The organism is Sporofaciens sp. SGI.106 (genome assembly GCF_050314255.1).
Classification (GTDB): domain Bacteria; phylum Bacillota; class Clostridia; order Lachnospirales; family Lachnospiraceae; genus Claveliimonas.
This window is the reverse complement of record NZ_JBNPMZ010000002.1, coordinates 1-57,671: the sequence shown is the minus strand read 5'-3', so window position 1 is coordinate 57,671 and position 57,671 is coordinate 1. Positions and strand designations below refer to the sequence as shown.

General features: G+C 41.5%; 51 protein-coding genes and 4 pseudogenes (1 of these 55 running past the window's edge). 41 read left to right on the top strand and 14 right to left on the bottom strand.

The features are described 5' to 3' along the window. The 7 genes from spoIIR to ACQRCC_RS01960 all read left to right on the top strand — a co-directional run. On the top strand, positions 1-388 hold the 3' portion of the coding sequence (gene spoIIR, locus ACQRCC_RS01990; RefSeq protein ID WP_427849142.1) for a stage II sporulation protein R. The gene continues 272 nt to the left of window position 1, outside the view; only the last 388 of its 660 coding nucleotides appear in the window; its start codon lies beyond the left edge, outside the window; its stop codon occupies positions 386-388. 16 nt (positions 389-404) lie between these two features. Further along, positions 405-1,112 (top strand): acyl-[acyl-carrier-protein] thioesterase, encoded by a 708-nt coding sequence (locus ACQRCC_RS01985; protein WP_427849141.1) that lies wholly within the window; start codon positions 405-407, stop codon positions 1,110-1,112. 1 nt (position 1,113) lies between these two features. Further along, a complete protein-coding gene (locus ACQRCC_RS01980) occupies positions 1,114-1,953 on the top strand; it encodes a CvfB family protein (protein WP_427849140.1) in 840 nt (279 codons plus the stop codon). A 23-nt stretch (positions 1,954-1,976) separates the two neighbouring features. Then, positions 1,977-5,450: a DNA polymerase III subunit alpha gene (locus ACQRCC_RS01975; RefSeq protein WP_427849139.1), complete on the top strand. Its 3,474-nt coding sequence runs from the start codon at positions 1,977-1,979 to the stop codon at positions 5,448-5,450. 115 nt (positions 5,451-5,565) lie between these two features. Next, entirely contained in the window at positions 5,566-6,540 is a 975-nt protein-coding gene (gene pfkA, locus ACQRCC_RS01970) for a 6-phosphofructokinase (RefSeq protein ID WP_427849138.1), read from the top strand. A 90-nt stretch (positions 6,541-6,630) separates the two neighbouring features. Then, complete coding sequence (murI, locus tag ACQRCC_RS01965) at positions 6,631-7,458, top strand: glutamate racemase (RefSeq protein WP_427849137.1); 828 nt, start codon at positions 6,631-6,633, stop codon at positions 7,456-7,458. A gap of 12 nt (positions 7,459-7,470) precedes the next feature. Further along, positions 7,471-7,902, top strand: coding sequence for a DUF1934 domain-containing protein (locus tag ACQRCC_RS01960; protein WP_427849136.1), 432 nt, complete (start codon positions 7,471-7,473; stop codon positions 7,900-7,902). A gap of 72 nt (positions 7,903-7,974) precedes the next feature. Here ACQRCC_RS01960 and ACQRCC_RS01955 read toward each other — a convergent pair whose 3' ends face one another. Continuing rightward, complete coding sequence (locus ACQRCC_RS01955; protein ID WP_427849135.1) at positions 7,975-8,421, bottom strand: hypothetical protein; 447 nt, start codon at positions 8,419-8,421, stop codon at positions 7,975-7,977. Between the two features lie 169 nt (positions 8,422-8,590). Between ACQRCC_RS01955 and cls the strand changes: the two genes are divergently transcribed. The 4 genes from cls (at position 8,591) to ACQRCC_RS01935 (ending at position 14,927) form a co-directional block, all read left to right on the top strand. After that, positions 8,591-10,066, top strand: coding sequence for a cardiolipin synthase (gene cls / locus ACQRCC_RS01950; RefSeq protein WP_427849134.1), 1,476 nt, complete (start codon positions 8,591-8,593; stop codon positions 10,064-10,066). A gap of 153 nt (positions 10,067-10,219) precedes the next feature. After that, entirely contained in the window at positions 10,220-11,275 is a 1,056-nt protein-coding gene (tig, locus tag ACQRCC_RS01945; protein WP_427849133.1) for a trigger factor, read from the top strand. Between the two features lie 30 nt (positions 11,276-11,305). Further along, positions 11,306-12,646, top strand: a complete 1,341-nt coding sequence (locus ACQRCC_RS01940) for a sodium-dependent transporter (protein ID WP_427849132.1) — start codon at positions 11,306-11,308, stop codon at positions 12,644-12,646. A gap of 106 nt (positions 12,647-12,752) precedes the next feature. Further along, a complete protein-coding gene (locus tag ACQRCC_RS01935) occupies positions 12,753-14,927 on the top strand; it encodes a bifunctional metallophosphatase/5'-nucleotidase (RefSeq protein WP_427849131.1) in 2,175 nt (724 codons plus the stop codon). Here the strand turns inward: ACQRCC_RS01935 and ACQRCC_RS01930 are convergent. Then, positions 14,877-15,497: a pseudouridine synthase gene (locus ACQRCC_RS01930; RefSeq protein ID WP_427849130.1), complete on the bottom strand. Its 621-nt coding sequence runs from the start codon at positions 15,495-15,497 to the stop codon at positions 14,877-14,879. The genes ACQRCC_RS01935 and ACQRCC_RS01930 overlap by 51 nt on opposite strands. A gap of 148 nt (positions 15,498-15,645) precedes the next feature. On the opposite strand from ACQRCC_RS01930, the gene ACQRCC_RS01925 reads away from it, so the two are divergent. The 7 genes from ACQRCC_RS01925 (at position 15,646) to ACQRCC_RS01895 (ending at position 23,708) form a co-directional block, all read left to right on the top strand. Further along, complete coding sequence (locus ACQRCC_RS01925; protein ID WP_427849129.1) at positions 15,646-16,383, top strand: C39 family peptidase; 738 nt, start codon at positions 15,646-15,648, stop codon at positions 16,381-16,383. Between the two features lie 40 nt (positions 16,384-16,423). Continuing rightward, positions 16,424-17,272, top strand: coding sequence for an alpha/beta hydrolase (locus ACQRCC_RS01920; protein ID WP_427849128.1), 849 nt, complete (start codon positions 16,424-16,426; stop codon positions 17,270-17,272). A gap of 162 nt (positions 17,273-17,434) precedes the next feature. Next, complete coding sequence (locus ACQRCC_RS01915; protein ID WP_427849127.1) at positions 17,435-17,896, top strand: alkylmercury lyase family protein; 462 nt, start codon at positions 17,435-17,437, stop codon at positions 17,894-17,896. A 375-nt stretch (positions 17,897-18,271) separates the two neighbouring features. Next, a complete protein-coding gene (locus ACQRCC_RS01910) occupies positions 18,272-19,543 on the top strand; it encodes an AAA family ATPase (RefSeq protein WP_427849126.1) in 1,272 nt (423 codons plus the stop codon). A gap of 1 nt (position 19,544) precedes the next feature. Next, entirely contained in the window at positions 19,545-20,333 is a 789-nt protein-coding gene (locus tag ACQRCC_RS01905) for a retron system putative HNH endonuclease (RefSeq protein ID WP_427849125.1), read from the top strand. A gap of 22 nt (positions 20,334-20,355) precedes the next feature. Next, positions 20,356-22,968, top strand: a complete 2,613-nt coding sequence (locus tag ACQRCC_RS01900; RefSeq protein WP_427849124.1) for a DEAD/DEAH box helicase — start codon at positions 20,356-20,358, stop codon at positions 22,966-22,968. 8 nt (positions 22,969-22,976) lie between these two features. Then, entirely contained in the window at positions 22,977-23,708 is a 732-nt protein-coding gene (locus ACQRCC_RS01895; protein WP_427849123.1) for an SWIM zinc finger family protein, read from the top strand. Positions 23,709-23,807: 99 nt separating this feature from the next. Here ACQRCC_RS01895 and ACQRCC_RS01890 read toward each other — a convergent pair whose 3' ends face one another. The 5 genes from ACQRCC_RS01890 to ACQRCC_RS01870 all read right to left on the bottom strand — a co-directional run bounded on the left by ACQRCC_RS01890 (position 23,808) and on the right by ACQRCC_RS01870 (position 30,769). Beyond that, positions 23,808-25,907, bottom strand: a complete 2,100-nt coding sequence (locus ACQRCC_RS01890; RefSeq protein WP_427849122.1) for a molybdopterin-containing oxidoreductase family protein — start codon at positions 25,905-25,907, stop codon at positions 23,808-23,810. Positions 25,908-26,063: 156 nt separating this feature from the next. After that, complete coding sequence (locus ACQRCC_RS01885) at positions 26,064-27,092, bottom strand: PfkB family carbohydrate kinase (protein ID WP_427849121.1); 1,029 nt, start codon at positions 27,090-27,092, stop codon at positions 26,064-26,066. Positions 27,093-27,094: 2 nt separating this feature from the next. Next, positions 27,095-27,736 (bottom strand): bifunctional 4-hydroxy-2-oxoglutarate aldolase/2-dehydro-3-deoxy-phosphogluconate aldolase, encoded by a 642-nt coding sequence (locus tag ACQRCC_RS01880; protein ID WP_427849120.1) that lies wholly within the window; start codon positions 27,734-27,736, stop codon positions 27,095-27,097. 15 nt (positions 27,737-27,751) lie between these two features. Beyond that, positions 27,752-29,245 carry a tagaturonate reductase gene (locus ACQRCC_RS01875; RefSeq protein ID WP_427849119.1) on the bottom strand — a complete coding sequence of 498 codons (1,494 nt, stop codon included), beginning with the start codon at positions 29,243-29,245 and terminating at the stop codon, positions 27,752-27,754. 42 nt (positions 29,246-29,287) lie between these two features. Continuing rightward, positions 29,288-30,769, bottom strand: coding sequence for a UxaA family hydrolase (locus tag ACQRCC_RS01870; RefSeq protein ID WP_427849118.1), 1,482 nt, complete (start codon positions 30,767-30,769; stop codon positions 29,288-29,290). 264 nt (positions 30,770-31,033) lie between these two features. Here ACQRCC_RS01870 and dctP point away from each other — a divergent pair. From dctP to ACQRCC_RS01800, 14 genes and pseudogenes are all read left to right on the top strand, one after another. Next, positions 31,034-31,943: pseudogene (dctP, locus tag ACQRCC_RS01865) on the top strand (TRAP transporter substrate-binding protein DctP). After that, positions 31,943-32,443, top strand: coding sequence for a TRAP transporter small permease (locus tag ACQRCC_RS01860; protein WP_427849117.1), 501 nt, complete (start codon positions 31,943-31,945; stop codon positions 32,441-32,443). Before dctP ends, ACQRCC_RS01860 begins: the two are co-directional and overlap by 1 nt. A gap of 3 nt (positions 32,444-32,446) precedes the next feature. Beyond that, positions 32,447-33,757, top strand: coding sequence for a TRAP transporter large permease (locus tag ACQRCC_RS01855; RefSeq protein ID WP_427849116.1), 1,311 nt, complete (start codon positions 32,447-32,449; stop codon positions 33,755-33,757). Between the two features lie 91 nt (positions 33,758-33,848). Beyond that, positions 33,849-35,255, top strand: a complete 1,407-nt coding sequence (gene uxaC / locus ACQRCC_RS01850; protein WP_427849115.1) for a glucuronate isomerase — start codon at positions 33,849-33,851, stop codon at positions 35,253-35,255. Positions 35,256-35,350: 95 nt separating this feature from the next. After that, entirely contained in the window at positions 35,351-36,355 is a 1,005-nt protein-coding gene (locus ACQRCC_RS01845) for a LacI family DNA-binding transcriptional regulator (RefSeq protein WP_427849336.1), read from the top strand. A gap of 155 nt (positions 36,356-36,510) precedes the next feature. Then, positions 36,511-37,620 (top strand): MATE family efflux transporter, encoded by a 1,110-nt coding sequence (locus tag ACQRCC_RS01840; protein WP_427849335.1) that lies wholly within the window; start codon positions 36,511-36,513, stop codon positions 37,618-37,620. Positions 37,621-37,730: 110 nt separating this feature from the next. Further along, positions 37,731-38,627, top strand: a complete 897-nt coding sequence (locus ACQRCC_RS01835; protein WP_427849114.1) for a YitT family protein — start codon at positions 37,731-37,733, stop codon at positions 38,625-38,627. Between the two features lie 237 nt (positions 38,628-38,864). Then, on the top strand, positions 38,865-39,017 hold the full coding sequence (locus tag ACQRCC_RS01830) for a hypothetical protein (RefSeq protein WP_427849113.1): 153 nt from the start codon (positions 38,865-38,867) through the stop codon (positions 39,015-39,017). Between the two features lie 362 nt (positions 39,018-39,379). Continuing rightward, positions 39,380-39,871 (top strand): AlbA family DNA-binding domain-containing protein, encoded by a 492-nt coding sequence (locus ACQRCC_RS01825; protein WP_427849334.1) that lies wholly within the window; start codon positions 39,380-39,382, stop codon positions 39,869-39,871. Beyond that, positions 39,822-40,526: an ATP-binding protein gene (locus tag ACQRCC_RS01820; RefSeq protein ID WP_427849112.1), complete on the top strand. Its 705-nt coding sequence runs from the start codon at positions 39,822-39,824 to the stop codon at positions 40,524-40,526. The genes ACQRCC_RS01825 and ACQRCC_RS01820 overlap by 50 nt, the downstream gene beginning before the upstream one ends. Then, on the top strand, positions 40,523-40,804 hold the full coding sequence (locus ACQRCC_RS01815; RefSeq protein WP_427849111.1) for a hypothetical protein: 282 nt from the start codon (positions 40,523-40,525) through the stop codon (positions 40,802-40,804). Before ACQRCC_RS01820 ends, ACQRCC_RS01815 begins: the two co-directional genes overlap by 4 nt. A gap of 19 nt (positions 40,805-40,823) precedes the next feature. Then, on the top strand, positions 40,824-41,516 hold the full coding sequence (locus ACQRCC_RS01810; protein ID WP_427849110.1) for a hypothetical protein: 693 nt from the start codon (positions 40,824-40,826) through the stop codon (positions 41,514-41,516). A gap of 63 nt (positions 41,517-41,579) precedes the next feature. Continuing rightward, positions 41,580-41,705 (top strand): annotated as a pseudogene (locus ACQRCC_RS01805) (sporulation transcriptional regulator SpoIIID); the annotation flags it as partial. A gap of 241 nt (positions 41,706-41,946) precedes the next feature. Next, positions 41,947-42,663 carry a LytR/AlgR family response regulator transcription factor gene (locus tag ACQRCC_RS01800; protein WP_427849109.1) on the top strand — a complete coding sequence of 239 codons (717 nt, stop codon included), beginning with the start codon at positions 41,947-41,949 and terminating at the stop codon, positions 42,661-42,663. Positions 42,664-42,667: 4 nt separating this feature from the next. On the opposite strand, the gene ACQRCC_RS01795 is transcribed toward ACQRCC_RS01800, so the two are convergent. After that, positions 42,668-44,587: a sensor histidine kinase gene (locus ACQRCC_RS01795; RefSeq protein WP_427849108.1), complete on the bottom strand. Its 1,920-nt coding sequence runs from the start codon at positions 44,585-44,587 to the stop codon at positions 42,668-42,670. Between the two features lie 193 nt (positions 44,588-44,780). Between ACQRCC_RS01795 and ACQRCC_RS01790 the strand changes: the two genes are divergently transcribed. From ACQRCC_RS01790 to ACQRCC_RS01770, 5 genes and pseudogenes are all read left to right on the top strand, one after another. After that, positions 44,781-45,590: a CPBP family intramembrane glutamic endopeptidase gene (locus ACQRCC_RS01790; protein WP_427849107.1), complete on the top strand. Its 810-nt coding sequence runs from the start codon at positions 44,781-44,783 to the stop codon at positions 45,588-45,590. A gap of 138 nt (positions 45,591-45,728) precedes the next feature. Then, positions 45,729-45,854: pseudogene (locus tag ACQRCC_RS01785) on the top strand (sporulation transcriptional regulator SpoIIID); the annotation flags it as partial. A 417-nt stretch (positions 45,855-46,271) separates the two neighbouring features. Further along, positions 46,272-46,577, top strand: coding sequence for a hypothetical protein (locus ACQRCC_RS01780; RefSeq protein WP_427849106.1), 306 nt, complete (start codon positions 46,272-46,274; stop codon positions 46,575-46,577). A 122-nt stretch (positions 46,578-46,699) separates the two neighbouring features. After that, complete coding sequence (locus tag ACQRCC_RS01775; RefSeq protein WP_427849105.1) at positions 46,700-47,137, top strand: hypothetical protein; 438 nt, start codon at positions 46,700-46,702, stop codon at positions 47,135-47,137. Between the two features lie 306 nt (positions 47,138-47,443). After that, a pseudogene (locus ACQRCC_RS01770) lies at positions 47,444-47,607 on the top strand (DUF188 domain-containing protein); the annotation flags it as partial. A gap of 150 nt (positions 47,608-47,757) precedes the next feature. Here ACQRCC_RS01770 and ACQRCC_RS01765 read toward each other — a convergent pair. Together ACQRCC_RS01765 and ACQRCC_RS01760 are read right to left on the bottom strand one after the other, a co-directional pair. Further along, positions 47,758-47,934, bottom strand: a complete 177-nt coding sequence (locus ACQRCC_RS01765) for a hypothetical protein (protein ID WP_427849104.1) — start codon at positions 47,932-47,934, stop codon at positions 47,758-47,760. 19 nt (positions 47,935-47,953) lie between these two features. Then, on the bottom strand, positions 47,954-48,421 hold the full coding sequence (locus ACQRCC_RS01760; protein ID WP_427849103.1) for a hypothetical protein: 468 nt from the start codon (positions 48,419-48,421) through the stop codon (positions 47,954-47,956). A gap of 544 nt (positions 48,422-48,965) precedes the next feature. Between ACQRCC_RS01760 and ACQRCC_RS01755 the strand changes: the two genes are divergently transcribed. The 4 genes from ACQRCC_RS01755 to mcrC all read left to right on the top strand — a co-directional run bounded on the left by ACQRCC_RS01755 (position 48,966) and on the right by mcrC (position 53,810). After that, the gene (locus tag ACQRCC_RS01755) at positions 48,966-49,505 is read left to right on the top strand and encodes a hypothetical protein (protein ID WP_427849102.1); all 540 of its coding nucleotides are present in this window, start codon (positions 48,966-48,968) and stop codon (positions 49,503-49,505) included. Positions 49,506-49,664: 159 nt separating this feature from the next. Continuing rightward, on the top strand, positions 49,665-50,315 hold the full coding sequence (locus ACQRCC_RS01750) for a recombinase family protein (protein ID WP_427849101.1): 651 nt from the start codon (positions 49,665-49,667) through the stop codon (positions 50,313-50,315). A gap of 349 nt (positions 50,316-50,664) precedes the next feature. Then, entirely contained in the window at positions 50,665-52,782 is a 2,118-nt protein-coding gene (locus tag ACQRCC_RS01745; protein WP_427849100.1) for an AAA family ATPase, read from the top strand. Next, positions 52,779-53,810 (top strand): 5-methylcytosine-specific restriction endonuclease system specificity protein McrC, encoded by a 1,032-nt coding sequence (gene mcrC / locus ACQRCC_RS01740; RefSeq protein ID WP_427849099.1) that lies wholly within the window; start codon positions 52,779-52,781, stop codon positions 53,808-53,810. The genes ACQRCC_RS01745 and mcrC overlap by 4 nt, the downstream gene beginning before the upstream one ends. Positions 53,811-53,852: 42 nt before the next feature. Here mcrC and ACQRCC_RS01735 read toward each other — a convergent pair whose 3' ends face one another. The 4 genes from ACQRCC_RS01735 to ACQRCC_RS01720 form a co-directional block, all read right to left on the bottom strand. Then, positions 53,853-54,731 (bottom strand): hypothetical protein, encoded by an 879-nt coding sequence (locus ACQRCC_RS01735; RefSeq protein WP_427849098.1) that lies wholly within the window; start codon positions 54,729-54,731, stop codon positions 53,853-53,855. 549 nt (positions 54,732-55,280) lie between these two features. Then, positions 55,281-56,069, bottom strand: coding sequence for a hypothetical protein (locus tag ACQRCC_RS01730; RefSeq protein ID WP_427849097.1), 789 nt, complete (start codon positions 56,067-56,069; stop codon positions 55,281-55,283). Positions 56,070-56,291: 222 nt separating this feature from the next. After that, on the bottom strand, positions 56,292-56,618 hold the full coding sequence (locus ACQRCC_RS01725) for a hypothetical protein (RefSeq protein WP_427849096.1): 327 nt from the start codon (positions 56,616-56,618) through the stop codon (positions 56,292-56,294). Then, a partial coding sequence (locus tag ACQRCC_RS01720) for a hypothetical protein (protein WP_427849095.1) occupies positions 56,602-57,671 on the bottom strand: 1,070 nt, incomplete at its 5' end. The genes ACQRCC_RS01725 and ACQRCC_RS01720, both read right to left, overlap by 17 nt.

Here is a 57,671-nt window from a genome sequence, read left to right as displayed (position 1 = left end):
TGAGCGGAAGGAAGGACTTTCCGGGACGAAGGCATGGGTGGAAGCCCATCTTGGGGAGATCCGTAATCTGGCAGAAGAGACGCTTCGGGAAGCAGGAAGCAGGGACAAAGTGACTGCAGAGCTTTCGAATGCTTATTTTCCGGCTAAGACTTATGGAGATGTTACTTTTCCGGCGGGAGAATATGAGGCTCTGCGAATCTGCATTGGACAGGCCCGGGGGCAGAACTGGTGGTGCTGCCTGTACCCGGATCTGTGTTTTATAGACGCGGTACATGCAGTGGTGCCGGAAGAGGGAAAAGAGAAGCTTCGCCAGGTACTGGATGAGGATGCCTATGATATGGTGACAGCGACTTCGGAGTTTAAGATAAAATGGTTCTTTTTACAGTAAGAGAAAGAAGGAGAATATGTATACATTTGAAAGCAGAATCCGGTTCAGTGAGGTGGATCATCACGAAACCATTACACTGCCGGGAATTATAAATTATTTTCAGGACTGCAGTACTTTCCATTCGGAGGATATGGGGCTTGGAATTGACGCATTAAAGAAAAAACAGAAAGTATGGATTCTTTCCTTCTGGCAGGTGATCGTGAACCGGTATCCGGGGATGGGAGAGAAGGTCGCTGTCAGTACCTGGTCTACAGGGTTTCAGGGACTCTACGGTACAAGGAATTTCCAGATGAAGGATGCGAATCAGGAAGTTCTTGCGTATGCCAATTCCATCTGGGTATATATGGATATGGAAAAGGGAAGACCGGCAAAGCCCGATCCGGAGGAAATCGCGGTCTATGGCGTGGAACCGGCTCTTGATATGGAGTACGCGTCCCGCAAGATCAGGCTGCCGGAGACGGTCGTGGAAGGTCCGGCATTCCCGGTAAGAAAATTCCAGATCGATACCAATGAGCATGTGAATAATTGTCAGTATGTAGAGATGGCGCTGGAGGCGCTGGAGGAAGAGATTCAGGTGCGGGAAATCCGGGTAGAGTATAAGAAATCTGCCAGATATCAGGATATCATTGTACCGAAAATTGCAAGAGAGGAAAACCGGACAGTCGTAGAGCTGTGTGATACGCAGGATAAGCCTTACGCTGTCGTAGAATTGATGGGAGAATAAGATGACGTTAGAAAAAGGATTGGGAAAGAAACAGACACTAATGGTAGTGAAAAAAGTAGATTTCGGAGTATATCTGGGAACGGAGGACGAGCGGGTTCTCCTTCCGAAAAAGCAGGTGCCCTCCGGTGTGGGAATCGGTGATCCGGTGGAGGTATTTTTATATAAGGATTCTAAGGACCGCCTGATTGCCACTACTCAGGAACCTAAGATCGTGCTGGGTGAGGTGAAGGCACTGAAGGTTGCAGATACAGGAAGGATCGGTGCATTCCTGGACTGGGGCCTGGAGAAGGATCTCCTGCTTCCGTTCAAGGAGCAGACGGCGAAGGTGAAGAAAGGAGATTCCTGTCTGGTGAGCCTCTATGTGGACAAGAGCGGCAGATTGTGTGCCACTATGAAGGTGTACGAGAAGCTCCGCAAGGACTCTCCTTATAAGAAGGATGACCGGGTGCAGGGAATCATCTATGAGCAGAGTGATAATTTCGGTCTGTTTGTGGCCGTGGATGACATATACTGTGCATTGATTCCGAAGAAGGAAGTATACGGAAAGCTTCATGTGGGTGACCGGATCGAGGCACGTGTTACGGAAGTGAAACCGGATGGAAAGCTGGACTTAAGTGTGCGGGAAAAAGCATTTATACAGATGGATGCAGACGCTAAGATGGTACTGGAGCGCATGGATGCACATGGCGGACGTTTGCCGTTTACGGATAAGGCAGATCCGGAAGTGATTAAGAAAGAGACCGGTCTTAGCAAAAATGCATTCAAGCGTGCGGTCGGACGCCTTATGAAGGAAGGACGGGCCGTGATTGAAAAAGACGGTATTGTACGTAAAGACAAGTAGGAGACAGAAAGAGAGAGAAGACGATGGGATTTGCACATTTGCATGTTCATACAGAGTATAGTCTTCTGGACGGCTCTAATAAAATTAAAGAATGTGTGGCTCGGGTAAAGGAGCTTGGCATGGACAGCGTGGCAATTACAGACCACGGTGTCATGTTTGGTGTGATTGATTTCTACCGGGCGGCAAAGGCGGCAGGCATCAAACCGGTTCTGGGGTGCGAGGTCTATGTGGCACCCGGGTCCAGATTTGACAAAGAGGCAGTGGGAAACGGGGATGACCGCTACTATCATCTGGTGCTTCTGGCAGAGAATGATACCGGATATCATAATCTGATGAAGATCGTATCCCGGGGATTTACGGAAGGGTATTATTATAAGCCCCGGATTGACCTTGAGGTCCTGCGGGAGTTTCATGAGGGCATCATAGCACTGAGCGCCTGCCTGGCAGGAGAGGTACAGCGGAATATCGCGCGCGGCATGTATGAGGAAGGCCGTGCGGCAGCGAAACGGTATGAGGAGATTTTCGGGAAAAATAATTTCTTTCTGGAACTTCAGGATCACGGGATCCCGCAGCAGCAGACGGTGAACCAGGCACTGATCCGCATGAGTGCAGAGACAGGCATTCCGCTGGTGGCTACGAATGATGTTCATTATACCAGTGAGGATGACGTGAAGCCTCACGATATTCTTCTGTGCATTCAGACCGGAAAAAAACTGGCGGATGAGGACAGGATGCGCTATGAAGGCGGACAGTACTATATCAAATCGGAAACGGAGATGAGGCAGCTCTTTCCTTATGCGCTGGAAGCCCTGGAAAATACTCAGAAAATTGCGGATCGCTGTAATGTGGAGATTGAATTCGGCGTAACCAAGCTTCCCAAATACGATGTACCGGAGGGATATACCTCCTGGGAATATCTGAACAAGCTTTGTTTTGAGGGACTGGAGCGGCGGTATACGCCGGTGACGGAAGAATTAAAAGAACGGCTGAAATATGAGTTGTCCGTTATTCAGTCCATGGGATATGTGGATTACTTTCTGATTGTGTGGGATTTTATCAAATATGCGAAGGATCACGATATTATGGTGGGACCGGGCAGAGGTTCTGCGGCAGGAAGTCTGGTGTCCTACTGTCTGGAGATTACCACGATCGACCCTATTAAATACCAGCTCCTGTTTGAGCGTTTCCTGAATCCGGAGCGTGTATCCATGCCGGATATCGACGTGGATTTCTGCTTTGAACGCAGGCAGGAGGTTATTGATTATGTAGTGCGTAAATACGGTGCGGACCGGGTGGTGCAGATCGTTACTTTTGGTACGATGGCGGCAAGAGGTGTTATCCGCGATGTGGGCAGGGTGATGGATCTTCCCTATGCTTTCGTGGATACGATTGCGAAGATGATTCCGACGGAACTGAATATTACATTGGATAAGGCATTGAATGCCAACGGAGATCTCAGACGGATGTATGAGGAGGATGAGCAGGTCCGGGAATTGATCGATATGTCCAGGCGTCTGGAGGGACTCCCGAGACATACATCCATGCACGCAGCAGGAGTGGTCATCAGTCAGAAGGCGATTGATGAGTACGTACCCTTGTCTCTTGGATCCGATGGGTCGGTTACCACACAGTTTACGATGACGACGCTGGAGGAGCTGGGACTTCTGAAGATGGACTTCCTGGGACTGCGGACGCTGACGGTGATCCAGAATGCGGTTCGGCTGGCCCAAAAGAGCTCCGGAAAGCGCATAAATATGGATACCATTGATTATAATGATAAACAGGTGCTGGATTCTATCGGAAGTGGTAAGACGGATGGTGTATTTCAGCTGGAGAGTGCCGGAATGAAGAGCTTCATGAAGGAATTGAAGCCTCAGAATCTGGAGGATATCATTGCGGGTATTTCGCTTTACCGTCCGGGTCCGATGGATTTCATTCCTCAGTATATCAGGGGAAAAAATAACAGAGATTCCATCACCTATGATTGTCCGCAGCTGATTCCGATACTGGAGCCTACCTACGGCTGTATTGTTTATCAGGAACAGGTTATGCAGATTGTGCGGGATCTGGCCGGATATACTCTGGGACGAAGCGATCTTCTGCGCCGTGCCATGTCCAAGAAAAAGGGCGATGTGATGCAGCGGGAGCGGCAGAACTTCGTGTACGGCAATCCGGAGGAAGGAGTGCCGGGATGTATAAACAACGGAATTGATGAGAAAACGGCAAACAAGATTTATGACGAAATGATTGATTTTGCCAAGTATGCATTCAATAAATCTCACGCGGCGGCATATGCCGTGGTGGCTTATCAGACGGCATATCTGAAGTATTATTATCCGGTGGAATTCATGGCGGCGCTTATGACCTCCGTGATTGATAATTCTGCAAAAGTGGCAGAATATATTTACGCCTGCAGGCAGATGGGAATCCAGATCCTGCCTCCGGACATTAACCGGGGAGAGGGGAATTTCTCTGTAGACGGCGGAAATATCCGCTATGGTCTGGCTGCTATTAAGAGTATCGGGCGCCCGGTCATTCAGGCAATTATCGAGGAACGGGAAATCCGGGGACCATTTAAAAATCTGAAGGATTTTGTGGAGCGCCTTTCCGGAAGAGAAGTGAATAAGAGAACCATTGAGAGCTTTATCAAAGCGGGAGCATTTGACAGTCTGGGAGGAACCAGAAAGCAGTTCATGATGATCTACATTCAGATTCTGGACCAGGTCAATCAGGAGAGAAAATACTCCATGACAGGGCAGATGTCTCTGTTTGATCTGGTGGATGAGGAGCAGAAAAAGGAATTCGATATTCCGCTTCCGGATGTGGGTGAGTATGCGAAGGAGACGAAGCTTGCTTTTGAAAAAGAAGTCGTCGGGGTGTATCTGACCGGACATCCTCTGGAGGATTATGAGGAAAAATGGCGTAAAAGCATCACGAAAACAACGCTGGATTTTCAGATTGACGATTCTACCGGACGGTCGAAGGTTCGCGACGGAGCAAAAGAGATTATCGGCGGAATGATTACAGCCAAAACGATCAAACATACGAAAAATAATAAGACGATGGCTTTTCTTACCATAGAGGATCTGGCGGGAACGGTTGAAGTGGTGGTATTTCCAAAGGATTATGAGAAAAATCAGCGCTATTTGAATGAAGACAGTAAAGTGTTTGTCAGAGGGCGGGTGTCTGAGGAGGATGATGCCCCGAGTAAATTAATCTGCGAGTCCATCGTACCTTTTGATCGGACGAAAAAGGAATTGTGGATCCAGTTCGAAGACAAGCAGACCTATCTGGCGGAGGAGCCACATCTGTTTCAGCTTCTGAATGCATCGGAAGGTGAGGACCAGGTGGTCATCTACTGCAGAAAGGAAAAGGCAATCAAACGACTTCCGGCGGGAAGAAGTATTTACATCGAACCGGGGATTCTGAGCAGATTGACGAATTCTTACGGAGAATCTTGTGTAAAAGTTGTAGAAAAACCTATTGAAAAGCATTGATATTTCATGTAAAATAGTGCCCGAAGTGAGATTAAAGTAAGACTATTTCAATATAATAACTCAAATATCACCCGTAAGGGAATGGTAAAACACATCTACAAATGGAGGAATGATCATGGCTAAACAAATTCGTACAATTGGTGTTTTGACAAGTGGTGGAGATGCTCCGGGAATGAATGCGGCAATCCGTGCAGTTGTCAGAACAGGATTAGGAAAAGGATTGAAAGTAAGAGGTATCCGAAAGGGATATCAGGGACTTTTGGACGAAGAGATTATTGATCTGTCTGCAAGAGACGTATCCGATACTATTCAGAGAGGTGGTACTATCCTCCAGACTGCACGCTGTGCAGAGATGCGTACAGAAGAAGGACAGCAGAAAGCAGCGGCTATCTGTAAAAAATACGGTATTGACGGACTGGTAGTTATCGGAGGAGACGGTTCCTTTAAGGGGGCACAGAAGCTTTCCAAACTTGGCATTAATACAATCGGTGTTCCGGGAACGATCGATCTGGATATTGCATGCACAGAGTATACGATTGGTTTTGATACTGCTGTTAATACAGCAATGGAAGCAATTGATAAGGTTCGTGATACATCAACCTCTCATGAGAGATGTTCTATCATTGAGGTTATGGGACGTGATGCAGGTTATCTGGCACTGTGGTGTGGTATTGCAAATGGTGCTGAGAAGATTCTGATGCCTGAGGAGCATGATTTTGATGAGGCTGCCATTGTAGCTGATATTCAGGAATGCAGAAAGCGTGGTAAAAAGAATTATATCATTATCAATGCAGAGGGTATCGGCGGTTCTATTGAGATGGCAAAACGTATTGAGGAAGCAACCGGAATGGAGACCAGAGCTACGATTATCGGACACATGCAGCGTGGCGGAAGCCCGACCTGTAAAGACCGTGTCTATGCTTCTATCATGGGAGCAATGGCAGTGGATCTTCTGCTGGATGGCAAGACAAACCGTGTGGTTGGTTATAAGCATGGTGAATATGTAGATTTTGATATTGATGAAGCACTGGGTATGAAGAAGGGAATTCCGCAGTACCAGTATGAGATTGCGAGACAGCTTGCATTGTAGGAACTAAGTCTTGAATCCGAAAGTGAAATAAAAGATTGCGCTTTTGCGCAATCTTTTTTATACTATGAGATATCAAAGACAGAGGAGAGTATGAAAGTGGAGATGACAGAAATAAAAAAAAGGCCCATTGGGGTGTTTGATTCCGGTGTGGGCGGATTGACAGTTGCCCGCGAGATCATGCGTCAGCTTCCGGATGAGAATATTGTTTATTTCGGGGATACGGCAAGACTTCCCTATGGAAGCAAATCCAAAGATAATATTATCCGTTTTTCCAGACAGATTATTCGTTTCCTGCTGACCAGAAATGTGAAAGCAATCGTGATTGCCTGCAATACGGCAAGTGCCCAGGCGCTGGACGTCGTGAAGGAAGAATTTGATCTGCCTATTATCGGCACCATAACAGCAGGAGCAAGGGCAGCGGTTCAGGAGACCAGGAGCAGGAAAATAGGTGTGATCGGAACAGAAGGAACCATCCGGAGTCAGACCTATACCGAAGTAATCCGGGAACTGGAGCCGGAGGCAGAAGTTATGGGAAAAGCCTGCCCGCTTTTCGTACCGCTGGTGGAAGAAGGGTTTGCAAAGCATCATATTGCAGATGAGGTTATTGATATCTATCTGCGTGAGATGAAGGAATCGGATATTGATACCATGATCCTTGGCTGTACTCACTATCCGCTGCTTCGTTCCAGGATTATGGCATATCTGGGAGATAAGGTGAGTATTGTGAATCCGGCATATGAGACTGCTATGGATTTGAAGCGGATATTGGAAGAGAAGGGGCTGAATAACGATAGAGACAGCCTTACAAAGTACGAATTTTATGTCAGTGACGCGGCGGAGAAATTCAAGCAGTTTGCGAACTCCATTTTGCCGTATAATGTAGAGACAATTCAGCAGATCAATATAGAAGATTATTAAAGGAATTTAATTATGACAAAAGACGTATTAATCAGTATTTCCGGTCTGCACTACAGTGTGGATGAGGAAAACGGGGCAGAGCCTCTTGAGGTCATTACACCGGCCTCGTATTATTTTAAAAACGGGAAACACTATGTTCTGTATGATGAGGTAGTGGAAGGAATTCCGGGAACCATTAAGAACACGATCAAGATCACCGGCGACCGGCTTTTTGAGATCAATAAGAGCGGTATTGCAAGTACCAGGATGGTATTTGAGAAAGACCGCATCAATATGACGAATTATCAGACTCCTTTTGGGGACATGATGGTGGGAATCCACACGAAGGATATGCGGGTGGATGTCCAGGAAGAGAATATTGATGTGCATATTAACTATGCGCTGGATGTAAATAATGAACCTCTGTCAGAATGTGAGATTAAGGTAAATATCCGTGGGTTATGAGTCAAAGGGGACAGGTTCCGTGACTCTACCTTCAAGTAGAGTCACGGAACCTGTCCCCGGTTGACTCACTTTTTATTTCTCCTTTTTAAAGCGGGCGAAGAATCCTTTTTTCTTTTTCTCAGGCACTTCCAGCGGTCCGCGAAGTCCTTTTACTCCGGTTATGTAGATACCGCTTACGGTAGCTTTCACTTCTTTTTTAACCGGAATCAGAGGATAAATCTGTGCATCACACATCAGAGTCATAATCTTCGGTCCGACTTTTGCTTTTACAACCGGAACTTTGGAGGGGCGCAGATACTTGGGTGTGTTTTCTACAACAACGGACGGAAGACCTGCATCCTTCAGACGAAGCTTACCTTTGTCAATAATAAGCATGGTAACGGTCTGTTTGATGGCATCCATCTGTTCCTGTTGTTCTGCCTGCTTCTTTTCTGCCCTTTTGCCCAGGAAGTATAGTACGACACACGCGATGATTAAAACAATTAATATCACTAATAAAACAATTGTCAGTTTGCTCACGGGAAACCTCCTAAAATAAACTATTTTTACATGAAATAAATTGTAACATTGTTTTGACGGAAGTGCAAGGGATTTGAGCTCATCAGAGAATTAATTTGGATAAATTGCTTGAAGTTTTGGCATGCGAGAGTTTATTATATCAGTTGAGAGATAGATATGGGGTGATAATATGCTGGAATTACTGGGAGATGGCGTCCGGACCGCATTTTGGTGGATCATGGACCATCTGTTGATTATAAATATTCTTCTTTCTGTTCTGATTATTTTCTTTCAGAGAAAAAATCCTACTACAGTCTGGGCGTGGCTTCTGGTGCTGTACTGTGTGCCGGTGCTGGGATTTGGGCTCTACCTTCTTCTTGGACAGAATTTCCGTAAGGAGAGAATGTTTAAAATGAAGGAGATAGAAGGCGAAGTAAAGTATGCCATCCGCAGACAGGAAGAGTCTATTTACAGGAGAAGACTAAGGCTCAGAGATCCGGATCAGGAGCGGTTCAGAAGCCTGATCCTGTATAATCTGAACGAGGGTGAGGCTGTTCTTACGGACAATAATGATGTGCAGATCTTTACGGATGGAAAGGAAAAATTCAGGGCCCTGATCGATGAAATGGAGCATGCAAGGAAGTATATCCATCTGCAGTACTATATTATAAAAAATGACGAGCTGTGGCAGAAAATCGAAGAGGTTCTGCTCCGGAAGGCGCGTCAGGGTGTGGAGATCCGGGTGCTGTTTGACAGTATGGGTTGCCGGACCATGCATAACCGGGACTGGGAACGGCTGGAGGATGCCGGAATTGAGGTGGCAGAATTTTTTCCGGCGGTTCTCGGTAAGCTTCAGCTTCGCGTGAATTACCGGAATCACCGAAAGATCGCAGTTATTGACGGCAGAGTAGGATTTGTGGGCGGATTTAATATCGGACGCGAATATCTGGGGCGTGATAAAAAATTCGGTTACTGGAGAGACACGCACATCTGCATAGAGGGGGCGTCGGTAACATCACTGGCGGTCCGTTTTGTGCTGGACTGGAATTATGCTGCCAGTGAGAATCTTTTTTTAAAGGATTATCTATTTGAGATTCCGGAATATCAGAAAAACGGCCGTGAGCCTATGCAGATCATTTCCAGTGGACCTGATTCCAGAAGCAAGGTGATCCGCAATAACTATCTTCGCCTGATCCATTTGGCAAAAAAGAATGTCTATATTCAGACACCGTATTTCATTCCGGATGAAGATATTCTTGAAGCATTGAAAATAGCTGCGAAATCTGGAATTGACGTGCGGATTATGATTCCGTGTAAGCCGGATCATCCCTTTGTATACTGGGCAACCTATTCTTATCTGGGAGATATGATAGCTGCAGGCGCAAAATGCTACACTTATGATAATGGATTCCTTCATTCCAAGTGCATGTGTGTGGACGGATTGGTGACCTGTATGGGAACGGCGAATATGGATATCCGCAGCTTTGCTCTTAATTTTGAAGTGAATGCAGTGATCTACAGTGCCAAAACTACCCGGTGTCTGGAAGATGCATTTGAGAAAGATATTGAAAAATCAACACTCGTTACCCGTAAGATGTATCGGGGAAGAGGGATGATTATTCGTATAAAAGAGCAGTTCTGCAGATTATTTTCACCGGTATTGTAGTTAAAAAATGAAAATCCTGTGAAAAAGGTTTTATTTAGAATATGTATGTGGTATAAAGATATGAGGCGACTTTTTGAGGTCAGAGTGGATAATCAGGTTATCTGGCTGTGTCGCTTACCCGGATCGGGTGAAAATCAGACAGAGAGGTGTAATATGAAGAAGAAAATAGCAGTGATGCTGGCAGGAACAGCAGTTTGTGCCATGGTAATGACAGGATGTTCCAGTAATGAGGCAAGTAATGATTATGTAACAGTTGCAGGGTATAAAGGAATTGAAGTGGATAAAGTAGACGAGGCAGAAGAGGTCACAGATGAGGCTGTAGATAATTACATTAATGCCGTACTTGCACAGAACGCAACAGAAGAAGAGATTACAGACCGTGCAGTAGAGGATGGCGATACTGTAAATATTAACTTTGTCGGCAAGTTGGATGGTGTGGCATTTGACGGAGGAACGGCTGAGAATTACCCATTGACGATCGGTTCCGGAAGTTTTATTGACGGATTCGAAGACAGTGTGATCGGACATAATATCGGGGATACGTACGACTGGAATGGAAAGTTTCCGGATGACTATTCCAACAACCCGGATCTGGCAGGCAAAGATGTGGTATTTACAATTACGGTAAATTCTATTACGAAATCCACGACACCGGAGCTTACAGATGACTTCGTTAAGACGGTATCTGAGAAGTCCAAGACTGTGGAAGAATATAAGAAAGAGATTAAGAAGACTCTGGAAGAGAATGCCTCTACCGATTATGATTCTGCTCTGGAGGATGCGGCATGGACAGCTGTACTGGAGAAGGCAGAGGTAAAAAAATATCCGGAAGAAGACCTGAAAGAGATATCAGATTCTCTGATTCAGCAGTATAAGGATGCAGCAGAATATTATCAGATGGATTATGAAGAATTTATTGAACAGCAGATGGGATATTCACTGGAGGAATTCGAGAAACAGGTAGATTTGGCTGCTAAGGAGAGTGTTAAGAGTAAGCTGGTAGCAGAGGTGATCGGTGAGAAGGAGAAGCTTGTTCCGGCAGATGAGGACATGGAGAAAGAATTTGAAAAACTTGCCGAAGAGTACGGTTATGAAAGCGTAGATGCTCTTAAGGAAGCAGCGGATGAGGATACTCTCAAGACGATCGTAATTCAGAATTACGTGAAGGAATGGCTGGCTAAACATTGTATTCAGGTAAAGAATGATTAAGACAGGAGTCTTGATTAGGAGAGAGTAGAGATGAAAAGTACAAATGAGAATGGAAGGGATCAATTCCGTACCAAATTCGGGTTTATTGTTGCCTGTATCGGTTCAGCAGTAGGGATGGCAAATATCTGGATGTTCCCGTATCGGACAGGTAAGTTCGGAGGGGCAGCATTTTTAATTCCGTATTTTATTTTTGTAGTACTGCTGGGATTTTCCGGTGTAATCGGGGAGATGGCATTCGGGCGCAGCATGAAGACAGGACCGCTGGGAGCCTTTGCCGGTGCAATGGAACTGCGTTTTGGTAAGAAGGCAAGGCCGGTCGGAAGAGCAGTCGGTATGATTCCGGTTATCGGATCCCTTGGAATTGCAATCGGATATTCTGTGGTCGTAGGATGGGTACTCCGTTATCTGTGGAGTGCACTGTCAGGAAGCCTGATGAAGACGGAGGATTTCGGAGGATTCTTTGGCGGACTGGCTGTGAAGTTTGGAAGTGTGGGCTGGCATATGCTTGCTCTTGGTATTACCTTTGCAATCATGGTGCTTGGCGTAACGAAAGGTATTGAGAAAGTCAATAAGGTTATGATGCCGGTATTTTTCGTGTTTTTCGTTATTCTGATGGTACGTGTTGCTACACTCCCGGGAGCGGTTGAAGGATATAAGTACCTGTTTGTGCCGGATTGGAAGCAGCTTCTGGATGTGAATACATGGGTATATGCTTTGGGGCAGGCTTTCTTTTCATTGTCGCTGGCCGGATCGGGAACGATCGTATATGGAAGCTATCTGAAGAAGGATATTGATATTGTAAGCTGTGCCAAAAATGTGGCATTCTTTGATACCTGTGCAGCATTGCTTGCGGGAATCGTAGTCATTCCTGCCGTATTTGCATTCGGGCTGGATGTGGCCAGTGGCCCGCCGCTGATGTTTATCACATTGCCTGCCGTATTTCAGAAGATGCCATTTGGGCAGATATTTGCGATTATTTTCTTTGTGGCAGTGCTGTCCGCAGCAATTACGTCTCTGATGAACCTGTTTGAGACACCGATTGAGGCGCTGCAGGAGCAGTTCGGGCTTTCCAGAAAGCTGGCAGTTGCAGTGATTGCTCTGATTGGTGCAGGTATCAGTGTACTGATCGAAAGTGGAGATGCAGTATCAGCGTGGATGGATGTAATCTCCATTTATATCATTCCGCTGGGGGCACTTCTGGCAGGAATTATGTTTTTCTGGGTCTGCCCGAAGGGGTTTGCAAGAGAGCAGGCAGAGACGGGGGCACAGAAGCCATTGGGTAAATGGTTTGAACCATTGACCAAGTATGTCTTTGTCGGAATCACATTAATTGTATATGTGCTTGGTATTTTCTTTGGAGGAATCGGCTAAGGGGTTGTCTGGGCAGACAGCCCCTTTTTTTACTGACAAACAGGAAAATTTGGGGTATAATTTAGGAAAGATTTTTCTGACAAAACGAAGGGATGGAGGGATAATATTGAAAAAGAAAAGATTAACAGCATTGTTATTGTCAGTGATATTGTCAGTGATTCCGGCAATCAGCTGTCTGGCGGAAGGTACAGAACCGGTGTCAGAGGCAAATGATTTAACAGACCAGGTTGTAATTTATCATACAAATGATATGCATGGAGCCCTGGAAGAAGGAAGTGGGAAGTTTTCGATAGCGCAGACAGCGGCATTGAAGGAAAATACGGAACATGCATTTCTGGTAGATGCCGGTGATGCCACTCAGGGTGTACCGCTTGCGTCTATTACAAAAGGCAAGGATGTTATCCGACTGATGAATATGGCAGGATATGATGCCATGTGCCTGGGAAATCATGAGTTTGACTATGACATGCAGATACTCCAGGAGAATATCGGGCTTGCGGAGTTTCCAATTCTGGGAGCAAATGCATTATATAACGGGGCTCCCGTCGGACAGACAGACCAGCAGAATGGTGCATATACTATTTTAGAGACGGGTGGACGAAAAATCGGTGTTTTCGGACTGATTACTAAGGATACATCTACCAAGGCCAATCCGGAGGTTGTCGGACAGATAGATTTTACTGATGAAGTAGAGACAGCAAAAGAGCAGATTGATATTCTGGAAGAGCAGGATGTGGATGCGATTATAGCGTTGGGACATCTGGGCAATGAAGGAGGAACCAGCTGTACCAGTGAGGATCTGGCTCAGGCAATGACCGGCGAGTATCAGGGTAAAGTGGATGCAATTATTGACGGACACAGCCATACGATAGAAAATGACGAAGTTAATGATGTGCAGATTGTTCAGACCGGTTATAACATGAGAAGTGTCGGAAAACTTACGCTTCAGTTTACGGATGGGGAAGAAGATGAAGTAACTGTTACGGAAGAGCTTCTTCAGCCGGATGAAAGCTATGCTTCGGATGCGGAGATTCAGGCGCTTCTCTCGCAGATACTGAAAGAACAGGAACAGGAACTGGCTCAGACTATCTGTGAAACAGGTACAGCATTGTGGGGAGGCTGGGTTGAAAATGCAGCTATAAGCCGCAGGGCGCAGTGCAATCTGGGAGAGCTGGCGGCGGAGGCATTCCGTGTTCAGGCAGAGAGAGCGGTTAGTATGTTGTCAGAGGAAGAACGTGCAGAATATCAGGAGGACATTCTCGCAGTAGTAAATGGCGGTGGCGTTCGGGATCAGATACCAAACGGCTATGTCACAAAAAAACATGTACTGACGGTATTTCCTTTTTCTAATACGATGATGGTAAAGGCGGTAACACCGCAGCAGCTCTTTGAGATTCTGGAGTTTTCTGTAAGATCACATTCTGCACAGGATACTGCTACCGGTATGGTGTCCTGTAACGATGATGGGGGCTTTTTACAGACAGCAGGATTTTGTTTTACATATGATCCGGCAAAACCGGAAGGAGAGAAGATTATACGACTGTGGATACCGGGAAATGAGGAAGATATCGAACTTTCACGGGACGACACCGAGAGGAAATATCTGCTGGCAACTAACAGTTTCATAGCTTCAGGAGGAAATGATTACCAAATTTTTGCATCGCTTCCGATTGTTGCAGAAGGAATTGGGGAAGCTGAGGCACTGGAGGCATATCTGACAGAAAATGCGACAGGAGGATTGCTGGAGCCTGGACAGGCATCTATTCATTACGGTGCAATACCGAGGACAGAAGGATATGAGGCTGAGCCTTATACTGCCCGGATACGGATTAAGAATCCGGAGGGGAATCCTCTTGCCGGAACGAAGATTTCTTATTATGTGGATGGAGAGGGAGCATTTGAAGGTGAGACCGACGGGGAGGGATTCCTTGCTATAGAAGGGCTGGAACCCGGAGGACACGGAATCCGTCTTGATAAAGATCAGAGAGAAGTCTATGTGAATAACTATATTGGAATAGGAATCACAGAGGTTGAGAATGTATTCAGTTATCCAGAACTGATATGGACAGGAAAGGAACCGGAAGAGCCGGAGAAGCCGGATGATCCACAAAAGCCTGATCCGCAGAAGCCTTCCGGCGGCAATGCATCAGGAAATACTCCTGTGAAGACTGCCACCGTTAAGACGGGAGACAGTAGCAGAACAATGCTTTGGATGGTTCTGCTCTTCGCGTCAACGGGCATTGGGGGCAGTACTCTTTATAGAAAGAGAAAGAGGGGATAACTCTTTCCACTGACCGGGTTTAAGGTCGGGATCCAGTTGGAAGGAATCAATGGAAATGCGTTTCAGTTCGATCACGCAGCATCCGACGGTTTTCATCATCCGTCGTATCTGCCGTTTCCGTCCTTCTGTAATGGTGATCCTGCCTTTGACGACAGGATGATCCATACGGTTATGTTTTGTTTTTTCCTGAATTTCAGGATGCAGTGAAGACAAAATATCACCAAGTCGGGTGGTATGAGTAACAGTAACCTTTGCGGGGGCTGTAGGAACGGGTGAACCTTTTAGGAGAACCCCTTCCTCCAGCTCTCGTATTTTATTTTCTGTAAGACAGCCAAGAGCTGTGAATTCATAAGTTTTTTTCTTCTGATATCCGGGGTGTGTCATTTCCTGATTCCATACGCCGTCATCGGTAATAAAGAGAAGACCTTCTGTTTCTCTGTCCAGTCGCCCCACAGGGGAAAGAGAATCGTTATGAAGTTCCTGGAAATAGTCCATAACAGTTGGATAACGGTCATCCCGCCTTGCAGTGACACAGCCGAAGGGTTTATTGAACATATAGTAATGATACATGAAAAACTCCTTTGATTATTTTTTGTTCTTAATATAAAATGCCTTCGGAAAAAAGTAAAGGGATTGTGTTTACAATAGATTTTCTTTATAATATTTTTTATTACAAGTATTCTGAAAGAAATGTATTAAAAGGAGGCAGCGTAAAGCGATGAGTCATAATAAAGATGAAGAGCGTAAGAAGGAACAGACCACTCTACCGGAACTTCATACGATCGCATATCCGGAAACCTATAAGGATCAATTGCACAGGGATGGCGCCTCTTCTTTTGCCGGAAAGACGGATCATCCTAATTCCAGGTATTATGTATTCAATGACTATTATAATATGGAGAGTGACGAGACTCTGCATATTCTGACACATTTTGAGACCTATCAGCAGACGACAGAATATACCTGTGGCGCGGCCTGTACTCTGATGGTTCTGAACTGGTTCGGCCAGAAGAAATACCATGAGATAGTGGTGGGAAAACTGATTGAGAGCCAGCCGGAAAAAGGAACGACGGTGGAAAATATTGCAGATTTTTTTGATCTGATAGGCTGGAATGTAGAGCATCATGCCGATACCGAACTTCGGTTTGACAGTCTGAAAAGCTTTGAACAGTCTGTGATCCAGTATATTGACCGGGGGATACCGATCATGGTGGACTGGGTAGACTGGGCAGGCCACTGGCAGATTATTATTGGAATCGATACGTGTGGCACGGACACGCCGTATGATGATGTATTGATTTTTGCCGATCCCTATGATATTACCGATCATTATCAGGATGGATATTATATATTTCCGCTGGGACGATTTTTTGGAATGTGGAGAGAAGGTCCATGTGCGGGAAAAGAGAACCCGTATAAACAACCCTTTGTTGTGGCATTTCCGAAGGAAGATTAATCTTGAGGGAAATTCGAGAAAACGGAGGCAGTGATTCGAGTTGAGTAGGAAATCTTTTATCAAAGACATGAAAACACTATATGGCAAATCAGAAAATGAGCTTCCTGTACAACCGGAAGAAGTATATATGGATGCGCAGCTTGCGGTAGAATTTGCAGGTGAAAAATATGCCGCACGGCTTTGCGGAAGGATATACAGACAAAAGGTTCATTCCGATAAATGGGCAGTACTTTTGCACCCTAATCGACTAACTGGTCTCAGTCTGGCAAATAAAATCGGGTATATCTATTATGAGCTGGGATATAATATTCTCGCGCCTGATATGAGGGGATTCGGGAAGAGTGAGGGACGCCTTGCACTTGGATGTCTGGAAAGTATGGATGTATATGACTGGCTGTGCAGGCTTAATAAAGAGTATGATGCAAAGCATATTGTTGTGCATGGATTGTCATTGGGAGGTGCAGTCGTAAATTTCCTTTCCGGAATTGACCGGTTTATGGAAACGGGACCGGTTGAGGTTCACAGATTGTTTTCATTGTCTGATCTGCATGTGGAAGGATTGATTGTGGACAGCAGTTATGTTGATATGCGAAAGTTTGCCAGCCGGAATTATTTGATTCGGCACGGAACCGGTATGACAAAGGAAAATGTTGACTATTACAGCAATGCTTTAGAAAGTCTTTGTTATGCCACACAGCCTATGCTGGTTATTCACGGAATGAAGGATATGATTGTCTCACCGGATAATGCGGACAAAATTGCGTCATGTCTGAAAATATCTCCAACCGTCTGGAAAGTGGATGGGGAGTGGCATGTTTTTGTGTTGATGGGAAGGCGGATTGAGGAATACACGGAGAAGGTACGGGAATTCGTAGAATCATTGAAATGATTTAGCTAAAATTATGACAGAGAGCGCATTATTATTGACAGTATTGCTGCAAGATTAACCGAAGAAGATAATGCTCTTCGCAACAAAATTATCAACTATATTGTAGATAATCACAAACCATTTGTTCCTGCTGATGAAGCTGAAAAAGCTGCTGTAGAAGTATTGAGAGATAAAAACGCGTTAGCAATTGAAGAGGACGGAAGTGTTTCTTCAATCTATCCGGTATCCGCAAAACCATCCCGTCATTTAGTATCTTTGGCTGACGGACGTACTGTTTACTGTATGTGTGCTATTGACGCTTTGGGATGTGCTTATACATTTGATCAGGACATTGTTATCAACTCTTCCTGCAGCAACAGTGGTGTGGCAATTCGTATTGAAATCAAGGATAAGAAAATTGTCAGCGCATTTCCATGTAAAGACGCTATGCGTATTCTCCATTCTGATTTAAAAGCCAGCAACAGTTGGGCATGCTGCTGCTGTTGTTCCATGCTTTATTTCAAATCTCAGGAAGATTACGATCAGTATGCAAAAGAACATTCAGTTTGCCCGGATTGTTCTTTCTGCCTGGATCTTGAAGAAGCATTTTCTGTAGGACGTATGTTATTCAGTGATAATGAATAGCAGTGCATAATTAAGGAACATCTATCAGTGATTTCGTATTTTTTGTTAAAAGTGAGAAAAATACCGTTTGAACGCTCTCCGCTGCAGGTCAGACCTGCAGCGGTTGAGCGTTCTGCATCTTTTTTCGGCAGGTATCTGCCGGATTTTTTTACTGATGACAGTAGGAAATTCCTTTCTGCAATTCTTTAGTCAAAAATAGGGTTGTTGGCAGTTTGATACGGGCTTTTCCGTCACGACCAATTGTTGCCAGATACTGCACATTGACAGTGCAGCTAAGACAGATGGAATAATTTATTGTAGGAAATATTGCACTGTGTTAAAATATTAATATATGGGAATACTTAGAGGATGCAGTATTATAGAGGAGAGTGAATAATGATATTAAAAAAATTACAGATTTCTAATTTTAAAATGTTTGATGATTTGAGTCTGGATTTTGAAGCAGGATTTAATCTTATACTTGGCGATAATGGTGTTGGGAAAACGACGATACTTGAGGCAGCATCCGTCGCAATATCTGGCTTTCTGGCAGGGATGGAAGATGTTTCCACACGCAATATTTACAAAGATGATGTTCGATACCGGATTGTGAAAGACAGTAATGGAACCCCAAATAAGTCGTACAGCAATAAACCGACAGAAATAGAAAGTACATTGCTTTATGGAGGGGAAAATTATACATGGGTTAGAGCAAAAAAAGATGCTACCGGGGCAAGCAGGACATCAATTAATCCAAAAGACATTTTAAAGATTTCACGAGAGCTTGTAAACAGTACGGAAAATAGAGTTTTGCCACTCATTAGTTATCAAAGTGCTTCAAGGCATTGGGTTACTGCACGAAGTGATGCAAATGAGAAGAAGAGAAAACAACTGCATGACAGACGATGTGGATACTTGGGTTGTTTGAATAGAACCGCCAATTTGCAGATGATTTATGATTGGTGTAAGCAGATGGAATGGAATAGTGTTAAGACAAAACGTATTCCACACAATTACGAAATGTTTGGTAGAATCATTTCGAAATTTATGAACATTATGAATGATGGTACAGCCAGTGAAGTGCTTTTTCATCCTATTGTAGAAAAATTGCTTTATGTAGAAAATGATGAGTATAAAGAGATTGAAGATTTGAGTGCAGGATATCAGTCTATTTTGAATTTAGTAATTGATCTTGCCTATCGCATGTCAATTTTAAATCCAGATGCAGGTGAAAGAATAGCAGAAGTGGAAGGGATTGTTCTGATAGATGAAATAGATTCCAATTTACATCCAAAATGGCAATGGAGGATAGTAGATGCACTTACTAAAACTTTTCCAAATGTCCAATTTATCGCTGCAACACATTCGCCAATTATTGTTTCTTCATGTAAAAATGCACATATCATTAGTATCGACAGTGATCAAAAGCTGTATTATATAAGTGACAGCTATGCGTTTTCCGTAAATGAAATTTTGAAAGATATGCTAGGATATTATATGCGTCCTGCAAAGGTGGAAAATTTGATTGAAGAATTTGAAAAGCGAATGGACAGAGATCAATATAGAGAGGCAAAAGAAATATTGACAGAACTTATAGGTATTCTTGGAGAGGAGCACCCAGAAGTAATTGCTTTAAAGTCGGAATATGAAAGTGAAGCGGAGGAGTAGGATGATATACATTCGGAAGAGAAGGACTCCTGACGAGGTAAAGAAAAAAGTTGAAGAAATAAAAAGAACACCAGATAACGGATACGATGAATTAGAATTGCCGGAAAATACAAAACAACTGAGAAACTTATTTGAACAGATGCCTAAAGATCAAATTCGAAGTGCATTATTTGAAGAACAGCATGGACTATGTGCATACTGCATGAAAAGAATAACTTCTTCGAGTCAGAAAATGAAAATAGAGCATTATGAAGCATTATCGGAGAATAAAGAACTTGCTTTAGATTATCAGAATTATCTTGGTGTTTGTTATGGCGGAGAAAAAGACGGCGATAATAAGTCTCATGTTTTATGCTGTGATGCAGAACGTAAAGATCGAAAGCTGACAATTAATCCATGGAATAAAAGACAGATGGAAGCTATTGGATATTATAGAAGTGGAGAAATTTTCGTAAGGCAGGATGAGGGGTTGGATCCTGAATTAGTAGAAAAAATGCAAAAGGATATAGATAATGTATTGCACTTAAATGGCGAAAAGGACTCGGATGGGAGAATAATAAGGGATACAGCAACTCAATTAATTGCAGGTCGAAGAAGCATATGCGACAGTGTTCATTCTCAGTTTGAACGATGGGATAAAAAACATCAATTAACACCAGAGTTTTTACAGGATAAAATTTTAAAACTTGAGAAGCAGTTGGAAGAAAATAATATTGCAGATGAATACATAGGAGTAAGATTGTACCTGTATAAACGAAAACAGAAAAAGTTAAGGAAACATTTCTCATAGGATAGCAGAGGTAAAATAACAGATGAAGCAGGAAGAAAAACAGGTGCAGTTGCATTTTCGATTTACGGAAAAAGGATTTTTACCGGATGAGCAAGGTGAAGAATATATTGATGAAATCAGGCCTTGGAGAGAGCGGTTTGAGAATGACCGCTGGAAAACGGTATATGCTATAGGTTTTGAAGAGAAGCCTGGGTGGCTGGATGCGGCAGGAGGCTTCCTGTATCAGGTGGCAGACAGATTTCAGCATCAGTTGACTCGACTGCCGGATCTGGAATTGTTGAGAGAAAATACTGAGGTGATTCCGGATGAGGAAACAATAGAGAGGCTTTTGAATTCGGTACCATTTACAGTTGGATCAGAATATGTGACAGAAAACTGGCTGAAAAATGCATTTGAAAAGCTGCAATCAGTCTTTGCAGAAGAAATAGCAGCTTATAAGGGGACGGTGGCTCTTTATCTGGCTGAAAAGAGTCAGAGCCTGCGGGTTCCGGAGCGAATCTTCTTTCATTTAGTGGAAAGTGGGGAAGGAGATTATCCTTTTGCGTTTCTTGCAACATATGCCACGAGGGATGAGAACAAGAAAGTACGACATATGCCGCTTCGGTATGCTTTGACAGAATACGAATCGAAACGGGACAAGCTGTTAGAACTTCTGGCATGTCTGAATCGGGCGTCTGAAGTATCTCCGATAATTGGAGGGTTTGTGGAAAAAGGAGAATTGTTTCATCCCCTCCGATTGACATCGGAAGAAGCTTATCAGATATTGAAAGATGTCCCGCAGATTGAAGAGGCGGGAATTATATGCCGTATTCCTAATTGGTGGAAGAAAAATGCTTATGGCGTTTCTTTGTCTGTAAATCTGGGTGAAGATAAGCCATCGATGATGGGGCTGGATACGATTCTTGGGATGGTACCGCAGCTTGTGATTGACGGTGTGCCATTAACTCCGAAAGAGATTGAGAAATTGCTTCATCAGACGGAAGGGCTTGCCTTTTTAAAAGGAAAATGGATTGAGGTGGATCATGCGAAGCTTCGGAAACTGTTAGATGAAATGGAGAAATACCATGGAAATCTTACACTTATGGAAGCTCTGCGCATGGAGTTAAATGAACAGCATAGAACGGGTGCGGATGTGGGACCGGTTGTTACAAATGGAACGTGGATGACAAAATTACTGCAGGATCTGCGAACGCCGAAAAGAATTCGTTCTGCGGTTGTTCCAAAAACATTTCAGGCTACACTGCGCCCTTATCAGAAAGCCGGTTTTACATGGCTGAATTATATGAATAAACTGAATTTTGGCGCTTGTCTTGCAGATGATATGGGACTTGGAAAAACGGTTCAGGTACTGGCATTTCTGGAGAAGCTCAGAAAGACAGAGAAAAATGCACGGGTTTTGTTGATCGTACCGGCATCCCTGCTTGGAAACTGGCAGAAGGAAACAGAAAAATTTGCTCCGGACATGTCCTATGTGATACTTCATGGAAGCGGGGCAAAGCTGCTTGGAAAGCTGGTTCAGGAAGACAGAAGCTTTCTTACGATTACGACATACGGAATGGCATCAAGGATTGAAGAGCTTGAAAAAATCCAGTGGGATTGTCTGATCCTTGATGAGGCACAGGCAATCAAGAATCCGCTGACCAAGCAGACGAAGAGTATCAAAGCTTTGAAAAGCAAGATGCGGATTGCCATGACGGGTACACCGATTGAGAATGATCTGACCAATCTCTGGTCATTATTTGATTTTCTAAACAAAGGGTTACTGGGTAGCTCGACAGAGTTTCACGAATTTTGCAAACGGCTTGAAACGCACCCCGAAGGTTATGCGAAGCTTAAATCAATGATTGCACCATTTATGCTGCGCCGCGTAAAAACGGATAAAGAGATTATTTCAGATCTGCCGGATAAACTGGAGCAGGTTGATTATGTGGGACTGTCTAAGAAGCAAACGGTGTTATATCGGAAATATGTTGCACAGCTTGCTGACAGCCTGACAGAGCTGAGCGGAATGGAAAGAAGAGGGGTGGTTCTTGCCTCACTTACCAAATTAAAACAAATATGTAATCATCCGGATCAGTATCTTGGAGAAACAGCCTACGACCCGAAAGAAAGCGGAAAATTTGAGATGCTCCGGGAAGTGTGCGAAACCATTTATGAGAAAAGAGAGCGTGTTCTTGTATTTACCCAGTTTAAGGAGATAACTCCGTATCTGGATGAATTTCTCGCCGAAATCTTCCATTGTCATGGATTTGTGCTGCATGGTGGAACACCGGTTGCACGGAGAAATCAGATGGTAGAAGCATTTCAGAGCGAAAAATACATACCATATATGATATTATCTGTAAAAGCAGGAGGAACCGGTTTGAATCTGACAAATGCAAGCCATGTGATTCATTTTGACCGCTGGTGGAATCCGGCAGTAGAGAATCAGGCAACTGATCGGGCATACCGCATTGGTCAGAAAAAGAATGTCGTTGTTCACAAGCTGGTATGTAAAGGAACAATTGAAGAAAAAATCGATGAAATGATAGAATCCAAAAAGGAGCTTGCTGCTAATGTAGTCGGAAGTGGCGGTGAGAGCTGGATTACAGAAATGAGCAATGAGGAACTGTTGTCTGTTCTGTCATTGAATTAGGAGATATTATGAGCAGAAGTTATTGGAGTACTGATGAAAGTTACAGCCAGCCGAAGACGGCACAGCTGCAGAAGAATGCAAAACAGACAATGAAAAAAGAAAAGTCAAAAGGCAAGGTGCTGAATCCTGTTGTGATTCAGGGCCGAAGCATTGTAAAAAGCTGGTGGGGACAAGCCTGGTGTGAGAATCTGGAGAGATATGCAGATTATGAGAGCCGGCTTGAGCGTGGAAAACGATATGTGCGTACTGGTGCGGTTGTGGATCTCAAAATTCAAAAAGGAAAAGTCCTGGCACGTGTTCAGGGAAGAAGAAAAACACCATACAAAATAGAAATAAGAATCAGTCCTCTCTCTGAAGAGCGATGTCAGTGTGTAATTGCACAGTGCGGCAGAAAAATAGAAAATCTGGAGCGCCTTATGAAGGGAGATTTCCCGGAAGAGATGAAAGAAATGTTCCTTGGCAGGCAGGGGCTTTTCCCGGAACCCAGGGAAATCAGCTTCAGCTGCAGTTGCCCGGACTGGGCATTAATGTGTAAGCATGTTGCCGCAGTCTTGTATGGAATCGGAGCCCGGTTCGATGAAAATCCTCTGTTGTTCTTCGAATTGCGGGGAATTGATGTGGATCGTTTTGTAGACGTAACACTGGCAAATCGTGTGGAAAGTATGCTCGCCAATGCAGATACTCCGAGTAAACGGATCATTACCGATGAAAGCTGGGAAGGGTTATTTGGCGTTTTGTAAGGATAAATATAATCACGTAATATGCTTTGCAGTGACACCGCATGTGACACTAACCCCTGCATACATTGCAAAAACAATGAATGCAGGGGTTTTGAGAAACTATTCTGCAAAATCTGACTTTTCAATTTTGCAGGGAATAGATTTCATCGCTACAAATCCTGTAATTGGGTCGTTAAAATCCAGACTTGTAAGTTCGTTTACATTTCCAATCTTCCATGCTGTTGGCATGTATGCACTTCCGCCGCCATGTGGGATGTGAATACAGTGACGGGCCATTTTGCTTAATCTGGCTTTAAATGTTCCTGCTCCGAATGGAGTGGTTACCTGTGTCCAGTCGCCATCTGCGATTCCCAGTTCCTTCGCATCCTCAGGATCAATATCCACATATGGATATGGCTCGATCTTTGCCACTCCCGGAACATTGGCGCCAAATACTCCCATTCTGTGCTTGCTTCTTGCACCGGTTGTCATTATGAATGGAAATTCTGGATTGTTCAATTCCGGAATAGAATGAATGTCTGCATATTCCGGGTAAGGAGCAAATCCATTTTCAGAAAGAAGTGTAGAGCAGATTTCAAATTTTCCGGATGGAGTCGGAAATCCCGGCTGTCCATCAGCTCTAAGAGCACCTGTTTCATATTTCTTATATTCACGCGGTGGTTGTTTTCCGCCTGTGCCAAAATCGCCGGCATAAGGTGGGAGCATCTGGCATAACCATTCTCTGAATTCTTCATCTGTTTCCGGATAGTCATCTCCAACGCCAAGTTTCTTTGCAATTCCGGCTAAGATAAGGGAATCGTCCCTGCATTCGCCAACTGGTTTGATGATTGGTTCGATTAATGTGACTTTTCCATCAGTATTCATGACGGGTTTGTATGTTTCAAACAATGTTACGGATGGGAAAACTACATCGGCAAATCGGCATTCTTCTGTAGGATAACGGTCCACAACGATGAGACAGTTGAGTTTTTTGTATGCCTCGCGCCATTTGTTACTCTCCGGGTAAGTAAGTACCGGAGAACCGCCAACAGAAATTAATGCACGTATCGGGTAAGGATCATCTTCCAATACTGCTTTAGGAAAACGACAGAATTGTCCGCCGCCCATGAACTTATAGAACATTGGAAATTCATCCACGCCAATAGGTTTGTTTTCCGTAGGGAGTGGCCGTTCCTTAAATGTTGGGAGTCCTTTGCCATTGAAGTAGATACCGCCTTCTACGTCGAGTTTTCCGGTGATTGCCCAGAGTACAAAGATTGCACGGTTATTCTGGATTCCACTAAGCTGATACTCAAGACCTGTGTATGCAATCAGAGAAATCTTCTCTGTTGAGCAGAAAATGTCTGTTAACTCACATATAAGTTCGAGGGAAACCCCACAATATCCGGATAACTGTTCTAATGTGAGAGCATCAAGATAGGTCTTGAATTCATGAAATCCCTGTGTATAATTTGCAACAAAATCTTTGTCATAGCGTTCGCTGTCAATGATGAGCTTCAGCATTGCAAGAGCAAGAGCGCCGTCAGAACCCGGAATTATCGGAATCCAGAGGTCAGCCATTTCACCGATTCCGTTCTTACGGGGATCAATAACAATAAGTTTGGCACCTCTTTCTTTGGCAGCTTTAATATTTTTTAGTGCCATCTGAGGACCATCGTCTGATGTAGGGTTTTTACCCCATACGAAAATGTAATCGCTGTTTGGAATATCCTGTACCATCATGCGAGTACTAAATCCGAATGTTGTAATTGGTGTTACCATGCTGGAAGCCATGTTACAGATAGATGAAACGCTGAAATCGTTTGGAGAACCAAGGCGTTTTACTAAGCATGGAGAATCAGGAATTCCGTTAAGGATACGCCCGACAGGTGTTCCGAGAACACCACGTCCGAGGTAAGATGCAATGGAACGTGCACCATACTTCTCAGAAGTTTCTTTTATCAGGTTAGCGGCATGTGTAAGAGCTTCATCCCATGTGGCACGGCGGAATTTTCCTTCGCCTCTTTCGCCATCACGGATCATAGGATATGTTAATCTTTCCGGGCCGTATAGTATTTCCGGAGTTAAGGCACCCCTTACGCATAAACGTCCCTTTGGAGATGTCATATCGGGTTCAACACGTGTGATTTTTCCGTCTTCTACTGTGACATTTACCTGGCATCCGCCCTGGCACATACCACAGATTCTGTTTATAATCATAGATATGTCTCCTTTACAGCAATTATGATCATAAATATTTTTGTAAGTTTTCTACGGGAAAAGTATAACATTAGAGTATAGAAATTGCAAATTCTGGAAAGAGGGCATTTGCCCCCTTTCCTTTTTTAGGAGAAAAAAATATATCGATTAGCTTAATTAGCGCTGTACCCGTCCGTTTCCATCGCTTTCCATCAGAGACAGAACTTCGGTTTCTTCCAAAAAGTTCAGATCTCCGGGGATTGTATGCTTGATCGCAGCAGCGGCAAGTCCGAATTCCAGGGATTTTTCTGCCCCCATTCCGGAGAGAATTCCGTGCAGTACTCCGGAAGCAAAAGCATCACCGCCGCCGACACGGTCGACGATGTGTAGATCATAAACTTTACCCTGATAGAGTCCGTTTTTACTGCAGATTGCGCCTGACCATCCGTTGTCGGAGGCACTGTTGTTTTTGCGGAGTGTAGTAATCAAATATTTGAGGTGATAGGTGTCTAATACCTGGGTCATATGTTCTTCGTCTACGCAGACAGCATAGTCACCATTTATCAGATCCAGATTTCCGTCCGTATAGCCGAGGCATTTGGCAGCATCTCTTGCGTTGCCAAAACAAATATCCACATACTGCATCATTTCGTGTAGCATCTGCTGCTTTTCTGCTATTCCATCTGTCCACAGCTTTGCGCGATAATTTAAATCAAAGGAAACAGTGACACCATGTTCCTTCGCTTTTTTTAAAGCTGCAAGAGTGAGAGCGGCAGTATCATTGCTCAGAACTGGTGTGATTCCGGACACATGGAAGAGGGTGGCATCCCTGAAGATTGCATCAAAATCAAATTCATCGGGTGTTGCTTTGGTGATAGCAGAATCCGCTCTGTCATAGACCACGGAAGATGGTCTTACAGAAGCACCGTTTTCCAAAAAATAAATGCCAAGGCGACTGCCGCCCCGTGCGATATGGCGAGTGTCAACGCCGAATTTCTGAAGTGTGGAAACGGCAGCATTGCCAATAGGGGTGGCCGGTATTTTGGAAACAAATACAGTGTCATGGCCGAGCTGAGCCAGAGAAACAGCAACGTTTGCCTCTGCTCCTCCATAATTAATATCAAAAGACTGTGCCTGAACAAATCTTTCGTATCCCGGAGGGGAGAGGCGCATCATGATTTCACCTAAAGTGATTACTTTAGCCATGTTTATACCTCCCTATATTTTTGAACCAGTTCTACAGCTTCTTTTGTCAATGCGGTGATCTGTTCAAAGTCACCGGCATCAATCAGGGATGATTTTACCATCCAGCTTCCACCGCAGGCGAATATCCGGTCATATTGCAGGTAGCTGCCTACGTTTTGGGGATTCAGTCCGCCGGTAGGCATGAAACGAAGCATGGTATATGGAGCGGCAACTGCTTTGATCATAGAAAGTCCGCCGGAAGGTTCTGCCGGGAAGAATTTTACAATGTCCAGGCCGAACTTAACTGCCTGTGCCATTTCGCTGGGAGTAACAACACCGGGGGTGATGGGTATTTCTTTTTCCTGGCAATAGGCTACGATTTCCGGATCAAATCCCGGAGTGACGATAAATTTTGCACCTGCATTTACTGCGCGGTCAACCTGTTCGATCGTAAGAACCGTGCCGGCGCCGACGATCATTTCCGGAAATTCCTGTGCCATGATTCGAATGGATTCCTCTGCTGCCTCTGTACGGAAGGTAACTTCCGCGCAGGCAAGCCCGCCACTGCAAAGCGCTTTTGCAAGAGGTGCAGCGTCTTTGGCATCATCAAGAACAACAACCGGTACAATTCCAAATTGATGTAATTTTTCTAATGTAGTGTTCATAACAACATCTCCTTCTTATTTCAGCAGTGATTTCATTACTTCATAAGTGCCGTTTGCGCGAATCTGTGTCAGATAATCACAGACGGCAGATTCAAACCCTTCAAGCTTTGTCAGATCCTCGCCCCAGAAATCAATATTTGTACATACAGCATGCACCAGATCTTCGACGGAATCGTCTTTATGAGCTGCATAGAACTCAAGAACAGCCTTATCATCCTTTACTGTGTAAGAATTGCCGGCTCTGTCTGCAGTGAGTCCTTCCTCTGTCAGTGTATGTCCATTGAAGAAGGCAATGTAAAAAGCAAAGGAAGCAGTGATGCATGCAGGAAGTGTTCCTTTACGCTCCATGTAACCTTTCAGTGACGGCATAACGCGGGCTTTCCACTTAGAAGTGGAATTCAGAGAAATTGCCAGTAATGCGTGATCGATGAACGGATTCTTGAAACGTTCGGTTACAGAAGCTGCGAAATCCTTCAATTCTTCTTCCGGCAGATCCAGAGTCGGGATAATCTCATCATAGATGGTCTTATTCATGAATCCGCAGATAACATCATCATGCATGCAATCTCTTACAATGTCCTGTCCTGCAAGATAAGCTCCAAGTACAAAGGAAGTGTGGGCACCGTTTAAGATTCGCACTTTTCTCTGCTTATAAGGTTTGTGATTGTCCGTGATCAGGATCGGAAGACCTGCTTTATCTACCGGAAATTCATCTTTAATTGATTCTGGTCCTTCGATAACCCAGAAGCCAAAGATTTCTCCGGTGTCAATGAGATTATCTTCATATCCCAGGTTTTCACAGATTTCCTTTGCTTCATTTCGAGGATAACCGGTTACAATCCGGTCAACCAGAGTGGAACAGAAGATATTTTCTTTCTGAATCCACGCAGTGAAGTCTTCCCCGAGATTCCACTGCTTCGCATATTTTAATACACATTTTTCCAGTTCTTTTCCGTTGTCGTCAATCAGTTCACAGGCAAGAATGATAAATCCTTTTCCTGCTTCACTTCCAAATTTCTGGAAACGGCGATACAGGAACTGGGTCAGCTTTCCGGGATAGCTGCCTGCAGGAGCATCTGTAAACAGGCAGGACTCATCATAAGCAATGCCGGCCTCTGTTGTGTTACATGCGATAAAGCGGAGCTCCGGATTGTCGGCACATGCAAGAAGGGTTTCATAATCTTCATACGGATTCAGGCAGCGACTCACGCAGGAGATGACACGTTTTTTGTTGACTTCCTTTCCATCCTGGAATCCTCTTAAGAATAAGGTATAAAGTCCTTCCTGTTCGTTAATAAAATTTTTAATTACACTGCCGGAAGAAATCGGCTGACAGAGAACAACTTTGGAGTTGAATCCAGCCTTTTCATTCATAACATCGATAAAATAATCAACAAATGCACGTAAGAAATTTCCTTCTCCAAACTGAAGGACACGCTCCGGCGCCTCTTTTAAAAGATAGCCGTCATAGTTTTGTTCTTCTAAAGTTTTGTAAGATAACTTTTTCATGTTCTATTTCCTTTCTGTTTCAAGATTCGAAAATCGGATCCGTTATAATGTAACACCCTGCTTAAAGATTGCCATATCGTGGAATCCGGCCTCTTCTGATTTTGATTTTCTGCCGGAGGCAATGTCCAGGACAAAGTCCAGAAGATTGTCTGAAAGCTCATCCAGCGGAGTATCATCTACCATGACTCCACAGTTAAAGTCGATCCAGTTTTGTTTTTTGTTTGCCAGTTGATTGTTGGTTGCAATCTTTACGGTTGGTACCGGGCAGGCAAACGGGGTCCCGCGACCGGTGGTAAAGAGTACAATATGTGCGCCGGAAGCAGCAAGAGCAGTAGAAGCAACGAGGTCATTGCCCGGGGCACTTAACAGATTCAGACCCTTGACGCTGATCGGTTCACCATAGGACAGAACGCCTTCTACAGGAGCACTTCCTGATTTCTGGGTGCAGCCGAGAGATTTGTCCTCAAGACTTGAGATCCCGCCCTTTTTGTTTCCCGGAGATGGATTCTCGTAAATGGTCTGATTATGGCTTTTAAAGTAATTCTTAAAATCATTGATTAAATCAACGGTCTGGTCGAAAAGTTCTTTTGTCTCACAGCGGTTCATCAGGGAAACTTCTGCACCAAACATTTCAGGAACCTCGGTCAGGATCGTAGATCCGCCCATGGCAATCAGTTTGTCTGAAAATGCACCGACGGTTGGATTGGCTGTAATACCAGAGAGTCCATCGGAACCACCGCATTTCATACCGATGACAAGTTCGGAGGCGGGAATCGGTTCCCGGGTAAACTGAGAAGCATATGCTGCAAGTTCGCCGACGATCCGGACGCCGTCTGCGATTTCGTCATCACTTTCCTGGGCTACCAGAAAACGTACACGGTCTTTGTCATAGTCACCGATGTATTTTTTTAATTCATCAATATTACTGTTCTCACAGCCAAGACCAAGGACTAATACACCACCTGCGTTAGGATGATTTACCAGGTCCGCAAGAATCTTCCGTGTATTATCCTGATCATCTCCCATCTGTGAACATCCATAAGGATGCGGGAATGCAGCGATGCTTTCTATATTCGGTAAGAGATATTTCTGAGAAGCTTTTTCGATAGCAGTTGCTACATTATTCACACATCCTACCGTGGGAATAATCCAGATTTCATTTCTGACACCTGCACGTCCATCTTTTCTTCGATATCCCTGAAAATACTTTGGCTCACTTTCGGGAAGCCGGGAAACATTCTTGTTATAAGTATAAGTAAGAAGTTCTCCTAAACCTGTTTTCAGGTTGTGAGTGTGGACCCATGAACCGGTAGGGATGTTCGTAGTTGCGTGACCAATCGGATTACCATATTTTATTATGGAATTACCGACTTCTAAATCCTTTAATGCGAATTTATGTCCCTGCGGGATATCTTCTTTTAATATAATGGTTAAATCATCAAGTCCGATGGCAGTTCCTTCCGGAAGCGGCTGAAGAGCAACTGCTACATTGTCTGATGGATTGATTCTTATAAATTTTTTCACTGAATCAGTTTCCTCCTTCTCAAAAATAGTGCATGTAAGAGCTTACATTAAAATTACATCCAACTTGGAAATTCGTCAATAGAAAAAGCAAAGAAACAGAATAATTGGTTAAATTACACAAAAAAGCAAGCGAAAAATTGGTAAAAGGGCGAATAGGATATTGATTGACTTCGCTGAAAATCAGGCATATACTTGAAATATAATGTAAGGGCTTACACAGAAACACGGATACGATAAAGTGAATGGAATCTGAAAGGGGAAGACATGATTAACTTTAAGAAAATTATAAGCAGTACACTATGTATCTGCATGGCAGGAATGCTGGCGACAGGCTGCAGTGGGGATACAGGAGAAACAACGAAAAAACGGATTATCAGGGTCGCACTGTCACAGGCAGAAAGCCATCCGGAATATTCCGGGGCAGTAGCGTTCAGGGATTATATCGAATCTGGAGATTTTTGCTGATGTATATGAAGTGTTCAGTATGCCTTATTTATTTACTTCGGAAGAAGCATATTTTGCAGCGATGAATGATACGGACTATATGGACAAGGTCTATGCGTCAACAGAAGAGACCGGTCTGCAGGTAGTTACCTGGTACAACGTAGGAACGAGAAATTTCTATGCAAAGACGGAAATTGACACACCGGATGATTTAAAAGGACTTAAGATTCGTGTGCAGCAGAGTCCGGCAAGCGTAAAAATGGCGCAGGCATTTGGAGCAGCCGCTTCACCTATGAGTTTTGGAGAAGTCTATACGGCAATTCAGCAGGGAGTCATTGACGGTGCGGAAAATAATGAGCTGGCACTTACGGACAACAAGCACGGAGAGGTTGCAAAATATTTTACTTATTCCAGACATCAGATGATTCCCGATGTTATGATCGCAAATTATAAGTTTTTAAATGGCCTCAGTGATGAGGAACGGGAAATTTTCGAAGAGGCAGCACGTCGTTCTACCGAAGTTGAGCTGGAGGAATGGGAAGAAAAAGTCTAGGCAGCCAAAAAGACGGCACAGGAGGATATGGGTGTTACTTTTATAGAACCGGATATCAGTTTGTTCAAAGAGAAAGTAAAAGATGTTCAGCAGGAAATGCTGGATGCTAATCCGAATATACAGGATCTCTATGATCACATTCAGAAATACAATGCAATGTACGAGGAGGCGGAATAATGGAAGTATTACAAAAAGTGAGAAAAGGGATGGATACACTCGTAGGAGGAATTTGCGTATTCCTTTTTGCTGTCATGGTAGTGGTAGGAACCTATCAGATTGTAACCCGTTTTGTATTTAATAATCCCAGTACCATATCTGAAGAATTATTAACCTATACATTTGCATGGATGGCAATGTTCGCATCTGCATTAGTATTTGGAAAACGAGATCACATGAGAATGACATTTCTTGTTGATAAACTTCCTGATTCAAAGAGAAGAATTCTGGAGATTGGAATAGAAGTTCTGGTTGTGGCATTTGCTGTCATCGTATTGATTTATGGCGGTTTTACCATTATGCAGCTTACCATGACACAGAAGACAGCATCTCTCGGAATTATGATGGGAGTCGTATATTCGGTTGTCCCGGTCTGTGGTATTTTGATTGCAGTCTACGGAATCTTAAATATCATCGATCTTTGCAGCAAAAATGTGAATTCAGCGAAAGAGGAGGTCTAAGGAATGGGTATTGCATTACAATCAGGATTAATAATATTGATTATGCTGGTGATTATGCTGATCGCCGGTGTGCCGATCGCGGTTGCTTTAGGAGTATCGTCCGTATGTGCGATTCTTCCGATTATGAGTATGGATGTAGCTGTACTGACAGGATGCCAGAGAATCTTTTCCGGTATTTCCGTATTCAGTCTGCTTGCGATTCCGTTTTTTATTCTGGCAGGTAATATCATGAATAAAGGTGGTATCGCTGTGAGATTAATTAATCTTGCAAAATTAATTACAGGTCGTGCACCGGGAGCGCTTGCACAGACCAATATACTTGCAAATATGTTGTTTGGCTCCATTTCCGGTTCCGGTACGGCTGCCGCTTCTGCTATGGGATCTATTATCGGACCAATCGAGAAAGACGAAGGCTATGATCCTAATTTCTCAGCTGCTGTAAATATTGCGACTGCACCTACCGGACTTCTGATTCCACCTTCTAATGTTATGATTACATTTTCACTTGTTAGCGGAGGAACATCGGTAGCAGCGCTTTTCATGGCAGGATATATTCCGGGAGCACTCTGGGGACTTGCCTGTATGCTGGTTGTATATTTTATTGCGAAAAAGAACGGGTATCGTGCAAAAGTAAAATTCACGGCAAAAGAGGCCGGAAAGATCATTCTTCAGGCATTGCCATGTTTATTACTGATCTTGATTGTTATCGGCGGTATTGTATTCGGTGTATTTACGGCAACAGAAGGTTCTGTAGTAGCTGTAGTTTATAGCTTATGCCTGTCACTTTTTGTTTACAAGTCCATTACCATAAAAGAAATTCCTCAGATTTTAAGGGAGAGTGCCGAGATGACAGGAATCATTATTTTCCTGATTGGTGTGTCCAGTATCATGTCATGGGTAATGGCATTTACAAATATTCCTACACTGGTATCCAATGCACTGCTTGCAATCAGCAGCAATAAATATGTGATTCTGTTCCTGATCAATATCATACTTCTGGTTGTTGGTACCTTCATGGATATGACACCGGCCTGTCTGATCTTTACGCCAATCTTCCTTCCGGTATGTACTGCCCTTGGAATGAATACCATTCATTTTGGTATCATGATGATCTTTAACCTGTGTATCGGAACGATCACACCTCCGGTTGGAACGACACTGTTCGTTGGTGTTAAAGTAGGAAAGGTCAAGATTGAGACGGTAATCAAACAATTACTGATTTATTTTGCAGCAATTTTTGTTGTATTGATGCTTGTAACCTATATCCCGACACTCAGCTTATGGCTGCCGAAGATGATGGGATATATCAGTTGAGGGATGGCTCCCGCCTCTGTAGGCTGTGAGCAGCAATTATGTATCAGTGGCGGGTCTTGAATTAAAAATCTAATATAAAGGAGAACAGAAAATGAAGGCTTTTATGGACAAAGATTTTTTGTTGTCAACAGAGACAGCAAAGAAGTTATATCATGATTATGCAGAGCAGATGCCGATTCTGGATTATCACTGTCATATCAATCCGCAGGAGATCGCGGAGGACAGAAAATTTGAAAATATTACTCAGGTGTGGCTTGGCGGAGATCATTATAAATGGCGTCAGATGCGCTCTAACGGAGTAGATGAGTATTATATTACAGGAGGAGCAAGTGACCGCGAAAAATTCCAGAAATGGGCAGAGACACTGGAGATGGCAATCGGCAATCCACTGTATCACTGGAGCCACCTGGAGTTGCAGAGATATTTTGGATATACGGGTCATCTCTGTGGGGATACAGCGGAAGAAGTGTGGAATCTCTGTAATGAGAAACTTCAGCAGGATGATATGACGGTCAGAAATATTATCCGCAGATCCAATGTGAAATTAATCTGTACAACGGATGATCCGGTGGACGATCTGAAATGGCATAAAATGATTGCGGAAGACGATTCCTTTGATGTGCAGGTGCTGCCTGCATGGAGACCGGATAAGGCGATGAATGTGGAAAAACCGGAATATTCCGATTATATCAGAACGTTATCTGAAGTCAGTGGTATAGAAGTAAAGAGCTTTGCTGCTCTTAAGGAAGCACTTCTTAAGAGAATGGATTTCTTCGCATCTATGGGATGCAGTGTATCTGACCATGCGCTGGAGTATGTTATGTATGTACCGGCATCTGAGGAAAAGGTAGAAGAGATTTTTAGTAAAGGTCTGAGCGGAGAAAGTATTTCCAGGGAAGAAGAAATGATGTTTAAGACGGCTTTCATGCAGTTTGTGGGAAAGGCGTATCATGAGAAAAACTGGGTAATGCAGATCCATTACGGATGTAAGAGAGATAACAATAAACTGATGTATGACCGCCTGGGACCGGATACAGGATATGACTGTATTAATAACTATGCACCGAGTGCTCAGACGGCAGACTTTTTGAATTCACTGATTGCAACGGATGAGCTCCCGAAAACAATTCTGTATTCTCTGAATCCAAATGATAATGAAGCAATCGGAACGATGATTGGATGCTTCCAGGGAACAGAGGCGGCAGGAAAAATTCAGCAGGGAAGTGCATGGTGGTTCAATGACCACAAGCAGGGAATGACAGCGCAGATGACATCACTTGCGAACCTGGGACTTCTTGGAAACTTCATCGGTATGCTGACAGATTCCAGAAGCTTTCTGTCCTACACCAGGCACGAATATTTCCGCAGAATTATGTGCGAACTGATTGGCGGCTGGGTAGAAAATGGAGAATATCCGGAAGATTACAAAGTATTAGAGAAAATCGTGTGTGGAATTTCCTACAACAATGCTGTGAAATACTTTGGATTTGACCTGTAAAATTATTGGTGCTATAGTATTTTCATAAGAATGATTTTGAGAAAATATTTTTCGACGTGTGTATTTTCTCAGAATCAGGAAGAGAGGATAGAACCATTAATATTTATGATATTGCCAGACTTTCCGGAGTTTCCATTGCAACCGTATCCAGAGTTGTGAATGGAAGCCCGAAAGTCAGTCCAAAGACAAAGGAAAAGGTCCTTGCGGTTATGCGGGAACATGAGTATACACCGAATGTATTTGCAAGAGGTTTAGGTCTGGATTCCATGAAGACAGTGGGAATCATATGCCCCAATATTTCTGATCAATATATGGCGAAAGCGGTTGCATATCTGGAAGATAATCTGCATCAGTATGGATATGACTGTATCCTGGGGTGCAGCGGTTATGAACAGAAAGAACGGGAAGACTATGTGAAGCTGATGTTGTCTAAGAGAATTGACACACTGGTTTTGGTAGGCTCCAGTTATGCGGGAAATGGAAAGAGTGAATTCGATACAGACTACATTCGTGAGGCGGCTGAATCTACACCGGTATTTATGATTAATGGACGGGTAGAGGGAGAGAATATTTATTGCGCGTGTGCGGATGATTATCATGCCGTCTATGACGTGACACGAAAATTAATCGGACGCGGGAAAAAGCAGATTCTCTTTATGTATGATTCAGATTCTTTTAGTGCCAGACAGAAGATGGCCGGTTATGATGCTGCATTGTCTGAAGCCGGATATCCGGTACGGGGGGAACTGAAATTCCGGACCAGGAATGATATTGAATACACGAGAGATATGCTGCTGGCCTATAAGAACCTGGAGTTTGACAGTGTTGTCGCAACAGACGATGGAATTGCCGTGGGAGCACTGAAATATGCACGGGTCAAAGGAATCCGGGTTCCGGAGGAATTATCCATTGCAGGATATAATGATTCGATTCTTGCAATCGGATGTGAACCGGAGATGACATCCATAGACAGTAAACTGGAAGTCCTCTGCAGGACGACGATTGACCATATGATCTGTCTTCTTGAGAGGGGTGGGCAAATAGATACTTATGTGAGTGTGCCCTGTGAAATTGTGAAAAGGTGTACGACTGACTTTTAGGTATTATAACGATGTATATTATTGAATAATATGATCTTTATGGGCAAAGAAATTTGGAAGAATTTTTTGCCCATTTTGTTGTTGGGAGAGGAAAACTATTAGACTTGTAAAAGAAGGTGGAGTTTTATGACAAAAAACATGACAGAGGGTAAACCATTTCGGTTAATACTTCAGTTTGCGGTTCCGCTTCTGATCGGGAATATATTTTCCATGCAATGCTGTTGGCGCTGGGAGTGGCGGTGGTACTGACAATATCCTGTGCGCTTCTGTGCCCGTGGATTTTACATATTCTTTCAGTTCCGGCAGAAATATATCGTGATGCATACCGATATCAGCTGGTGATTTTTCTGGGAATTCCCTTTACGATTTTATACAATCTTCTGTCCAGTATTTTACGGTCGGTCGGAGACAGCAGAACACCTTTTGTATTTCTGGCTATTTCAACAATACTCAATATCGGCCTGGATTTCTTTTGCATTCTGGTGTTGAATTGGGGATGTGCAGGGGCAGCGATTGCGACAATAACAGCACAGGCACTGAGTGGTATTATGTGTGTGATATTTGTGTGGAAAAAAGTGACGATTCTCAAGCCTGCGGCCCGTCATTGTATTCTGGAAGCAAATAAGATAAAGAATCTTTTACTCATGGGACTTCCGATGGGCCTGCAGTTTTCGATTACAGCAATCGGAAGCATGGTTATGCAGTCTGCCAATAATAGCCTGGGAAGTGTCTGCGTATCAGGATTCACTGCGGGCATGCGCATAAAGCAGTTCCTGATGTGTCCATATGACGCAGTGGGATCGGCGGTATCTGTTTTTTGTGGACAGAATCTGGGCGCGGGCAAAACACAGAGAATTCGAACCGGAATCAGGGATGCACTCATTATTGCGGTTGGCTATAGCGTAATTGCCGGAATCATTATGATTGTATTTGGAAGGAATCTTTCACTGTTGTTTGTCAGCAAAAAGGCAGTGGAAGTATTGGATGCCTCTGCAAAATACCTGCGATATATGGGGTATTTCTTCTGGTGCCTTGCACTTTTGAATATCTGCAGAATGAGTGTACAGGGATTAGGATTCTCAGGGCGTGCCATCTTTTCCGGAGTGACAGAAATGGTTGCCAGATGTGTGGTAAGCCTTGGATTTGTATCACATTACGGATATACTGCGATCTGCTGTGCGGATCAGACGGCATGGGCCATGGCATGTCTCTATATCGTGCCAATGTGCTGCATATGTGTGAAAAAAGTATGTAACATTTCTTGATGGCGTGTGCTGCAATAAAGAAACGCAAAGAAAAGCCCACCTCTCAAGAATAAATGTCATTGTAAATTGATAAAGTAAATGCTAGAATTGGTTGAGAAGTGAAAGGAACGATGATAGTGATGAATTTCTTGACTGATGCTAAAAAGAAAGAAAAATCAAGTGAATATTTGTATGCGATTGCAGGATGTTTAATATATTCGATAGGTTTTAATATGATGATCGTGCCGATGGGATTATACAGTGGCGGATTCATGGGTATCTCTCAGCTGGCAGATTGGGCAGTGAAAAATCTGCTTGGCATTGTAATCCCGGAAACATTTAATTTTGTGGGTGTTCTTTATTTCCTTATCAATGTGCCGTTATTTTATCTGGCGTATAAAGTAATGTCAAAAGAATATGCGTTCAAATCATTGATTGCCGTGGTTGTATTGACGATTACATTGATGATAGTTCCGATTCCAAGGGTACCGCTCGTGGAAGATTATCTGACAGCAAGTATCATTGGCGGTATCGTTGCCGGAGTTGGCGGTGGTTTTATCCTTCGTGGTAGAATGGCAGGAGGCGGACAGGATATTATCGGTGTCTGCTGTACCAAAAAATTTCCTGATTTCAGCGTAGGAAAAGTGAGTATTGCTATCAACGTATTTGTGTATGCAGTATGCTTTTTTATCTACGATATCGAAATGGTAATCTATTCATTGATTTTTGCAACGGTATACTCACTGATCGTTGACAAGGTACATATTCAGAATATTAATACAAGTGTAATGATCTTTACGAAGAAGACTGGTATCTCACAGGCAATCATGGAACAGACTGGGCGTGGTGTGACAAACTGGGATGGAGAAGGAGCATATACACATCAGACTTCTTATATCTTATTGGTAATGATTTCAAAATACGAAGTTGCACAGATTAAGAGAATTGTGCATAGTATTGACCCACATGCATTTATGATATTTACGGAAGGATGTTCTGTGGATGGAAACTTTGAAAAACGTTTGTAGGCGGAGAATTTTATTCGGAGTACACTCAGGAAGAGCTTGATGCTGCAGTGGATGAATGCCATAGAAAAGCAGGATCAGAAGAACCAGAAACCGTCAATCTGTGGAATATAATCTGTATTTAAAGCATCAAGAAATTGGTGCTTTTTTGCTATTCAAAACAGTATACAATGAGAGGTATTTTAGTCTTAAAGGAAGTCATATTGGACAAACCGATATAAAAGATGTTTGGATGTGCATTTGGATGAGGGATTTGAATTAAGAAACTTGGTTACGGAAGTAACAACGCAAGAAGATGTTATTACAGATGTTAAGGTGGATAAGATGTTAAAAATAGAGGGGGATGAATTGGTGTTAGACATTTCGCATTGGTTGGAAGAAAATAATACATAGGTAATAATGCATATGTTTACAGCAGAGGCTGTTCTGCTCTCTATACCGGAACGAATGCACTCTTTGGTCGTGCAGTATAATCTGCTTCATCGATATTTAAAAAATTTGAATTATATCTTATTTTTGATTCGTATGAATGTGATATTGATAGCCGCTTGTTGTTTGGTAATTCCCAGTTATTTCTACATTCAATCAAGAAAATATATGGTATGTCAGGTTGACCGGGAAATGGAATGTGAGGAGGCGGATTCTGCCTAAAAGATACGTAGAGTCTCTTGTTTTGCTTTTGTAGTGCTTGAGTTATGACTACAAATCAGTTAAAATTAGTTCTAGAAAGACGAAAATAGTCATAGAATTTAGGAATTGAAACGGAAACATTAGAATTTAAAAAATCAACAGGTGAATTAAAAGAAGCAATGCATTCTATTTGTGCGATTTTGAATAAACATCAGTATGGAGAACTCTATTTTGGTGTAAAGAATGATGGCACTGTAATTGGACAAGTTGTAACAGAAGAGTCTTTGCGGGAAGTAAGCCAGAAAATTAAAAATTTCATTGAACCGAGAATATATCCAGAAATCAATAAGGTTGTTTTAGATGGACGAGACTGTATTCATGTAAAATTTTCAGGAGATCAAAGACCATATTTTGCGTATAATGTGGCGAGAATCAGGGTGGCTGATGAAGAGTTGCTAAAAAAATATATGGTTCATGCACATGATGCAGGGAGAATTGCAATTTCTTATACGAATAAGAATACAGTTTTGAATCAATTGGAATTAAATGAAGGGGACAAGCTGTTAAATGCCGGAAAGGTACTTAAAACTTGTGGATATTGCGGAAAACTATATTAAAAGCAATATTCATTGGCGGGTTGAGTTTACCGGAGAATTACAGAGAACAGAAATACCTGAGATTCCGGTTGATGCAATTCGTGAAGCATTGTTAAATTCATTCTGTCATAAGGATTACTCTTCCGGAGAAAGTAATGAAGTGGCAATTTATAAAGATCGTGTTGAAATATATAACCCAGGTACATTTCCAGAAGGATTAGAACCGCAGGATTATATTGAACGAGTGGAACGTCCGGTTCGAAGGAATCCGAAAATAGCTAGAATTTTGTATTATTCAAAAGATATTGAGAGTTTTGGAACGGGGTTAAAACGTATTGCGGACGCTTGTGAAAGCGCTGGAGTGCGATATGAATTTCAAAAAAAGAAGACAGGATTTGTTGTTTGCTTTTATCGGTCTGAGGAAAAAGCCGATAAAAAGCCGATAGAAGCCGATAAAAAGCCGATAAAAGCTGAAAGGCAGGAAATAATAATAACATATATTAAAGAAAAAGGTTCTATAACTAACAAGGAAGCAAGAGAATTGCTAGGATTAGCGGATTCTACTACAAAGCGTTTATTGAAAGGAATGGTCGAACAAAATCTGTTGATTGTTGAAGGCGAACGAAAGGCTAGAAAATATTTACTGAAAAATGAACTGGAGGAACAAAAGAAATGACACTTTCAGAAAAAGATGGACAATTATTTTATAAACTGTGGTTACCGTTTCTTGACTACGTAAACGAAAAATGCAAAGTAAATAAAAAAGTTAAGGATATGGCAAATGCAAAAAGTTTGGATTCTATGGAAGCAACTTTTATTCCGTTTCGAGATGTGATTACTTCAGATGGTTTGGTTATGCCATATAACATTGTAATTGGGAAAAATATGGAAAAACAGTTTAAAGACGTTTATATGAGTGCAAAGAAAAGCGGTACGCTGATTAAATCATTGTAAAATACAGGGAGATAGGGATATGCAGAATAAGAAATGGGAACAATTTGATAGACTTACAGAGAAATGTTATATGAACATGATCGGAGCTGAAAAAGACAGTAGCTGCTGGCTGAAGGCATTTGACCTGATGAAAGAGATTATTTTGGAAGAACGAAAGAATAATCCGGGATTCGTATCGGAATTAGAGATGATAGACGATGCTACGGATTATGCATTTGATATCCAGGGATGGTTGGAAGATTGTCTTGATGAAATTGATATGCGAAAAGAATATGAAACTCTCTTAAAGATGTGTAATGATTTGCTTGAAGTGTTTAGCTGGCCGGAATATTCTGATTCAGATATTAAATTTAGAAAAGCTACTGTGCTTCGTGAATTGGGAAAAACAAAAGAGGCTGTAGAATTCTGCGAAAAATGGATACGACAGGAACCGGAGAATGTCGTGGCGGCAACGGCAGGAGTATATACATTTATAGACACAAAAGAATACGATAAGGCTGAAACAATGGTAGACAGATTTATTATGGATAAATCAAAGTGCTTCGATGAAAATGAAATCATGTTTGTTGCTGCTTCAAAATTATATGAAGCAATGGGGAAGGAAAAGGAGAAAAAAGAGGTTGATAAGGCAATTCAGGAGTATGATGAGTACGTGGGGGAATATTTCCTGAATCCTGATTTTGACGAGGATGATGAATTGCCTTTCAATTAGTAGAAGGTAGGGGGGAGTTCGTGGAGTGATAATCAGAAAAGAACCAGATAAAATTATCTTTGTATGAAAGATTATATTGAGGAGAGGGCGGTTGAAATTGCATATTATATCATCGAGCATAAAGCGACTGTGAGGCAGACGGCAAAGAAATTTGGGGTAAGCAAGAGTACTATACATATGGTAGCAACAAAATAGAACGGTTTGTGAGAAGTATATTTGTGGTCATATAAAATGGAGGAGATTCCAAAACACATGAGTGATACGAATTGTTTTTTCTTAGAAAATTTAAAAATCTTGCGCAAGACGAGACAGGTTCCTGCGACCTGGAAAAAGGGGTTATTTCTTCTTGTTGTCATTTGCATGGCAAAAACGGCTATATTGTGGTATAGTATTTCTGATATCAAATATATGAGTGAAAGAGGTGCGCGAAATGAAGGTACAGCCATTTTGCATAGCTGTCTGTGATGATGATGAGAAGGATAGAAAAGAAATTGCAGAAATGACAGAGCAAATTTGTGAAATGGAGAAAATAGATGCAGAAATAATTTGTTTTGCAGACGGAAACCTTCTTTTGCAGGAATTAAAAAACGGAATGTCCTTTGATATGCTTTTCCTGGATGTAATGATGCCTGAGATGGATGGAATGAAGCTGGCGCGATATCTTCGCAGTGAGAAGCAAAATCTTCCCATCGTATTTATCTCCAACAACAGAGATATGGCACTTAGAGGATATGAGGTATCTGCGGTGCGTTATCTTGCAAAACCACTGGAAAAGGAATACCTCCGGGAGGCCATAGTTTTCTGCTACGGCGATAAAAATAAAAAGAAGGAGCTTATGTTTCCAATTACCGGCGGAATCAGAAAAGTTACACCTGAGGAAATTATTTATGTGGAGATTAAAGGAAGAAAGAGCCATATTACCCAGGTACAGGAGGAGTGGGATACAGCTCTTTCTATTGACCGGCTGGGAGAAATGTTGTCTGGTTCCGGGTTTGTCCGATGTCACCAGAGTTTTCTGGTAAACTGCCGTTTTATCCGAACTCTTCGTACTGCGCAGATAGAATTGGTAAACGGAGTGTATATTCCGGTAAGCAAATATCGTATTAAGGAAGTGCGCCGATATTTTTTTGAGTATATGGAAGAATGAATCATCAGGAGAGAGGAATGACAACAGATATTTTGTATGTTCCTTCTTCCTCCTGGACGGAAACCATATCACCCCATTGTTTCATAATCTGATGGATAATCTTAAGCCCATACCCGTGAGTGGGAGCAGGCTTTTTTTTGTGTCCGGAAGAATCCGCTGCTGTGGAATTTTCGCAGGAGAATATGAAATGCTGGTCTTTGCAGTGGAAATCCAGACGAATTCTGGGATTGCTTATGGCAGGATGGGATGCAGCCTGAATGGCATTGTCAAGGATGTTCATAATCAGGCAGCAAAGCTCTGTGTCGTGAAGCGGAAGCTTTTTCGGAGCACTTGCCCGGGAGATTTCTGTATGAATTCCTTTTTCTGCAGCAATGGCCAGTTTTCCATTGATGATAATATCGAGCATTTCGTTCCCGCTTGTAACAACAGGGCGGACATTCTGGATCTGATCCACTAGCTTATCCAGATAAGCACATAACTTTTCCGGGGAGTTTTCGGCCATTGAGCGAAGCATGGTGTAATGCCTGTTAGTGTCATGGCGAAGCATCATGATTTCATCAGACTGCAGTCGGAGATTTTCGTAACTTTCCAGAGTAAGTCTGTTTTTGGCAGACAGCACGGAAGCTTCTATTTTCCGCTGGGATTCCTTCTCCAGTAATTCGATGATTACTGCTGCAAGGCTGGACAAAAGACAGAGAACCCAGACAATCTTCAGTGAGAATACAGGCAGAAGGAGGGAAAAATCACCTGCGATTCGCGAGAGTACACTGGAAGTGTAGCCGGGAATCAGGGGAATGCTGATCAGTAAGAAAGAAGCATATCCCAAAGTGATCAGAATGGCAGTCTGAGTAAAGTAACTGAAAAATTTATTCTCCCTGTGCCAGAGAATAAAAGCACAGAGTATAGAGAGAAACAGAGCAAGAAATCCTGTAATCTGGGGCAGTTCGATAAAAAATCGATACCATCTGCCGTAGGAAAGAACGGCACCGGTCTGTATTATGGCAGCAAACCCTGTACTCAGACATTGTACCAATGCCAGTATGAGAAATAAGAGTCGAACCCGGCCGGCATATATGGAAAGAAACATCAGGAGTACGCCAATGGAGAAATGAAAGGTCATGGTTTGCAGGTCCACAGGAAACTCTCCGAAATACTGTGGAAAGAAATCGGCTTTTGTCAGTACGCTGAACATTTGAAGCATGACAGCAACAGCAAGGACGACCAGCGATGCACTGAAACGTCCAAGAGAAGCTCCCCAGATAAATGCAGCCAGAAGAATGATTTCAAGGGCAAATAATAGCACAGAGGGAATCATTATGGATGTAGCCGAGGCAATAAGACCACTTTCGTAAGAGTATCCGCAGTAAAGGGTAATTTCGCAGGGATAAACGGTTTCGTTATCCGTCAGAGTTTCAGAAACTAAGGGGCTTGACTGTGCAATGGTAAGTGTCCGGTTCATGTAATTGTGAGGCAGGGAAATGGTTATAGGTTCTGCACGGTCGTATTCCTGCATGGGAAGAGAAAGTTCTCCTATGTGTTTTTCAGAACTCTCAGGACAGTCTGTATAAAGCAATGTGTCATCCAGAAACACACTGATGGAACGATTTGCAGTACCGATACGAAGTGTGGGACTATCCAGTTTTTCTGTAAGTTTACGTGAGAAATAGAAAGTTTGTCCTGCATAAGACAGTCCTGAATATCCGCCGATGCCATTGGAGGTTAGGACGGTTGTTTCACCATTTTCTGAAGTAAAAACAGTCCAGCCTTTTGGACCTTCCCATTCCTGGCCGTCCTGGGGGAGCAGAGAAAGATCGTAGGAGGAATCTTCCATAGGCATTGTATAGTAAAAAACAGCTATTGCAGACAGAATGCAGGGAAAAAGAGCCAGAAGTACGGCGGATAATAGAATCATAATGCGTTTCATAATAATTACCTCTCTGTGTGTCATTTCTACTTTTTAGTGTATCAGTCCTGACATTATTCTGTCAATAAATTGCAACTTGCAGTATTTGTCTATTTTTGACGTTTTTTTGTCCTGTTTTGCAGGTGATATAGACTGATGGCAGGCTTCGTATTAAAATATCTGAAACAAATAAATAAAAAGGAGGAGTAAATCCATGACCAAATTTTTAAGAAAGCTTGCTGATGAAAAAGCACCTGTTTTCTGGTGTCTTGGTATGCTGGTATTTATGATTCTGGGGTATAAGACTTTTTCTACAGCGTTTCTGGGAAAGACAGGATTTTCTTATGATGCTACATTTTTGAGACTTTCACTTCTTTTGATAGTGATTCTCATAATGCGCGAAATTTACCGGGGAGATTTTTGTTTCTATTTCCGGACGAAAAATATGTTGAAAGGATTCCTGTTTGGCTGGCCGCTTCTGCTGGTGATGATTTTAAATCTTATTGGGACAGATTTTTCCCGTCCGATTGTATTGGATGGATTTGTAATGACATTATCAGAATATGCAATTGTAGGCCTGTATGAGGAAGTTCTTATAAGGGGATTTCTGGTGGGGCACATGATGTATCACTGGAAAGATGACAACAGGAAAGTGTTAAAGTCTGTGCTGTGGTCGTCGGTGATTTTTGGTGTGCTGCATCTCGGCAATCTTTTCAGTGGACAAGGTGTCGCAACTACATTGTTACAGGTTAGCTATTCCACAATTCTTGGTATCGTGTTTGCAGCAGTGTTTATTCGGACGAAGAATCTCTGGAGTGTTGCAATTATCCATGGACTGATTGATTTTGCAAGCGGAATTGAAGGAATTTTTGAGATGCCCCAGGCGACGCTGGAAGTGGCGGCAGGCGAAGGCAGTATGAATCTGCTCTCTTTGCTTATTCTTCTGTCTGCGATGCTGATCAGCCTGGTATGGGGTATTTTGATGCTCAGGAAAAAGGAAGAAATTCAGAAACTCTGGAGTTAGCAAAAATATAAGTTCAGCTAAGAAATGTTCATTTTGCTATATGCTATTAATAAAAGAATAGATGTTACTATTGTTACTACCGCATATTGCTACCTACCCCTGCATACATTGTAAAAACAATGAATGCAGGGGTTTTGTATGAAAGATTATATTGAGGAGAGGGCGGTTGAAATTGCATATTATATCATCGAGCATAAAGCGACAGTGAGGCAGACAGCAAAGAAATTTGGGGTAAGCAAGAGTACCATACATATGGTAGTAACAAAATAGAACGATTATTGTGGGTGGTAAAATAGGTGAAAAATAGAATAATGAATTTTTGAAAAACATCTTCTTGTATAAGAAGGTGTTTTTTGTGAAATCGGATGTTATATATATTCGCGAAAAAAACGTTTCCTTTAATAGAAGGCTGGTAAAGGATGCCGGACAATTGTTAGTACAGCATCTTTTTTTGTATTTATCTTTGAATTTCTACCAATATAACTACAGCATTTTTTCTGTGCAAAAAAATGAACCAGAGCAATATTTTATATACTTAAGACATAACTTCTCGAAAGCAATCTAAAGAGCGGGGGGGGAATAAAATTTGTGCACGAATATAACTTGGTAAAATAATATGAAAAAGATTAACAATATTGTGTTCGAGAAGTTAAAAAATAATAAGAATAGGAGAATAACAACATGAAAGGTATTGCAAAGGAAATGTATGGAGGAATTTATAATGGTAAGACAATTAGGATTACTATAACCGAAGATGATATGGTAATCCGGGCAGATGGCATCCAGCCACATCCGCTGATTCCGGATGGTTTGGGGTTAACGTATGAGGCAGGAGAAGATTTTCTGGAAATCCATTATGCTGTAAAATATGATGTACAGAAGAAGTGGGAGCGGATGGAAAGAATGTACAAGTTTTTGGTTATGAGTTTTGGAACCGGAAAAGTGGAACATGATTTTTCTGAAATTTTTCCAGAAGCATCATTGTAGTCTGCTCAGTAGTTCCACAAAAGGAGAGCAAAAGCGGAACTTAGTTCCGCTTTTGTATCCTGAAATGCATGTAATGTAGTGTATGGATGATTGATTTTGAAGTAGTAGAGGAGAAAATCACATTGAACAATATAAATTCGGAATTCGTTCAATTCCCGCCGTTGCGCAGGGATACGGATATAAAAGTGATAGAGGTATTATGGGAATACCTAAAAATGCCGGAAGAGAGTCAAAAAGTTGTGTCATCTGTTATGAAAGAAATGTATGAATGTGAGCAGGAAGAGAATAAGTCACCATTAGAATTATATCAAAAGTTGCCAACTAAGAACGTGATGGATTTCCAGAATGTGATGGAGAAAATCATGCTTGATATTATAAGGGAAGCGTGTGATTTGGCATGCTGGGTCTTCTGGTTTAAATTTGTGGAAGGGTGGTCGGTAGATGAAATGGTAAATGCTCAAGAAAACGCTGATAAGTTTATTATCGTATTAGATGCTTTGTATGACGAATTCATGGAAATGTCGGAACAGGAGATTGATGATGACAATATTACATCGTAATCAACACGGGATGCGGGGCGCCTAAATAGGTCGCCCCCCCTTTTGGTTGTGGCGGGAGTAGCTGCCGCCCTTCCGGATCCGGAGGCAATTCCCCGGGCGAGACGTACTCGGTACTCCCTTATATAATAAGACACATTTTTTATCTTAATACCGTCGCGGATTTTAAAAAATGATTAAAAATAATCAATGTTTTAGGTGGTGTTGTGATGCTTTTAATCAATTGATTTCCAATACGAGGGGAAAGTTATGATATGACGAAAGGAAAAAAATGAGGATATTGGTAGATGCGGCTGCTTGTCCTGTGGTATCCAACAGAGCGGTAAATGGTATACAAATGAAAATATTAATCAGATGTTGATGGAACGTCATCTGGTGAAGAAAGCCAGAAACGCAAAGAAAAGCATCATTTGAAAGAACCTTCAAAACGGACAGAGGAAGATGATAAACGATTTGAAGAATCGCTGGGGAAAACATGGAACAGGCGAGATACGATCTTAGGAGGATATACGAAGAAACGCCAGACCCGCATTTGCCGGAACTGGCATTTCTTAATTGAGACTTTTTATAAAAGTCTCCCCTTTATAAGGTTGATAGGGTAAGATGTTTTTTCTCAAAAATCTCTAGACAGTCTCTTTTATTATTTGAAGAAATTTTTCTAGTTGTTCGTCGGTTATATTGACAATTTCTTGAGCTTTTTCAGCGCTCATCCCCCCATTGATAAGTTTTGTGAAGACTTTAAGTGCTATTTCTTCTGTACCTTGATCATATGCTTCTTTGAAGCTTAAATCGAAACTCATGTAGTTCACCTCCAGAAAATTATGAAAAATTGATCTTTCCAGGAACATAGATAACAAATTCTATTGAACCAATGTCTAGAAGTTTGTTGAGCGGAGAGTGAAATAACTCTTCTTCACTCATTTCGTCCAACAGGTTAAAATCATAGTCCTCAAAAAGAAAATCCGGATAGGCTTGCAAATCTTCAAGATTTTCTAATATTTCTAGTGCTTCTTCATAGGTATCGTATTCTTTTTTGAAAATTTCAAGTAGATATTCTCGCTCTGCTGCTGGTAACATTGCAATTGTGCTTGTTTTATTATCGATACAATATTCGATTTTGGAGTTAATCATCTGGAATAATATATATTCCATAATTAGCGCAGGATGGTATGTTTTTTCTGAATTTAAAAGGTTAGAAAGATCCTGGATGACTAGTTGTCTCTTGTTTATGGGATATTTTTTCGGAAAATAACAGGAAATGGTGTCATCTTGAATGTTTTCCATCATTTGCAGAAGTATACGAAGAAATGAAAAAGGGGAGACAGATGCAGAAATTGCAAGACGAGCGAATTTGAACAAATCTACGTTATCAAAGTTGAAGAAAGAGTTAATCCCTGCAAATAGAAATTATTTATGGTCGTTATGCTTTGCCTTAAAAACAAATCTTGAGCAAGCGGAGCAGTTGTTTGCGGCTGGCGGGCTATGCTTTGAATCGACATATCATTTATCGTTCGAGGAGAAAAGACGTGAAGAATTTTTGAGGAAATGTATGGAATTCGATAAACATAATGTGATAGAAATCAATATCGAGCTGTATGAAATGGGATATAAATTGTTGGGAACCCCCAAAATTAAGAGTACAAAGAAGAATCAAAAAAGAATCTAAAACAATGCAAAGCGGAACTTAGTTCCGCTTTCGCGTATAAGTCTCAAAAATAATAGTGAGACTTGAAAATCTCCTGTGCAAAAAAATGTAAATGTAGGTATCTGCTATAATGGGATTAGATAGTACTGTTGTAAACAATTTGTAGGCGAAAGGAAGGAATAGAACATGGAATTATATAATATGCAAGGTATCTTAACAGACAATGATCAAAAGAAAATTTTAGAAAAGCGAGTAGCACGGGCAGGTATGACCATTCGAGAATTTCTGCAGGCTTTTATTGGAGACCTAACTGAATGCAACAACGAGAATTTTAATGAATGGGTGTTACTGGATAATTGGATGAGCAGAAGAACCAAAGTAAATATTATAAGATACTCTGCAGAAGAACTGGGGGATATGGATTACTTCTGTGAGAAAATCTGCCTCATCGAAGCAATGGAAAAAGAGATAGAATACATAAAAGAAAATGGAATGTTTCTGGACGATCTTCCGGAACGTATAAAAGAGTTAGAAATTGAAAAAAAAGGGCTGGAAGATGATTATAATCGTTTCAAGGATTGGGCAAAGAAACGTGATCCAAATGTTCAAATTGGTGAGTTGAAAGAGGAATTAGAAAAAATTGAAGAGTGGAATAACGCTTTGGATATCTTTTGCTATACTGAGAATTATGTATCTCCATCTATAAATACCAATTGGTGGGAGTAATAATAAAAGAATGCGAGTAGCATGTACCAAAAAGTACACAATTTGGAATATGGAAAATGATATGTAAATTATGTACCGAAATGTATGGAATACAATTTTGGGAATATTCCAGAAGAGATGCATACATTTTGGTACATTCGTAGAAGGGGGAGAGCGAAAATGGCTGTATACGGTTATCACAGGACCAGCACCAAGGAACAGCATCTTGACAGGGGAATCCAAGAGATAAGGCAATACTGCGAAGGACATGAGATGGACCTGAAAAACATCTTTACTGATCAGCAGACAGGGAAAAATTTCAACAGATCGAGATATACTGTACTGGTAGAAGACGTTCTTCGACCAGGAGATGTCTTGATTATTACGGAACTCGATCGGTTGGGCAGGAATAAGAAGGATACCATGGGGCAAATCCGACGATTACAGGAAATGGGCGTACGGTTGATGGTACTGGAGTTGCCGACTACATTGATGGATATGTCAAACATGGATAACACTATGGCTTACCTGATGATGGAGACTATCAATAATATGATGCTGGAACTATATGCATCTATGGCTCAGGCAGAAATTGAGAAAAAAGAAAAGCGTCAGAGAGAAGGTATTGCAATGAAAAAACTTCGGGGCGAATGGGAAGATTATGGAAGACCAGCAGCAATCGATGAGGATAAGTTTGATGCAGCATTTTCTCAAGTGATTGCTGGAGAGGTTACACCGACAGAACTACGGAAGAAATTGGGATTATCACATACAACATTCTATCGTTATCGGCGAAAGTATTTGGACAGACATCCTGAGATACCAGAATAATTGGAGAGAAAAGCGGAACTTAGTTCCGCTTTTTATTAAAGCATTAGTAATGACTGAGATTTTCGCACCATTTACATGATATTTTCTTTAAAAATTTTCAAAAAAAGCACCCGGCTTCTGCCAGATGCTCTGTAAAAAATATTCAATTTTTACCTGCTTACATTTTCAATGCAGCCAATATAGTATTCTTAATTTTCGAATATTATCTACGATTATTACGATACGGTATTACCCGGGTGGATCTTGCTCTTCTCTTTCAATATCAATATAATTCTATTTTTCGATAATCTATGACACGGCTGCAGTTAAATGATATACTAATTCTAGTTTATAAATTCGGAGGTATATTATGTCAAACATTCAGATAACAGAAAATGGATCAGGGAAATATTCTCCTGAATGGTTTTTTAGCGAATCTCAGACTCCAGAATGGATTTCATTTGCTCACAAGGCTGGTGAGCTACGAGAAAATTTTATGAATCTTTTTGGAATAGAACGCTTAAAATCTCTTTCTGGAAAGAACTTGTTAACTTCTTTGTTTTATAATGACGAAGGAAGTAAAACCAATCTCTGCTATATGCTTGAAATGGACAAAGATATTCGTGAAGTATTTGGAAGTATTTCCGGCGGAGCAGCCTACAAATTTGGATTATTTTATCATAAGAAAAATCAGAGTTGGACATGTGGCTCACCATTAAAGCCTGTGCTTCTTACTGAAGCTGAAGCAATACAAAAAGCAGATGAAATGCGCAACGACCTGGTTGAAGGTGCTGAAATAATATCTTCTTTTGGTCCTTTAGATTCTGAAGAAGATTATGAACAACTCTATAAACAACTGGAACATATCCCAGGAATCAATATGGTATGGCGCATGAAATATTACCAAATGCTCTTTCCAGCATTATTCGCTCCATTTTATGGTCAAGATATTCAGCTAAGAGTATTGCATTTCCTAAATCAAAAACCAAGTGATATTCCTTTCATTCGCATGGGACAAATTTCATTATATGCCAGAAAATGCAATGTTCCAGGAGTCGTTTTTGCTCATATTTACGGGAAAAATGTAGGATACACTAATGACACTGATGATTCTGACACAAATACTCTTTCCGATAAAAAACATAAAACTCACTACTGGATGTATACCGTCTTTGATGATAAAAGTTGGAATGAATGCCAACAAAAAGGAATCATGGTTTTAGGTATGGACGATATCGGTGATTATTCCCAATTTGCTTCCAAAGAAGCTCTCCGTCAAGAACTAATAGATGTGTACGACAGTAGCACTTCACGAAAAAATCAGGCTTTGATGGCATGGAATTTTGCGAATACAGTATCAGTTAATGATGTGATTTTTGCGAAACGCAGCAACACTCTTGTTGGTAAAGGTATTGTCACTGGAAGTTATGTCTTTGATGATCTTCGGCAAGAATATAAAAATGTCCGCACTGTAAAGTGGCTTCAAGTTGGTGAATGGGAACATCCTGGTAATGCAGTAGCTAAACGCTTAACTGATATCACTCCATACACAGATTATATTGAAAAACTTACCGCCATCTTTGCTCCAGACGAATTGGATGATGTAGACACACAACCAGAAATAGACTATCCAACTTACTCTTCTGTAGATTTTCTCTCAGATGTGTATATGAATGAACAAGATTATAAAACACTGGTAAATGTCTTAAAAATGAAGAAAAATATTATTTTACAAGGCGCACCTGGCGTTGGAAAAACATTTACTGCCAAGAGACTTGCTTATTCCATTATCGGTGCAAAAAATCCTGACCGTGTTCAAATGATCCAATTCCACCAGAGTTACTCCTACGAGGATTTTATTGAAGGATACCGACCAACCGAAAATGGATTCACAATTAAAAAGGGCTCTTTTTACAAATTCTGCAAACTGGCAGAAGAAGATGATGAAAATGATTATTTCTTTATCATTGATGAAATCAATCGTGGTAATTTAAGTAAAATATTCGGTGAATTATTTATGCTGATTGAAAAAGATAAGCGTGGTATTGAACTGCAATTGTTATATTCTGATGAGAATTTCTCTGTACCCGCAAATGTATACATTATTGGTATGATGAATACTGCTGATCGTAGTCTTGCTATGTTAGATTATGCTTTAAGACGACGTTTTTCATTTTTTACTATGAAACCGGGATTTAATGCGCCTGGTTTTCAAGCTTATCAAGATTATCTAAAAAGTGATGCCTTTAACAAATTAATTGCTTGTGTGAAACAGCTCAATTCCAAGATAGCAGAAGATATATCACTAGGTGAAGGATTCAGTATTGGTCACAGTTATTTTTGTGGTTTAACACCAGAGACCGCCAACACACAAACTTTGTCATCCATTGTAGAATACGAATTGATTCCACTTTTAAAAGAATATTGGTTTGATGAGTCCGCAAAAATCGTAGATTGGTCTGATCGACTAAGGAGTGCTGTTAAATGATTCCTGTACAAAATATTTATTATATGCTGTCCTACGCTTTTCAAGCATTACAAGCACAAAATTACAAAGATCTGGCTACAGAAAATTTTCATAATACCGCTGAATTATGTGCCGCCATTCTTGATAAGGGCATTAGCGTGCAGCTAAAACGAGGCTTAGGAAGAGATTATCTGCTAAAATCAGAACCTCTTTCTACACTACAGGGAAAACTTAATATTTCTGAATCCATTAAAACTCAGACTCTGCTGAAGAAGCAAATGATTTGTACATACGATGAATTTTCAACTAATACACAATTTAACCAGATTATTAAATCTACAATGTTATTGCTTCTTAAGGCCAATATCACAAATACACGAAAAAAGAGTCTACGGAATCTATTATTATTTTTTTCTGATGTTAACGAAATTGATTTACGTTTCGTAAATTGGAACCAACATTATAATCGTTCCAATCAAAGTTATCAAATGCTAATTGGAATCTGTTATCTGATTTATAACGGACTTCTCCAGACACAGAACGACGGTACCACAAAAATAATGGATTTTTTTGATGAACAGCGTATGTGCCGTTTATATGAGAAATTTTTGCTTGAATACTATCGCAAAGAACATCCAGAACTATCTGCCAATGCCTCACAGATTGCCTGGCAACTTGATGATTCTGAGAACCAATTGCTTCCTAAAATGCAAACTGATATTATGTTGTCTCAGGGAAACAATATCCTCATTATCGATGCAAAATATTATTCACATATGACTCAGCAGCAATATGGAACAAATACCTTGCATTCCAATAACCTCTATCAGATTTTTACATATGTGAAAAACAAGGAATTTGAATTAAGAGAGTTGAAACATACCGTTTCTGGAATGATTCTCTATGCCCAGACTGATGAAGATGTTATTCTCAATAACACATACCAAATGAGCGGAAATCAGATTTCTGTGCGTGCATTGAATTTAAATCAGGATTTTTCAAAAATTTCTGAAGACTTAAACTCTATTGTTAAAGATAACTTCTCTTAATTTTTGAGGGGATCAATACTTCCCCTCAAAAATTAATCTGAACTATAAAATATGCGAATATACAAATTTCATCATTGCTTTTATGTCCATGTCTCCCTCGTTGTTATCCCATTCTTCCATATTTTTTTGAGTTTTTTCACGTTCTTTCAAATATTTCTTGTATGCATCATCTGTCAATTGTCCCCCTTCAACTATTACCAGTGTTAAGTATTCTACAAAAGTTCTAAAGTTATCAACAAGTCCTAAAATAATAACAAGTAATTCTTGTAAATCCACACAAGTATTCGGTACAATTGGCATTTCTGATATCCAATCAACGTGCATTCGTTCATCTTTATTTTTCTCTTTCTTTTGCCACTGCTCGTCTTCTCCTAGAGGAGCATTATAAAATTGATACGTCCTTTTTCCATTAAAAGAATATCTGGCAAAATCAAAATTAGCATTTACACGTTGAAATTCTTTTATCAATTTAATCAATTCTGATAATGCAATATCTATTGTCTGCTCCATACCTAATTTTTTCAGTTCTTCTTCTAAAACTTCTAAATACTCATAGATCTTATGGCTTTTCTTTATTTTATTGTTAATTCCCAGAAAGTAATATATCGCATCTACACTACTTTTTAGCCAAAGTTCTACTCCATGCCAGAGATCAAACATAATCGGGAAAATAAGAGTATCTGCTGTTGAGCAATAATTACCGCTATATAAAATCGAATATAAACTTAATACTGCATTTCCCATATATGCATTTCCCATCACAAAGTTATCTTGTATAAATTGAGCAACATTATTTTTTCCACCAAGCGAATTATCAAAATCCCAGTTTAAAAAAGCATAGTTATTTGATTGTGTATAATCTATATCCTTTTCACCACAAAAAATCATGTGACTTTTATTATTCTCTTCTGCATTGCTCATATCTACTTCAGCCTTTCTTCATGTAATTTTCCTACAATTAATTCTATTCCTCCATATTGCGCAAGTAAAGGGACAAAATAGAAACAATTTTATTGCCCCTTTACTTTCTCATATTATTCTCCAAATAAAACTCTCTATTTTGTTACAATTATATGCTCAGTAATGCCAGAAAAGGAGATCCAAAGCGGAACTTAGTTCCGCTTTGGTGTTTGAGTCTCAAAATTAATAGCGAGACTTGATAATATCCTATGCAAAAAAATTGTAAATGTAGGTAGTTGCAGTACGGTTGTTAATAAGTTGCATTTCCTGCCATGTACGGTTGAAATTGTAATTGCAGAAATTGTCGAATGGATTTGCCCTTACACAGGAAGAGGGCAGAAAGGGACACGATTATGAAAAGAGAATTAGTGGAAAGCTACTTCGACTGGAATGAAATCAGGCTGGAGGCATATTTACGGATTGACTCAGAGCTGATTGAAATGGAGTGATGTAAAAACAACGGGAAGCCTTATAAATCAAGGCTTCCCATTTCCTTCGTCTATAAAATGTCTACATTATATTATTGGTTGGGGATGTTTGAGAATTCGTTTCAAGGATTTCTTTGAGTATCTTAGTGATTTGTTCTTTTAATTGATTCCATTCATCTGGTTGAGTTTCAATTTCACAAGTTTTCAAAGAAGGATCCCAAAAAGATAAATCGATTTGTTTATAAACACGCTTTGTATCAATTCGTCGTCCAGTATGTCTTTTGGCATGGTATTCGTATTGGTTAACAAATTTGATGGTATCGTATTTGTTTTTAATTTCATTTTGGGAGTGTTCCAAAAACATCCATGTGATTCCGTCGGTGTAGAGTACTAAGTTACAGTCGCAAGCGTTTATTTCAGGTAGTAGTTCGGAATCTTTAAATTTATTAACAGTATCTTCTAATGGGCAATTATATAGTTTTTTTAAATCTCTTTTGTACTTGGGGAAAGATGGTAGCTTAGTTTCTACCATCAGATATGGTTTACATGGGTTTATAAACGAATACTCAAGAGGGACAAAAATGAAATCTGGAACAACATAACTATCTGTTCCATAATGTGCACATATGATGCTCATTCTTCTCTTGCTGTCAGTGTCTTCTTCAGTGTTTTTACCTACTTTCCTATCATCGAAAACAGGTACTACCTTAATTCCTTTAGGGCAACACATAGATAATAGAGGTAATAATATTTCTGAAAGATAAACTTCTCTGTTGCAATCGTTGCAAATTTCAAATAATCGTTTTATATAGTGGTCAAAAGATATTGTTTCGTCATTTGCTACTATTTCATAATCATTTTGAAGATTCATATTTTGCCTTTCTACTATTCTGCTCTCAGAATCTCATTTTAATTGACAATAAGTCTTCTTATATTCCTGAGAAATATGTTTTGATCATAGGATAATTTGATACATATCAATCAATTGTTGTTTATCAGAAGCATAAAAGATTTGAGGTTTTAGGTAAATATTTTTTTGATTGTTGGTGATACTTTTCCAGTTTTATTCAATTGCAGGAATATTACCCCACTCTTACGATTTTTTCTGTAACACATCTTTATCAGGTAGCTGTAACTGATATTCAGCTACCATCATAGGTGACATTGTTCTACCCATGGAATATTCTACGACCTCGTCATTTTTTGATGTCTGTGGGCACTCCAAGTGGTACACATATTTTACAGTTCCCTGTTTGATGCAGTCCTGAAGGCTCTGGCAAGTAAGGGTTGCAAGGAAGTCAATACGCAGATCATAACCATCACGGATAATATCAATGGTTACATCAAAAGCACCAGTTGCATAATCATTTGAATAAGAGGACAGCACAGGATATGGATATAATTTATATTTGATTTCCATACGCTTTCACCTCCAATGAACAGTAGTCGTGATAATCAAGCTGGATATTAAGTCTTAATGCATTTTTCTCGGTAAATGTCAGGTTTGTAACTCTGTTTTTATAAAACTTCAAAGCAGGACATTGGGAGCAAGATACCGCAACAATAGGTGCTTCATAGTTCTGAGATTCGGCAGACATGAACACTTCTAAAACACCGTCTGTAGCAGATGCGCTAGGAGTAAATACAATTGTGTACTCACCGGATGTTTTGTTATTAACCACATTGCGAACGCTGATTGCAGAAATAGCTGATAATTTCTTGCGGTGTTCTACGGGAATATCGCCGCCGCCATAACCGGGATTACTACCGCCACCGTGTCCACAGTGACCTTGACTACCACTACCTCCCTCACCAGGAAGATCAGTAACAATAATATCACCGTCATCATCGTCAATAAGAGTTTTACCGGGTTCACTGGTCTGTGTATCAGATGGCTTAGGTACAACTTCGGTCACACGAATTTTAATATCTTTAATGTTATCCTGCAGGGCTTCAGTGCGTTCCTGGTTATGAACTTTCTCGAAGTCACTGGCAGAGAGATATTCGCCAACAGTCGGATCAAGTGCGTCCTCGCTTTCGTCGTTTTTCATTTCATCTAGAGATGCTTTGATAAAACGGGTCAAGGTAGTAAGAAGGCGTTTAGCTTTACTCTTGTTTTCAGCACGTTCTACCTCCCATTCAAGATGCTGGGGATTTTCTAATCCACGAAGATAAGAGTTAATGGCATCGCCCTCAATGAACAGAGTACCTGCAAATGGGATTAAGCCATTGATGTTTCCTTTATCCTTGATTTTCATACCAGTCTGTCGAATCATTGCAACACGTCTGCTAAAAGATGGCATAATCATCAATTTTAAGGTGAGTTTTCCATTGACTTCGGGATCATCTGTAAGTTCCTTGGTAAAAGTTCTCGATAATTTATCATCTGTAAGTGCCAAATAGTATTCGTTGGTGTGTTCGTTGAAGTATTCCTTATGAGAAATCATCAAATCATCCAGAGTGTCTTTACTGA

Coding starts and splice junctions, on each gene's coding strand:
- ACQRCC_RS01855 (WP_427849116.1), top strand. CDS start 32,447: ATGGGTATTGCATTACAATCAGGATTAATAATATTGATTATGCTGGTG.
- ACQRCC_RS01895 (WP_427849123.1), top strand. CDS start 22,977: ATGAGCAGAAGTTATTGGAGTACTGATGAAAGTTACAGCCAGCCGAAG.
- cls (WP_427849134.1), top strand. CDS start 8,591: ATGCTGGAATTACTGGGAGATGGCGTCCGGACCGCATTTTGGTGGATC.
- ACQRCC_RS01755 (WP_427849102.1), top strand. CDS start 48,966: ATGGAATTATATAATATGCAAGGTATCTTAACAGACAATGATCAAAAG.
- ACQRCC_RS01910 (WP_427849126.1), top strand. CDS start 18,272: ATGATATTAAAAAAATTACAGATTTCTAATTTTAAAATGTTTGATGAT.
- mcrC (WP_427849099.1), top strand. CDS start 52,779: ATGATTCCTGTACAAAATATTTATTATATGCTGTCCTACGCTTTTCAA.
- ACQRCC_RS01925 (WP_427849129.1), top strand. CDS start 15,646: ATGAGTCATAATAAAGATGAAGAGCGTAAGAAGGAACAGACCACTCTA.
- ACQRCC_RS01780 (WP_427849106.1), top strand. CDS start 46,272: ATGAAAGGTATTGCAAAGGAAATGTATGGAGGAATTTATAATGGTAAG.
- ACQRCC_RS01980 (WP_427849140.1), top strand. CDS start 1,114: ATGACGTTAGAAAAAGGATTGGGAAAGAAACAGACACTAATGGTAGTG.
- ACQRCC_RS01930 (WP_427849130.1), bottom strand. CDS start 15,497: ATGTATCATTACTATATGTTCAATAAACCCTTCGGCTGTGTCACTGCA.
- uxaC (WP_427849115.1), top strand. CDS start 33,849: ATGAAGGCTTTTATGGACAAAGATTTTTTGTTGTCAACAGAGACAGCA.
- ACQRCC_RS01940 (WP_427849132.1), top strand. CDS start 11,306: ATGAAAAGTACAAATGAGAATGGAAGGGATCAATTCCGTACCAAATTC.
- ACQRCC_RS01835 (WP_427849114.1), top strand. CDS start 37,731: ATGATAGTGATGAATTTCTTGACTGATGCTAAAAAGAAAGAAAAATCA.
- ACQRCC_RS01875 (WP_427849119.1), bottom strand. CDS start 29,245: ATGAAAAAGTTATCTTACAAAACTTTAGAAGAACAAAACTATGACGGC.
- ACQRCC_RS01905 (WP_427849125.1), top strand. CDS start 19,545: ATGATATACATTCGGAAGAGAAGGACTCCTGACGAGGTAAAGAAAAAA.
- ACQRCC_RS01810 (WP_427849110.1), top strand. CDS start 40,824: ATGCAGAATAAGAAATGGGAACAATTTGATAGACTTACAGAGAAATGT.
- pfkA (WP_427849138.1), top strand. CDS start 5,566: ATGGCTAAACAAATTCGTACAATTGGTGTTTTGACAAGTGGTGGAGAT.
- ACQRCC_RS01975 (WP_427849139.1), top strand. CDS start 1,977: ATGGGATTTGCACATTTGCATGTTCATACAGAGTATAGTCTTCTGGAC.
- ACQRCC_RS01820 (WP_427849112.1), top strand. CDS start 39,822: ATGCCGGAAAGGTACTTAAAACTTGTGGATATTGCGGAAAACTATATT.
- ACQRCC_RS01745 (WP_427849100.1), top strand. CDS start 50,665: ATGTCAAACATTCAGATAACAGAAAATGGATCAGGGAAATATTCTCCT.
- murI (WP_427849137.1), top strand. CDS start 6,631: ATGAAAGTGGAGATGACAGAAATAAAAAAAAGGCCCATTGGGGTGTTT.
- ACQRCC_RS01860 (WP_427849117.1), top strand. CDS start 31,943: ATGGAAGTATTACAAAAAGTGAGAAAAGGGATGGATACACTCGTAGGA.
- ACQRCC_RS01880 (WP_427849120.1), bottom strand. CDS start 27,736: ATGAACACTACATTAGAAAAATTACATCAATTTGGAATTGTACCGGTT.
- ACQRCC_RS01815 (WP_427849111.1), top strand. CDS start 40,523: ATGACACTTTCAGAAAAAGATGGACAATTATTTTATAAACTGTGGTTA.
- ACQRCC_RS01960 (WP_427849136.1), top strand. CDS start 7,471: ATGACAAAAGACGTATTAATCAGTATTTCCGGTCTGCACTACAGTGTG.
- ACQRCC_RS01760 (WP_427849103.1), bottom strand. CDS start 48,421: ATGATGGAAAACATTCAAGATGACACCATTTCCTGTTATTTTCCGAAA.
- ACQRCC_RS01750 (WP_427849101.1), top strand. CDS start 49,665: ATGGCTGTATACGGTTATCACAGGACCAGCACCAAGGAACAGCATCTT.
- ACQRCC_RS01900 (WP_427849124.1), top strand. CDS start 20,356: ATGAAGCAGGAAGAAAAACAGGTGCAGTTGCATTTTCGATTTACGGAA.
- ACQRCC_RS01885 (WP_427849121.1), bottom strand. CDS start 27,092: ATGGCTAAAGTAATCACTTTAGGTGAAATCATGATGCGCCTCTCCCCT.
- ACQRCC_RS01790 (WP_427849107.1), top strand. CDS start 44,781: ATGACCAAATTTTTAAGAAAGCTTGCTGATGAAAAAGCACCTGTTTTC.
- ACQRCC_RS01765 (WP_427849104.1), bottom strand. CDS start 47,934: ATGAGTTTCGATTTAAGCTTCAAAGAAGCATATGATCAAGGTACAGAA.
- ACQRCC_RS01800 (WP_427849109.1), top strand. CDS start 41,947: ATGAAGGTACAGCCATTTTGCATAGCTGTCTGTGATGATGATGAGAAG.
- ACQRCC_RS01985 (WP_427849141.1), top strand. CDS start 405: ATGTATACATTTGAAAGCAGAATCCGGTTCAGTGAGGTGGATCATCAC.
- ACQRCC_RS01735 (WP_427849098.1), bottom strand. CDS start 54,731: ATGAGCAATGCAGAAGAGAATAATAAAAGTCACATGATTTTTTGTGGT.
- ACQRCC_RS01730 (WP_427849097.1), bottom strand. CDS start 56,069: ATGAATCTTCAAAATGATTATGAAATAGTAGCAAATGACGAAACAATA.
- tig (WP_427849133.1), top strand. CDS start 10,220: ATGAAGAAGAAAATAGCAGTGATGCTGGCAGGAACAGCAGTTTGTGCC.
- ACQRCC_RS01795 (WP_427849108.1), bottom strand. CDS start 44,587: ATGAAACGCATTATGATTCTATTATCCGCCGTACTTCTGGCTCTTTTT.
- ACQRCC_RS01725 (WP_427849096.1), bottom strand. CDS start 56,618: ATGGAAATCAAATATAAATTATATCCATATCCTGTGCTGTCCTCTTAT.
- ACQRCC_RS01890 (WP_427849122.1), bottom strand. CDS start 25,907: ATGATTATAAACAGAATCTGTGGTATGTGCCAGGGCGGATGCCAGGTA.